This window comes from Nostoc sp. T09, from assembly GCF_002154695.1.
Classification (GTDB): domain Bacteria; phylum Cyanobacteriota; class Cyanobacteriia; order Cyanobacteriales; family Nostocaceae; genus Aulosira.
Window position 1 is genome coordinate 22,761 of record NZ_MTAV01000074.1, and the last position, 57,671, is coordinate 80,431.

Annotated in this window: 52 protein-coding genes (1 of these 52 only partly in view); 18 read left to right on the forward strand and 34 right to left on the reverse strand. The window is 43.2% G+C overall.

Features of this window, described 5'->3' with window-relative positions; genetic code table 11:
• Both BV372_RS37655 and BV372_RS15845 read left to right on the forward strand, forming a co-directional pair.
• Positions 1-996: CHAT domain-containing protein (locus BV372_RS37655; protein WP_256973249.1), on the forward strand; the 996-nt coding region annotated here is incomplete at its 5' end.
• Positions 997-1,296: 300 nt separating this feature from the next.
• A complete protein-coding gene (locus BV372_RS15845; RefSeq protein ID WP_086687460.1) occupies positions 1,297-3,717 on the forward strand; it encodes an AAA family ATPase in 2,421 nt (806 codons plus the stop codon).
• A 178-nt stretch (positions 3,718-3,895) separates the two neighbouring features.
• Here BV372_RS15845 and BV372_RS15850 read toward each other — a convergent pair whose 3' ends face one another.
• From BV372_RS15850 to BV372_RS15875, 6 genes are all read right to left on the reverse strand, one after another.
• Entirely contained in the window at positions 3,896-5,395 is a 1,500-nt protein-coding gene (locus BV372_RS15850) for a mannitol dehydrogenase family protein (RefSeq protein WP_086687461.1), read from the reverse strand.
• Positions 5,352-6,509, reverse strand: coding sequence for an ABC transporter ATP-binding protein (locus BV372_RS15855; protein ID WP_086687462.1), 1,158 nt, complete (start codon positions 6,507-6,509; stop codon positions 5,352-5,354). Before BV372_RS15855 ends, BV372_RS15850 begins: the two co-directional genes overlap by 44 nt.
• A gap of 145 nt (positions 6,510-6,654) precedes the next feature.
• Positions 6,655-7,101: a hypothetical protein gene (locus tag BV372_RS15860; RefSeq protein ID WP_086687463.1), complete on the reverse strand. Its 447-nt coding sequence runs from the start codon at positions 7,099-7,101 to the stop codon at positions 6,655-6,657.
• Between the two features lie 111 nt (positions 7,102-7,212).
• Complete coding sequence (locus tag BV372_RS15865; protein ID WP_086687464.1) at positions 7,213-8,034, reverse strand: carbohydrate ABC transporter permease; 822 nt, start codon at positions 8,032-8,034, stop codon at positions 7,213-7,215.
• Between the two features lies 1 nt (position 8,035).
• Entirely contained in the window at positions 8,036-8,959 is a 924-nt protein-coding gene (locus tag BV372_RS15870) for a carbohydrate ABC transporter permease (RefSeq protein ID WP_086687465.1), read from the reverse strand.
• 113 nt (positions 8,960-9,072) lie between these two features.
• Positions 9,073-10,422, reverse strand: coding sequence for a sugar ABC transporter substrate-binding protein (locus tag BV372_RS15875; RefSeq protein WP_086687466.1), 1,350 nt, complete (start codon positions 10,420-10,422; stop codon positions 9,073-9,075).
• Between the two features lie 147 nt (positions 10,423-10,569).
• Between BV372_RS15875 and BV372_RS15880 the strand changes: the two genes are divergently transcribed.
• The 4 genes from BV372_RS15880 to BV372_RS15895 all read left to right on the forward strand — a co-directional run bounded on the left by BV372_RS15880 (position 10,570) and on the right by BV372_RS15895 (position 14,101).
• Positions 10,570-11,373 carry an SDR family NAD(P)-dependent oxidoreductase gene (locus tag BV372_RS15880; protein WP_086687467.1) on the forward strand — a complete coding sequence of 268 codons (804 nt, stop codon included), beginning with the start codon at positions 10,570-10,572 and terminating at the stop codon, positions 11,371-11,373.
• Positions 11,374-11,471: 98 nt separating this feature from the next.
• The gene (locus BV372_RS15885) at positions 11,472-12,443 is read left to right on the forward strand and encodes a sugar-binding transcriptional regulator (protein ID WP_086687468.1); all 972 of its coding nucleotides are present in this window, start codon (positions 11,472-11,474) and stop codon (positions 12,441-12,443) included.
• 149 nt (positions 12,444-12,592) lie between these two features.
• The gene (locus BV372_RS15890) at positions 12,593-13,168 is read left to right on the forward strand and encodes a globin domain-containing protein (protein ID WP_086687469.1); all 576 of its coding nucleotides are present in this window, start codon (positions 12,593-12,595) and stop codon (positions 13,166-13,168) included.
• 117 nt (positions 13,169-13,285) lie between these two features.
• Complete coding sequence (locus BV372_RS15895; RefSeq protein WP_086687470.1) at positions 13,286-14,101, forward strand: hypothetical protein; 816 nt, start codon at positions 13,286-13,288, stop codon at positions 14,099-14,101.
• 163 nt (positions 14,102-14,264) lie between these two features.
• Here the strand turns inward: BV372_RS15895 and BV372_RS15900 are convergent, their stop codons facing one another.
• The 13 genes from BV372_RS15900 to BV372_RS15950 all read right to left on the reverse strand — a co-directional run bounded on the left by BV372_RS15900 (position 14,265) and on the right by BV372_RS15950 (position 23,797).
• The gene (locus BV372_RS15900) at positions 14,265-14,621 is read right to left on the reverse strand and encodes a DOPA 4,5-dioxygenase family protein (RefSeq protein ID WP_086687471.1); all 357 of its coding nucleotides are present in this window, start codon (positions 14,619-14,621) and stop codon (positions 14,265-14,267) included.
• Between the two features lie 246 nt (positions 14,622-14,867).
• Entirely contained in the window at positions 14,868-15,593 is a 726-nt protein-coding gene (locus BV372_RS15905; protein WP_086687472.1) for a 2-phosphosulfolactate phosphatase, read from the reverse strand.
• An 89-nt stretch (positions 15,594-15,682) separates the two neighbouring features.
• Entirely contained in the window at positions 15,683-16,729 is a 1,047-nt protein-coding gene (gene rtcA, locus BV372_RS15910) for an RNA 3'-terminal phosphate cyclase (protein WP_086687473.1), read from the reverse strand.
• A gap of 145 nt (positions 16,730-16,874) precedes the next feature.
• Complete coding sequence (locus BV372_RS15915; protein ID WP_086687474.1) at positions 16,875-18,224, reverse strand: FAD-binding oxidoreductase; 1,350 nt, start codon at positions 18,222-18,224, stop codon at positions 16,875-16,877.
• 307 nt (positions 18,225-18,531) lie between these two features.
• Positions 18,532-19,620: an ATP-binding protein gene (locus BV372_RS15920; protein ID WP_086687475.1), complete on the reverse strand. Its 1,089-nt coding sequence runs from the start codon at positions 19,618-19,620 to the stop codon at positions 18,532-18,534.
• Positions 19,621-19,634: 14 nt separating this feature from the next.
• Positions 19,635-20,123: a DUF3368 domain-containing protein gene (locus tag BV372_RS15925; protein WP_086687476.1), complete on the reverse strand. Its 489-nt coding sequence runs from the start codon at positions 20,121-20,123 to the stop codon at positions 19,635-19,637.
• Positions 20,113-20,367 (reverse strand): UPF0175 family protein, encoded by a 255-nt coding sequence (locus BV372_RS15930; protein WP_086687477.1) that lies wholly within the window; start codon positions 20,365-20,367, stop codon positions 20,113-20,115. Before BV372_RS15930 ends, BV372_RS15925 begins: the two co-directional genes overlap by 11 nt.
• Before the next feature lie 223 nt (positions 20,368-20,590).
• Positions 20,591-21,289 carry an ABC transporter permease gene (locus BV372_RS15935; protein ID WP_086687478.1) on the reverse strand — a complete coding sequence of 233 codons (699 nt, stop codon included), beginning with the start codon at positions 21,287-21,289 and terminating at the stop codon, positions 20,591-20,593.
• Positions 21,290-21,598: a hypothetical protein gene (locus BV372_RS37660; RefSeq protein WP_256973251.1), complete on the reverse strand. Its 309-nt coding sequence runs from the start codon at positions 21,596-21,598 to the stop codon at positions 21,290-21,292.
• Positions 21,573-22,064, reverse strand: coding sequence for an ABC transporter ATP-binding protein (locus tag BV372_RS37665; protein WP_256973252.1), 492 nt, complete (start codon positions 22,062-22,064; stop codon positions 21,573-21,575). The genes BV372_RS37660 and BV372_RS37665 overlap by 26 nt, the downstream gene beginning before the upstream one ends.
• Positions 22,065-22,322: 258 nt before the next feature.
• On the reverse strand, positions 22,323-22,529 hold the full coding sequence (locus BV372_RS37670) for a hypothetical protein (RefSeq protein WP_256973253.1): 207 nt from the start codon (positions 22,527-22,529) through the stop codon (positions 22,323-22,325).
• Entirely contained in the window at positions 22,529-23,293 is a 765-nt protein-coding gene (locus tag BV372_RS15945) for an ABC transporter substrate-binding protein (protein WP_256973254.1), read from the reverse strand. The genes BV372_RS37670 and BV372_RS15945 overlap by 1 nt, the downstream gene beginning before the upstream one ends.
• Positions 23,294-23,326: 33 nt before the next feature.
• On the reverse strand, positions 23,327-23,797 hold the full coding sequence (locus BV372_RS15950) for a tetratricopeptide repeat protein (RefSeq protein WP_086687479.1): 471 nt from the start codon (positions 23,795-23,797) through the stop codon (positions 23,327-23,329).
• 290 nt (positions 23,798-24,087) lie between these two features.
• Here BV372_RS15950 and BV372_RS15955 point away from each other — a divergent pair, with 290 nt between their 5' ends.
• From BV372_RS15955 to upp, 3 genes are all read left to right on the forward strand, one after another.
• Positions 24,088-25,347 carry a GTP cyclohydrolase II gene (locus BV372_RS15955; protein WP_086687480.1) on the forward strand — a complete coding sequence of 420 codons (1,260 nt, stop codon included), beginning with the start codon at positions 24,088-24,090 and terminating at the stop codon, positions 25,345-25,347.
• Positions 25,348-25,579: 232 nt separating this feature from the next.
• Positions 25,580-26,818, forward strand: coding sequence for a URC4/urg3 family protein (locus BV372_RS15960; protein ID WP_086687481.1), 1,239 nt, complete (start codon positions 25,580-25,582; stop codon positions 26,816-26,818).
• Positions 26,819-26,925: 107 nt separating this feature from the next.
• Positions 26,926-27,573: a uracil phosphoribosyltransferase gene (upp, locus tag BV372_RS15965; protein WP_086687482.1), complete on the forward strand. Its 648-nt coding sequence runs from the start codon at positions 26,926-26,928 to the stop codon at positions 27,571-27,573.
• A gap of 5 nt (positions 27,574-27,578) precedes the next feature.
• On the opposite strand, the gene BV372_RS15970 is transcribed toward upp, so the two are convergent.
• Together BV372_RS15970 and BV372_RS15975 are read right to left on the reverse strand one after the other, a co-directional pair.
• Entirely contained in the window at positions 27,579-28,517 is a 939-nt protein-coding gene (locus tag BV372_RS15970; RefSeq protein WP_086687483.1) for an ABC transporter permease, read from the reverse strand.
• Between the two features lie 65 nt (positions 28,518-28,582).
• Positions 28,583-29,632, reverse strand: a complete 1,050-nt coding sequence (locus tag BV372_RS15975; RefSeq protein ID WP_086687484.1) for an ABC transporter permease — start codon at positions 29,630-29,632, stop codon at positions 28,583-28,585.
• Between the two features lie 237 nt (positions 29,633-29,869).
• Here BV372_RS15975 and BV372_RS15980 point away from each other — a divergent pair, with 237 nt between their 5' ends.
• On the forward strand, positions 29,870-32,080 hold the full coding sequence (locus tag BV372_RS15980; RefSeq protein ID WP_086687485.1) for an HD family phosphohydrolase: 2,211 nt from the start codon (positions 29,870-29,872) through the stop codon (positions 32,078-32,080).
• A 226-nt stretch (positions 32,081-32,306) separates the two neighbouring features.
• On the opposite strand, the gene BV372_RS15985 is transcribed toward BV372_RS15980, so the two are convergent.
• The 5 genes from BV372_RS15985 to BV372_RS16000 all read right to left on the reverse strand — a co-directional run bounded on the left by BV372_RS15985 (position 32,307) and on the right by BV372_RS16000 (position 38,245).
• Positions 32,307-32,501, reverse strand: a complete 195-nt coding sequence (locus tag BV372_RS15985; RefSeq protein ID WP_086687486.1) for a hypothetical protein — start codon at positions 32,499-32,501, stop codon at positions 32,307-32,309.
• Position 32,502: 1 nt separating this feature from the next.
• A complete protein-coding gene (locus BV372_RS15990; protein ID WP_256973255.1) occupies positions 32,503-32,898 on the reverse strand; it encodes a zeta toxin family protein in 396 nt (131 codons plus the stop codon).
• Positions 32,858-33,220 carry a hypothetical protein gene (locus BV372_RS37675; protein WP_256973256.1) on the reverse strand — a complete coding sequence of 121 codons (363 nt, stop codon included), beginning with the start codon at positions 33,218-33,220 and terminating at the stop codon, positions 32,858-32,860. The genes BV372_RS15990 and BV372_RS37675 overlap by 41 nt, the downstream gene beginning before the upstream one ends.
• A 129-nt stretch (positions 33,221-33,349) precedes the next feature.
• Positions 33,350-36,694 (reverse strand): efflux RND transporter permease subunit, encoded by a 3,345-nt coding sequence (locus BV372_RS15995; protein WP_086687487.1) that lies wholly within the window; start codon positions 36,692-36,694, stop codon positions 33,350-33,352.
• 126 nt (positions 36,695-36,820) lie between these two features.
• Complete coding sequence (locus BV372_RS16000) at positions 36,821-38,245, reverse strand: efflux RND transporter periplasmic adaptor subunit (protein WP_256973257.1); 1,425 nt, start codon at positions 38,243-38,245, stop codon at positions 36,821-36,823.
• 399 nt (positions 38,246-38,644) lie between these two features.
• Here BV372_RS16000 and BV372_RS16010 point away from each other — a divergent pair, with 399 nt between their 5' ends.
• Positions 38,645-39,121, forward strand: a complete 477-nt coding sequence (locus BV372_RS16010; protein ID WP_086687490.1) for a MarR family winged helix-turn-helix transcriptional regulator — start codon at positions 38,645-38,647, stop codon at positions 39,119-39,121.
• Between the two features lie 247 nt (positions 39,122-39,368).
• On the forward strand, positions 39,369-40,739 hold the full coding sequence (locus tag BV372_RS16015) for a serine/threonine-protein kinase (protein ID WP_086687491.1): 1,371 nt from the start codon (positions 39,369-39,371) through the stop codon (positions 40,737-40,739).
• Between the two features lie 221 nt (positions 40,740-40,960).
• Here BV372_RS16015 and BV372_RS16020 read toward each other — a convergent pair whose 3' ends face one another.
• Both BV372_RS16020 and BV372_RS16025 read right to left on the reverse strand, forming a co-directional pair.
• Positions 40,961-41,914 (reverse strand): heme o synthase, encoded by a 954-nt coding sequence (locus BV372_RS16020; RefSeq protein WP_086687492.1) that lies wholly within the window; start codon positions 41,912-41,914, stop codon positions 40,961-40,963.
• A gap of 411 nt (positions 41,915-42,325) precedes the next feature.
• Positions 42,326-43,306, reverse strand: a complete 981-nt coding sequence (locus tag BV372_RS16025) for a heme A synthase (RefSeq protein WP_086687493.1) — start codon at positions 43,304-43,306, stop codon at positions 42,326-42,328.
• A gap of 419 nt (positions 43,307-43,725) precedes the next feature.
• On the opposite strand from BV372_RS16025, the gene BV372_RS16030 reads away from it, so the two are divergent.
• The 5 genes from BV372_RS16030 to BV372_RS16055 all read left to right on the forward strand — a co-directional run bounded on the left by BV372_RS16030 (position 43,726) and on the right by BV372_RS16055 (position 51,522).
• Positions 43,726-44,820 (forward strand): cytochrome c oxidase subunit II, encoded by a 1,095-nt coding sequence (locus tag BV372_RS16030; protein WP_086687494.1) that lies wholly within the window; start codon positions 43,726-43,728, stop codon positions 44,818-44,820.
• 82 nt (positions 44,821-44,902) lie between these two features.
• On the forward strand, positions 44,903-46,639 hold the full coding sequence (ctaD, locus tag BV372_RS16035; RefSeq protein WP_086687508.1) for a cytochrome c oxidase subunit I: 1,737 nt from the start codon (positions 44,903-44,905) through the stop codon (positions 46,637-46,639).
• A 133-nt stretch (positions 46,640-46,772) separates the two neighbouring features.
• Positions 46,773-47,399 carry a heme-copper oxidase subunit III gene (locus BV372_RS16040; RefSeq protein WP_086687495.1) on the forward strand — a complete coding sequence of 209 codons (627 nt, stop codon included), beginning with the start codon at positions 46,773-46,775 and terminating at the stop codon, positions 47,397-47,399.
• Positions 47,400-47,989: 590 nt separating this feature from the next.
• Positions 47,990-49,732: an ABC transporter ATP-binding protein gene (locus BV372_RS16050; protein WP_179198115.1), complete on the forward strand. Its 1,743-nt coding sequence runs from the start codon at positions 47,990-47,992 to the stop codon at positions 49,730-49,732.
• Entirely contained in the window at positions 49,729-51,522 is a 1,794-nt protein-coding gene (locus tag BV372_RS16055) for an ABC transporter ATP-binding protein (RefSeq protein WP_086687498.1), read from the forward strand. Before BV372_RS16050 ends, BV372_RS16055 begins: the two co-directional genes overlap by 4 nt.
• 102 nt (positions 51,523-51,624) lie before the next feature.
• Here BV372_RS16055 and BV372_RS16060 read toward each other — a convergent pair whose 3' ends face one another.
• The 3 genes from BV372_RS16060 to egtC form a co-directional block, all read right to left on the reverse strand.
• Positions 51,625-51,879, reverse strand: a complete 255-nt coding sequence (locus BV372_RS16060) for a hypothetical protein (protein WP_086687499.1) — start codon at positions 51,877-51,879, stop codon at positions 51,625-51,627.
• 491 nt (positions 51,880-52,370) lie between these two features.
• On the reverse strand, positions 52,371-53,327 hold the full coding sequence (locus BV372_RS16065; RefSeq protein ID WP_086687500.1) for an aldo/keto reductase: 957 nt from the start codon (positions 53,325-53,327) through the stop codon (positions 52,371-52,373).
• 146 nt (positions 53,328-53,473) lie between these two features.
• The gene (gene egtC, locus BV372_RS16070) at positions 53,474-54,271 is read right to left on the reverse strand and encodes an ergothioneine biosynthesis protein EgtC (protein WP_086687501.1); all 798 of its coding nucleotides are present in this window, start codon (positions 54,269-54,271) and stop codon (positions 53,474-53,476) included.
• Positions 54,272-54,624: 353 nt separating this feature from the next.
• On the opposite strand from egtC, the gene BV372_RS16075 reads away from it, so the two are divergent.
• Entirely contained in the window at positions 54,625-55,974 is a 1,350-nt protein-coding gene (locus BV372_RS16075; RefSeq protein WP_086687502.1) for a DEAD/DEAH box helicase, read from the forward strand.
• An 83-nt stretch (positions 55,975-56,057) separates the two neighbouring features.
• Here BV372_RS16075 and BV372_RS16080 read toward each other — a convergent pair whose 3' ends face one another.
• The 3 genes in view from BV372_RS16080 to urtD are tightly spaced (at most 55 nt apart) and all read right to left on the reverse strand, a layout consistent with a single transcriptional unit that may run on beyond the window.
• Positions 56,058-56,513 (reverse strand): DUF3592 domain-containing protein, encoded by a 456-nt coding sequence (locus BV372_RS16080; RefSeq protein ID WP_086687503.1) that lies wholly within the window; start codon positions 56,511-56,513, stop codon positions 56,058-56,060.
• Between the two features lie 55 nt (positions 56,514-56,568).
• On the reverse strand, positions 56,569-57,267 hold the full coding sequence (urtE, locus tag BV372_RS16085; protein WP_086687504.1) for an urea ABC transporter ATP-binding subunit UrtE: 699 nt from the start codon (positions 57,265-57,267) through the stop codon (positions 56,569-56,571).
• A 14-nt stretch (positions 57,268-57,281) separates the two neighbouring features.
• Positions 57,282-57,671, reverse strand: the 3' portion of a protein-coding gene (gene urtD / locus BV372_RS16090) for an urea ABC transporter ATP-binding protein UrtD (protein WP_086687505.1). 357 nt of this gene lie beyond the right edge of the window; the window shows 390 of its 747 coding nt (coding positions 358-747); its start codon lies off the right edge, out of view; its stop codon occupies positions 57,282-57,284.

Genomic DNA, 57,671 nt, shown 5'->3' on the forward strand with positions numbered 1-57,671 from the left:
TTAGAGCAACAATTAATAGAACCAATTCGCCCTTTATTGGGTAATGCGCATCATATCTTAATTTCTCCCGATGGGCAGTTAACACTAATTCCCTTTGAAGCTCTCATAGATGAGCAAAATCAATTCCTGATTCAGCGTTATGCTTTTTCTTACCTCACTAGTGGCAGAGATTTGTTGCATTTTCAGCCAAGCGTGAGCCATTTTTCTGCTCCTGTGGTGCTAGCAGATATTGACTATGACAACCAAGTACAGGCTGTAGCCGCAGCTAAAGCAACTACTGCACGGGGTTACCAAAATCTACGTTCCGCCGACTTAGCAAACCTAGTATTTAGCCCTTTAAGCGCTACCAAAGATGAAGCCACAGCAATCAAAGCCATCATTGCTGATGCTAAAGTGCTGCTGGGTAAAGATGCAACAGAAACAGCAGTCAAACAGCTTCACAGTCCGAGTATTCTGCATTTGGCTACCCACGGTTTTTTTATTACTGATGTTGAACAAAATTTGAATCCTTCACTTAGTAATGATTTACAACAGCTTCCACAAAAGGTTTTACACATAGAAAACCCCTTACTGCGTTCTGGATTAGCCTTAGCTGGTGCTAACAGACGGAACCAAGCGCCAGCAAATAGTGATGATGGTGTGTTGACAGCGCAGGAAGTGGCAGGATTAGATTTGCGTTCAAATCAGTTAGTGGTGCTTTCCGCCTGCGAGACTGGCAGGGGTGATGTCAAAGTGGGAGAAGGAGTTTATGGTTTGCGCCATGCTTTGGTAATTGCTGGTTCTCAAACTCAGGTTTTAAGTTTGTGGCAGGTAGATGACGAAGCAACTAAGTTATTAATGGTGAAATATTACCAGAACTTAAAGGCTGGTCAAGGCAGACATGAAGCACTACGTTCTGCACAGCTTGAATTGCTCAATAGTCCCAATTATCAGCATCCTATGTACTGGGCTGCCTTTGTTCCCTCTGGTAATTGGGCACCTTTGAGCGACAGGTAATCTTAGAACTCGGAGTTTCGACCTTTTTGCTCGGTCGTTCGAGTTCTGAGATTGAAGCTTCGTGTTTTGAAGTTCAATAATGGTGATTGAAAGGCGATCGCTCAACATCATTTCAATTTGTAAGGATAATCAGCTTCAAGGTGCAATTGCCATTATAGAAATTTAAGCAATTGGTTTTGCAAAGTTTCACCAGTAGTTTTTTTGCCAAGATGTACTTACTGTGTTATTGACTATACATACAGATATGTCTATAGTTCATTAGTACTTATATATCCAACCTTAGTAACAAATTGGCAATTCATGAATATCGATCAAGCAAAAGAAAAATTTTGTCAAATCTACATCGAGATAATGCAGGATAAGGTGCCACTTGAAACTGAGCAAGATGCTCGTTTTCAAGTGATTGACCGTATACTTGTAGAAGTTTTGGGATGGGATAGAGCAGGAATTAGAACGGAACCTCATACAGATTCTGGCTATGTTGACTATCTGTTGACTGCTGGAGGCCGCAACAAATTTGTTGTAGAAGCAAAGCGAACTTCCAATTTATTAATTGATACTTACCAACCACGTATGGCTTGGTACAAAGTTGGTGGTCCGGCACTTCAATCTGCAACTGGTGGTTTGGAACAAGCAAAACGCTATTGCACAGATACTGCTGTTCTGTTTTCTGCATTAACAACTGGTTTGCAGTGGATTGGTTTCTGGGCAGTCAGAACTGATGGAGTGCCTCCTAAAGAAGGTAAAGCAGCAGTATTTCCTAGTCTTGAAGCTATTGAGCAAAATTTTGCGGTCTTCTACGATCTGTTTTCTCAAGAAGGGGTGTTGGCTAACTTATATCAAGTGCATGTGCATCAATCAGAGGGCTTGCAGGTTAATCATAGCGAAGTTCTGGAGTCAGTAACTGAAATTTCTGAGAGACGTTTACTCTCAAAATCTCTACTTCTAAGGGACTTAGAGAATATCTACCGAAGCTTTTTCAGTAGCATGTCAGGTGAAGATGACCCTGATATGCTAGCAAAATGCTTTGTGGAATCTAAAGAAAGCCGCGCAGCAGATGAAAGTCTTGAAAAGATAACACGGAATTTGCTTAACCAAATTGACATCGTTAATTCAGACAGGGGAACTGAACTGGAGAATCAAATTCGTGCATCTGTAGAATCCCAGAGGGGAGATTTTGTTTTAGTAATAGGTAATAAAGGAGCAGGAAAGTCTACTTTTATTGATCGTTTTTTTCGCTTAGTTTTAGACAAGCAGTTACGTGAAAATTGTTTAGTTCTTCGGGTAGATCTTGCTAACTCAGACGGTAATCAATCTACTATTGCTAGTTGGCTAACTGATAAATTAAAGGTTGAGCTAGAGAAAAATCTATTTACTGATGGATATCCTTCATACGATGAACTTCAGGGAGTTTTCTTTCAAGAATATAGGCGATGGAGTAATGGTGAGTATAGATATTTATATGAGAAAGACAAAATTGCATTCAAGCAAAAATTTGGAGAGTGGATGGCTGATCTCGCATTGAATCAACCCCATAAATATGTGCGGAGACTAATTGAAAATGCTGTGAATGCAAGAAGTCTAATGCCATGTATAGTATTTGACAATACAGATCATTTTCCACAAAGTTTTCAAGAGTCTGTCTTTCAGTATGCACAATCTATTTATAGAGAATGTTTTTCATTTATTATATGCCCGATAACGGATAGAACTATTTGGCAACTTTCTAAGTCTGGACCATTACAATCTTACGAACATAGAGGTTTCTATCTGCCAGTACCATCCACTAAAGAAGTTCTTGCTAAACGTGTTGATTTTATTAAAGAAAAAGCTAAAGAAGATATGGAAGTAAATGGAAATTATTTCACAACTAAAGGAATTAGGTTGTCAATCCCTGACATAACTGCGTTTGCTTTTTCTGTAGAGGACATATTTATAAATGAGGATTATATTGGTCGTATAGTTGGATGGCTTTCCAACTTTGATATTAGAAGGAGTTTACAGATAGCTCAGAGAGTAATCACCTCTCCTATCATTGATATTGCTGAATTGGTTAAGGCTTACGCTATTGGACAAAGATTTAGTCCACAGCGTAGAAATATTAAAAAGGCACTATTATTCGGAGATTATAATCACTTCTATCAGCAGGATAGTAGTTTTATTCTCAATCTTTTTGAAGTGAACTCAAACAGTATTACAAGTCCACTCATTAGATTATCAATACTTCGCTTACTCATGGATGTATATTCCGAACATACAGATCCAGATAAGATATATCTTCTTGTTGAAGATATTTTAAATTATTTTGAACCTGCAACTATAAGTCGCACCATAGTTAAGGATCATCTTAAAGCTCTTCTCGACTATCGGCTCATTGAACCCTACGATCCAACTGACGTTGTTATTTACGAGTCACAACGACTAAAAATAACTCATTGTGGACGTATTCACTATGAATTCGTTATTGATGACAAGGAAGGGGTCTACATGAGTGAGATGGCTTTGATGACTCCCGTTAGTAGTCAACAGTATATTCAACAAACTAGAAATCTCGTAAATAATGGAAAATTGAGCTTCCAGGATTGGCGTAGAATTACAAAATGGTTTGTTCAATATTGCCTAGAACAAGATAAAATCTATATGTCTCTTCCACAATCTAATTCTTACCAAAGTCAAAGAATTTTAAGAGAAACTATACGTAATACTTGGTTACAATATTAAGAAAATATCAACATACAGCAGATTGTAACTTCGTAAAGTACACGGGTAAGGGCACAATATTGTTGTGCCCCTATGATTGTCTGATTAGGTTACTGTTGTGTGATCGCAGAAATAACCAAATTTTTTAACGAACCGCCAAGGACGCAGAGGACACAAAGGGAAGAGTAAAAGGATTGTTTCAATGTACGAGTGAGAATCGGGCTAGGGTTTCTTTCGCGCCAAACTCATACAATCTGCGTAAATGGTTTGTAACTGCATCGACAAAAGGCGCTGACTGGGATAAATCGCCAAAAATCTCCGTCAAGTTGAGCAATGGTTTGGCATCGGAGCCACTGGTACGAGCTAGTTGCGTGAGAGTTCCTGCTATGGGGTCATCAATGGGAATAGGGTTCCCTTTGTCGTCGTTGGCGTTGAGGTAACGGAACCAAGCTGCTACTGTTAAGCTCATGTATTCAATTGCTCCTTTTTGGCGCAGTGCGTCACGGACTGAGCCTAAAACAAATTTTGGCATTTTGGCGGAGCTATTGAGGCAAAGCCGGGGGAGTTGATCGCGGATCTTGGGATTGGCAAAGCGTTCTATTAAGGTCTGTTTGTAATTATCTAAATCAATCCCCGGTACAGGTTGGAGTGTAGGCGTAACTTCTGCCATTAAATTCTCGACGGTTTGCCGAATCATCGGGTCGCCCATGACTTCATGGACATAAGTATAGCCTGCTAAAGTGCCGAGATAGCCAATTAACAGGTGGCTGGCGTTGAGTAGCCGGATTTTCATCATCTCGTAGGGATGAACATCGCTAGTCATCTGCACGCCCACGTCTTCCCAATCAGGTCTACCCGCACAGAATTCGTCTTCGACTACCCACTGAAGAAACGGTTCGGCAACAACAGGGAAGGCATCATCAATGTTAAATTGTTCCGCCACCATTTTGATATCATCTGGGGTTGTGGCGGGAGTAATGCGATCGACCATGCAGTTGGGGAAGGTAACATGGTCAGCAATCCAACGTCTCAATTCTGGATCGCGCATTTCTGCATAAGCGGTCAACATTTCATGGGCAATGTTGCCGTTACCTTGCAAGTTGTCACAGGATAATACGGTAAACGGTGCTAGTCCTTGTTGACGGCGGCGATCGAGGGCTGCTGTCAAAAAGCCATATACGCCAATTGGCTGGTCCGGATTTTGTAAATCGTACTGAATTGTGGGGTGATTGGCATCAAATTCACCGCTACCTTCAATATAGTAGTAGCCGCCTTCGGTAATTGTGAGGGTGACGATGCGACATTGAGGATCTGCTAAGGTGTCAATTACAGCCTGGCGGTTATCTGGAGCAAAGAGATATTTTGTAATTGCACCAATTACGCGCGCGCGATCGCCTTCTGGGGATCTTTCAACTAAAGTATACAAACAATCTTGTGAATTCAGTGCATCCCGCATTCGCTGGTCGAATTCCAGTAGCCCTACCCCGGTTATTCCCCAATCACTGCCGGGATGCTGATGAAAGTAGTTATCTAGATATAATGCCTGGTGTGCCCGATGGAACCCACCAACACCGATGTGGACAATGCCGTTAGTAATTTGGTGGCGATCGTACTGGGGTACGCGAACGTTACTTGCTAAACGAGACAAAGATGCCTCATTCAGCTTGATTACTGAGCCTGTGCTGATATTGCTGTTCATGGGATTTATTCAGAGTTAGGTGATGACGACGAGCTTTGGGAATAGCTTCACCGCTTTGATCGAACAAATGGCAAAGCTCGCCGTTAATATGAATAGGAACGAAATCGTGCAATTGGGCGGGTTCATCTCCGTGTGTTTGCACAATCATGGTGTCACCACCTGCAATTTTGATATAGAGATAGGTTTCCCCGCCCAGTCGTTCTACAACTAACACTTCGCCATTGATGCTGGGGTTATTAGCATCAAGCCGCAGATGTTCGGGACGAATTCCTAATGTTGCGCGATCGCCAACCGAGAGGGCTTTGGGTTTTACCGGAATCATCACGGTTGCGTCACCAGGTAGTCTAACTGTTGTCCCAGAGTCAGTGACGGATGACACCGTGACTGGCATAAAGTTCATTTTGGGTGAACCAATAAATCCGGCGACGAAAAGATTGCGGGGATGATGGTACAGTTCTAGGGGCGAACCCATTTGTTCGATGATACCGCCTTGCAACACCACAATTTTATCGGCAAGGGTCATTGCTTCAACTTGGTCATGGGTGACGTAAATCATCGTGGCTTGCAAGCTGTCATGTAAACTAGCAAGTTCAATCCGCATCTGCACCCGCAAAGAAGCATCTAGGTTAGACAGCGGCTCATCAAACAAAAATACTTTGGGATTCCGCACCAAAGCACGACCAATTGCTACCCGTTGGCGTTGTCCTCCCGATAGGTCTTTGGGCTTGCGGTTTAAGAGTGGCTCTAGTTGCAGAATGCGGGCGACTTCACGCGCCCTTTCCAAGCGTTGAGCTTTCTGCATCCCCGCAAGCCGCAGGCTAAAAGCCATATTTTCCGCCACAGTCATGTGAGGATATAAGGCGTAGGTTTGAAACACCATTGCCAAACCGCGTTTATCGGGGGGTACATCGTTGACTTTTTGCCCATCAATGAGCAAATCGCCGGAGGAAATTTCTTCTAGTCCAGCTATCATGCGGAGTAGAGTGGATTTTCCGCAGCCGGAGGGGCCGACAAAGACAACAAATTCGCGATCGCTTATGTCGAGATCTATGCCTTTGATGATTTCTGTGTCGGCGTAGGTTTTATGGATATCTCTTAAAGCTACTGTTGACATAAAATGTTTCCATTAATTCGTTGAAGAAAAAACTTAAAGGTAGAAAGAAAAGTCGGTTCAGGCATTTCAAGGGTCGTAAAATTTGATTTTTCGTAAGGGATTGCTGATAAAAGTCAAGCAAGTTCTTTATTCTCTCTCGAGTACATCAAACAAGTTGTGTGCCAACTATGGTGAGCGATACCAGAATCCCAAGAATTGCAACTGCGTAGTGGAGGCGCTCCCAAAAAATATTCAGGCGCTTAGGGACAATATGCTTGTACTTATCATCCTGGTCATGAATGTTTTTTGTACGATCTCGTGTTTCGTATATAGATGGATCGATGTTTTTTAGATACGCAGCCGAGACGCTGACATGATAGCGATTACGCTCATAGTGTTTACGACAAAATTGTGCACCAAAAATACCTAGCGGAATCAAAGGCACAGTGAGCAGCAAGTCAGTCCAGGTGAGTCCGTTCTGTGCTGCAAATGCCAAAGCAGCCGTCGTTATTCCAACGACGAGAGAGGTCATTCTTTCCCGCTGGTTCTCGTGTTGTCGTGCCTGAGTCACGTGCTCCTGGTACATACCCCAATACAACTGATCCTTATCCATAAATGTCTGTTCCTCACCAAATTGTTCGATCGCATTATTCTTTCAAATCGAAATGCCAATCTATGAAACTCTATCAAGAAGGGCTTTTACCTTCTGCCATCTGCCTTCTACTTATTTCACTGCTCCAAATGTCAGACCACGTACCAATTGCCGTTGACTTAGCCACCCAAAGATAAGGATGGGTGCGATCGCAAGTGTTGATGCTGCTGAAAGTTTTGCCCAGAATAATCCTTGGGGGCTGGAAAATGAAGCAATAAATGCTGTGAGTGGGGCGGCGTCTGCTGTTGTTAGGTTCAGGCTCCAAAATGCTTCGTTCCAGGACAAGATAATTGAGAGTAAGGCGGTGGAGGCAATTCCGGGTAATGCTAGTGGTAGCAAGACGTGCATGAGTTCTTGCTGTGTGGTTGCGCCATCCATGCGATCGGCTTCGAGAATATCTTTGGGAACTTCTTTGAAGAAGCTGTAAATCATCCAAACGACAATCGGCAAGTTAATCAAGGTATAAATGATAATCAAACCGATGCGGGTGTCTAGTAAGCCAAAGTTGCGACACAAAATGTAGATGGGGACTAGTACGCCGACAGGTGGCAGCATTTTTGTAGACAGCATCCACAGCAGAGTTCCCTTGGTGCGTTTCGTGGGGAAGAATGCCATTGCATAAGCGGCGGGTACGGCAAGCAGTAATGCAAGTATGGTAGCTCCCAGGGAAACGGCTACGCTATTAAATGCATAATTGAAATAATTTGCCCGGTCTTGGATGGCAACATAGTTTTCTAATGTCGGGCGGAAAAATAACTGCGGGGGAGTGGAAACTGCCGCGACTTCGGTTTTGAAACTGGTAATAAACATCCAGAAGATGGGGAAAAATAAGAGACAAGCAGCAAGCCAACCCAGTAATGTCCATAGCCAAAGCTTCGAGTTTTTACGTGCCATGTTAGGTATCCAAATTACGAGCAACACTACGCATCAAGAAGATTGCCACGATGTTGGCAAGGATGACGGCAATTAATCCACCGGCTGAGGCACCACCGACATCGAATTCCAGCAAGGCTTTTAAGAAGATGTAATAAGCTAGGTTAGTTGTTGCAAGTCCCGGCCCGCCGCCTGTGGTGACAAATATTTCTGCAAAGATGGTGAGGAAGAAAATTGTCTCAATCATGGCGACCACGGAAATAGCGCGGCTGAGATGCGGTAGCATGACAAAACGAAATAGAGCGATCGCATTTGCTCCATCCATTCGCGCTGCTTCTAATTGATCGCGATCGAGTGACTGAATGGCTGTTAATAAAATCAGCAAAGCAAAAGGCAGCCATTCCCAGGAAACAATAATAATGATGGCTAGCAGGGGAACGCTGGCAAACCAATCAATCGCCCCCAAACCCAAACCTCTGGTGATTTGAGCAAATAGCCCATTCACCGGATGCATCAGCATATTTTTCCAGATTAGGGCGCTAACTGTAGGCATTACAAAAAATGGCGAGATTGCCAACACTCTCGCCACCCCACGCCCATAAAAATCTTGGTCAAATAAAACTGCTAGTAATGTGCCCAAACCGATTGTGATGACCAGAACCGAAACAACGAGAATAATTGTGATTGCGATCGAAGTCCATAAAGCTGAGTCAGTCAGGATGAACGTAAAATTTTCAATCCCGATGAATCTACGTGCCTGTGGATTCAGCAGGTTATACCGCTGAAAGGAAAACCATAAAGTCATCACCAGAGGCACAATCATCCACAGCAACAGGACAACGACCGAAGGCGCAACCAGAGGTAAGGTTGAAGCTTGCCGCTTAGTTCGTTGCCTCGCGGGTGGTGGCGTTTCCTGTTGAGGTTTTACCGCTAATGAAGAAGACATAATCTATGTGAAAGTTTTGTGGGTAATTACTCTGTGTTCTCTGCGCCTCTGCGGTTCAATAAATTAATTTTTCACCACAGAGACGCAGAGACACAGAGAGAAAAGTAAAGATTTCACTCGATATAACCTGTGTGTTTCATAAAGCGTTCAGTCGATCTCTGCGATTGCTGCAACGCTTGGTCTACTGAAGTACGATTAGTTAGCGCTGCTGCCAATGTTTGCCCAACTGAAGACCCAATTGCCTGAAATTCTGGAATATCCACATATTGCACTCCCTTATACGGAGTTGGTTCTGCGGATGGACGGGTAACATCAGCAGATTGAATTGCTCTCAGCACGGTTTCCGCAAAAGGTGCAGCTTGGCGATAGTTGGGATTTTGATATGTAGAAGTCCGAGTTCCTGGTGGTACAGCAACCCAGCTATTTTCTTTTGCAACTAGTTGGATATATTCTTTTGATGTTGCCCAAGCCACAAACCTCTGAGCAGCTTCCGGTGACTTTGATGTTTTGGGAACTGCTAAGGCCCATGCCCAAAGCCAGTTTGAACCGTTGGGATATCTTTCGATTGGCGCACGGGCAAAGCCAACTTTGTTATAAACTTGGGATTCTTTGGGATTAGATAACAGTCCTGCGGCAACGGTTGCATCTACCCACATCCCGCATTTACCTGTGGAGAATAATGCTAGATTCTCATTAAATCCATTGGAACTGGCTCCCGGTGGCCCATATTTGTTGAGTAAATCAACATAGAATCCTACCGCTTCTTTCCAAGCTGGAGTATTAATTGTTGGTTGCCACTTCATGTCAAACCACCGTCCGCCATAGGTGTTGACCAATGTAGAAACAAATGCCATGTTTTCACCCCAACCAGGTTTTCCCCGCAAGCAAACTCCGTAAACTCCACGCTTCGGATCGTGAATCTTGCTTGCCCATTCTTTCATCTGGGGATAGGTTGGCTGTTCGGGAACCGTAATCCCGGCTTTGTCAAACAAGTCTTTGCGGTAGTACAGCATGGAACTTTCGCCATAGAATGGCACGGCATACAGTTTGCCGTTATGAGAAAGTCCTTCGCGTATAGGTTTGAGCAGATCGTTTACGTCGTAGTTTGCTCCGAGTTTATCCAAAGGTGTTAACCAATCCCGCCTAGCCCAAATTGGTGTTTCATAGGAACCAATTGTCAACACATCGAATTGACCGCCTTGGCTAGCAACATCTGTGGTTGTGCGTTGGCGCAAGACATTTTCTTCTAGCACCACCCACCGGAGTTGAATATCACGGTTGGCTTCCTCGAACTTACGGGAAAGCCCCTGCATAACTACCATGTCGCCATTATTCACTGTGGCGATTGTCAGCGTAGTTTTCTCGGCAGCTTGCGATCGCGGTGCACAAGCGTGTAGCAGTTGTGTCAGCATCACTCCTGCGAGAAATGCCACCAGTACTTTAGCGAAGCGGGGAATACGCATCGCATTACTCCTTTGATGTAAAATATCGAACGGAGAAAGTTTGTGATTTTATGCTCTAAGTTTGAGTAAAAGCTCAATAATAGAATGATACCAACCCCACTTCAATGACGGGCATTTGCAACAATTCTTCAATAAGAGGTTGAAACTATGGCAGCAACAGCAACCTATCAGTTTGCAGGGAAAACCATCCTAATTACAGGCGGTGCGGGCGATATTGGCAAGGCAACTGCACAGCGTTTTGCCGCTAATGGCGCAGGTGTAGCCTTATTAGATTTAAATGAACCGAAAATGGCAGAGGTAGCTGAGGAATTAACAAGTTACAACGTTCCCGTCGGCTCATTTCGCTGTGATGTTACATCTGCTGATGATGTTGCCAAAGCTTTTACTAGTGCGGTAGAGCAGCTTGGGCGGATTGACTATATATTTAATAACGCTGGTTATCAAGGAGTATTTGCTAAAACAGACGAATATCCTGAAGATGACTTTCAAAAGGTGATTAATATTAACGTTGTCGGCGTTTTCCACGTTCTCAAGGTGGCTGCACAGCATTTAATTGCTGCGGGTGGAGGTGCGATCGTTAATATGGCAAGTTATGCAGGGGTTGTTGGGCCGCCAAATATGTTAGCTTATGGTGCTTCTAAGTTTGCAGTGATTGGCATGACTCAGACAGCAGCAAAAGATTTAGCACCTTACAATATCCGTGTAAATGCGCTCTCGCCTGCGCTAATCGGCCCCGGTTTTATGTGGACTCGGCAAACAGAATTGCAAGCCGCAGTGGGGTCACAGTACTTTGATTCTGACCCCAAGGTGGTAGAAAAACAGATGATCGATTCAGTACCGATGCGGCGTTTGGGCAGTTTAGAAGAAGTGGCAAATGGGGTAGCATTTCTCATGAGTGATGAGGCAAGTTACATTACTGGGTTTAACTTGGAGGTTACTGGTGGTCAATAGACATTTTCAGTTATTGAGCAAAAGTTATATCTTTGGGCATATACTCAAAATTAGGCAATCATTCCTTTTGGTAGGGATATAGTTTTTAAAGGTGGGATATGGGAGAAGTTTCCTTAGATCGGCGCGATCGCAAATTAGATCTAGCTGCTCACGCTGCTTGGCTGTATTACATTGCTGGTAATACACAGGAAGAGATTGCAGCAAAGCTCAATGTATCCCGGCAAGCGGCACAACGTTTAGTTGCTCTGGCAGTCAGTGAAAAATTAATCAAATTTCGCCTCGATCATCCCTTGAGTGAATGCATTGCGCTGGCTGAGTCGTTACGCGATCGCTTTGGGCTATCGCTGTGTGAAGTGGTGCCAACTGATGCAGGCAGCGGTGATACATTCAATAGCATTGGCGTATGTGCTGCCACCCACCTAGAAGCTTACTTAATGGCGAAAACTCCCACCATACTCGCTTTATCCTCCGGTCGCACATTACGAGCAATGGTGGAGCAAATTCCCTCAATGAACCAACCCCAGCATAAAATTGTTTCAATTATTGGGAATATGTCCCATTTTGGGCGTGCAGGTCGCCACGAAGTTGTCATGCATTTATCCGATCGCGTCGGTTCTCAAGCTTACCCAGTACCGACTCCGGTGGTGGCGACTAGCATTGAAGAGAGAGAACTTTTGCAGACACAGCGATCGTTTATCACCGTTAAGGCTTTTGCAGAACAAGCCAAAGCAACGTTTGTGGGAATTAGCCACATTGCCTGGAATGCTCCATTACATCAAGATGGCTTTATTAATGACGATGAAGTAGCTGAATTGATTGAACTAGGCGCAGTAGGAGAAATTGCGGGTTGGGCTTACGATGCTCAGGGAATGTTACTGCAAAAGGGAACGAATAACCGAGTTGCTAGTGTACCACTCGAACAACCTGCGCACCGACTGATGATTGGTGTAGCAGGTGGTGAGAAAAAGGCGGAGGCGATTCTGGCTGCGCTACGTGGCAAATTAATTACCGGACTAATTACTGATGAAGCCGCTGCCGAAGCGATTCTTGCAAAAATTGCCTTAAGTTAGAGAAAAGTTAAAAATATCGATAAAATCAAGTTTTAACTTTTGTTTCTGCAAGCTAATAAAATTTTACTTAGCCTTGCTTTTATTCTCGATGAGAGATTTATACAATCAATATGCAAACTAATACTATTGCTTGAGTGTAGGTGGCAAAGATGTCTACACAGCCTTTTGATCCCACAAAATATTACCCATCTTATATCAATCCAAATCCTCAATTGACACCTGAGCAGTTTCACCAGATCCAGCATTCTTGGAAGCTGGTTAAAGACGGTGAGTTTGATGCTTTTAAACAGCAACAGTTGATTTCCGACTCATTAGGTTTTTGGGGGCTGGAGTTTTACGAGAAACTATTTGAACTCGATCCAGCCCTAAAACCTCTGTTCAAAAACAAGTTTAATCAGAGTCGAATGTTGACGGAGATGGTTGACGCTGCCTTAGGTCTGTTACCTGGTACTATAGACCCATTTTTGGGTGAAGAGAAGACAGAAATAGACCCTAAACTCATACCTATACTAGTAGACTTGGCATCAAAGCACGTTTTTTATAACGTAAAGGCGAGTCATTACCATACTGTAGGTTTAGCGCTCGTCAGTACTTTGGAGAAAACATTAGGGAATAATTTTGACGAGGAAACTAAGGCTGCGTGGGTAGAGCTTTGGTCTTTGATGTGTACAGTGATGATTCCTGAACATGTGAAAAAAACTCAGGAATTAGGACTAGAAGTATAAGTTGTAGCTCTCAAGAATTTGAACACCTCAAGGATGTATTTCCCAGATTTGGCACAATGTATTTAAAAATTACTGCGATCGCACTAGTGAATCAAGCAATTCTCTAGTCTAGAACCAATGCATATTTCCCAAGCACTGTATCGTGAACTGTTTGATTCGATTCTTAATTATCAAGGAACCGATCTATATTCAGACATATTGCATCCGTGGTGTGCAAATGCAATGGCAATCAAGGCTTGGTTAAGCGATTTTGCAGCAAGAAGCGGTTCTCCAATACCGAAAGCATCAATTGAAGATTTGTGGCAACTTTATGCGCTTTCCCGTGTAAACGACTTGTTAATCTGGCATCTTCGCGATCGGGACACTGAAATTGGTACTTCAAGAGCAGAAATTACAAGTAGTAATTATCTTGAATTTATGCGATCGCTAGGTTTCGAGGTAGTGACCTCCAGAGAATTTTCGCCGTTCTATCACGAAATTGTTAAGGTTATTCAAGATGAACAACCCTATGCAAAAATCACCGTTATTAATACTTTTTGGCATTCTCTTGTGCTAGGGGACATGATGTTTTCTCGTGCTGGTGCTTGTGTAGCTGGTGGTATAACAAATATTGAGAAATCCATTGCAGAGCAGTCAACGCTGTACTGGACTTATCGTAGAAAGTCACGAAAATGCCAAGATCTTTCCTATGGCTGGGGAAGCAATTCTCAGTGGCGAACAAGTTTTCGACGAGATTACAAAATTAACAACTTTGTTTACTACAATGTTGACGGAAAACACGATCTAAATTTGGGGCAGTGCAAGAACGCTGAAAGTGATGATTTAGAATTGCAAGAGCGAATTGAATTAGTCAAGCATCGATGTTTTATTACTGTCAATAAACCTCATGATGATTTGTTTCCATACAACGATCGCTATTGCGAAAAACTCTAATAAGCCAATGGAGCGGAGTGATATAAAGGAAGTCTGCTACCCCTCATTTTGATTGAAATAGCTAACTCTTCTGCAATAATCAAGTCAAGTTCCCAACTGCGCAATATAAAAACCCACCGCTATATCCTACTGGCGATCGCACAATTATAATTCTCACAAAAGGTCATGTTGTTCTAATCTGTTGCAGAAACTCGACATTCAGATCTAACTTATTTCCTAACCACAAAGCATGGTCTGTATGGTCTGCCACGTCATCACCAGTTGAAGGGTGAACAAGAATGTCCAACTCCTCACGATTGAGCATTAACCAGGGAACAACATTGCCAAACTGCTCTGGAGAAAATGCAACTTGATACATTGATTTTGGGTGAGGGCCAATAGGCTTGTCATGCCAACGTCCGAGCTGCACATCAAAATTAGCACCTAATCCTTCGCGTACACGTGCAGCCGCCTCACGACTTCCAGTATCAAAGTAAACATGAGCGTGAAAACCAGTAATTTTAACACTATCTTCTTTCATCACTCTTAGCTCCACTAATAAACTTCAAACTAAACCCAAAAGCTCGTCAGCCGTCCAGTGCGTTACTAGAAATAGCCTACTCTATATCAGTACTCAGAGTAAGGATTGAGGATTGGAAACAAGAAGGTAAAGGAGATAAATAATTCAACATTCAAAATCGCGAAGCACTGCGAGCGTAAGTATATTTCAAGAATCAGGTAGTAATCCTATATATCAAATAATAGGAATCTATTTTTAATCAAATTATCAATTTATAAGATGACTATTGATATAAGCGTTTTCCGTAAACAAAGGTACGCAATCACTAACATTTAAAGCTGCTGCTAATTCAACATCCAATTCATAACCTTTAGCAATCAATTCTTTGCCCGAACTGCATTTTTTTAAGTACGCTAGCAAATCATTCTTAAAACTATGAAATGCTGCTCTGGCAGTTTCAGCTTCTGGAGATAAACTACCACCTAAGAAACTCAGGATTGCCCCAGCACCAACTAAATCTTCAAAAGCTGGCCGCAGTGTACCATCTTCCCATTTTTCACCTGCGGGAATGACTGCAATTTTGGTCCCAGATTTTTGAGCAAATTTTGCCACGGCTTCACAGTTTCGCAAGCATCCAGCTAGCGTTGGAGTTTTACCAGTTAGCAATGTCAGGGTAGAACCATTAGGAGAAGGTATAACTAACTTAGTCCCCGCAGGAATTTTAATTAAAGATGCAGGAGATAGTGAATAACCTTCTTGAGACATCCGACCTTTTGATAATTCTGCTTGTACAGACTTGGCATAATCAATTGCCGAATCATCTCTCCATTGATAGGGATAAATAATTGCACCGTTGTGAGTAGCAATTTCTGTCGCAGTAGAGAAAGATAGAACATCGACAATAATAATGGCATCACTAATCGGTGCAAGTTGAGTAACTCCTTGGGTTCCCCACTCACAGCGCAGATCAAATTCTGCTTGGTCAAAAATCATTTTTTTACTGATGAATTTTTCTATGATGTAGTAGCGCGATCGCAATTCTAATTATGGATTTGAGAACCGCCGCCTATTTTAAAATAGTATTAGCTTACACGAGGTGCGATCACTACTATTTTCTCTGCTTCATCCACTGTTACGCGTGCTAATCCAAACCGTTCAATGATCGCCGCATTTGTTGTTAAATGAGTACTAATCTCAGATGCTCGATACTGGCTTGCCCCAGATGCTAAAGTTGCTGGCAATAATAATTGATCTGCCAAATGTTCATCCACTGGCGCACCTATATGATGAAACTGTAATAGTTGCCGACAAGCAATATCTGCAACTTTCTCTGCTGGTAAACGCAAACGTCCAAATCCACCAAATCCTGTCAAGCTATTTTTATACTCAGCAGTTAAGAAAACACCTGCCCCAGGTGCGACACCTTTTTCTCGCAATGCCTCAATAGCAGCCTTCAATCCAGCTTGACGCAACAAATTCTCGGCACGATTCGCCATTCGTTGGGCAATATGAGAAGCTAATTCTGTTACTACTGCTAGTCCCCGCACTTGGTGTAAGTTACCCCGTTCCAACAAAGTAATCCCATTGATTGTGCCACTACCACTGACTTTTATCTGCATCTCTCCACCACCTTGAGGATACCATCCCCACGCACGTAACTTTGCTGTCGCCTTTACTCCCATGCGGCGCAGCATCGGTAGATAAACTTGCTCAATGTATGTCATTGTCGGGCTAAAAGGAACATGAGTTCCGCCTTTTAAAATCACTTGCGAGTCAGCAGAAGCCAAGGCTAAAGGTAAAAGCACAGTCTGCAAAACCAGAGTCATCGCCCCAGCCGAACCACCTTGCTGTGCTTCTGTGACATCAAAAGTATATTGTCCTGGCTGTACAGCGCTACCAGGAATGAATTCCAACTTCATTGAACCTAAAGCATCACCCCGCAGTTGTGCATGACAGATTTTTGCCGCAGCACGAACTGCTGTTAAGTGTTGTGCTGCTAATCCTGGTCTTTTACGTTTGGCACGAATACCTGCAATGCTGATAGATTCACCAGTGATAGCGGCTAAACTCAAGGAGGTACGCAGAACTTGTCCACCTCCTTCTCCGTAGGAACCGTCAATTTCAATCATGAGCAATTCGAGATTTTGAACTTTTGATTATCTCTACGGTTGAGTAATCAGACTACAAAGTTTATAGCGGTTTGCAGTTGAGTGCAATACAACTTTTGCAGGTAAGGGAAATCTTTACAGCTGGTAATGATTTCCCTATTTAATGTTAATGTTGAATCTTGAATTCTAGGACTTTGCTTTTACCAGGATTCATCAATCCATAGGGGTCAACCATTTCTTTCAATTTTAACTGCTCAGGGTCAATTACTTTTCTGCCGCCGTCTTCAATAATGTATGTATGAGGATTGGCAATCATTACACCCTGCGCTTCGTGATAGCGGATAATCTCGTTGAGGCGTTCTTCTGTGGTGTAGCGCACGAGTTGTAAAGCACCAGGAATAACTGCACCTTTGACCCGAAAAAATTCTAAATGCATCATGATTTCATCACCAAAGTGATGATACATATGTTCCACTAATTGCAAACTGGAATCTGGGGGAAAGATACTTTGCAAATAGGTAATTGAAGTATCCACAGTGCGGGCGTGTAAGGTGGTGTGGTTCCAGGTAAATTCTGCTAAATTTGTACCTTTACCTGCATCTTGTGCGGGTTTTTGATAGGTAATTTGTCCGCCATATTGCTGCACCAATCCTGGTAAAAATTCCAAACTCGGTTCAGCAACCATTAAAAACGCTGGGTGCGTACCTTCTGGGATGTATTCATGTAAAGCGTGAAAGTATTGAGGAATTGGGGATGCAAAGATACTAATCAACTTCTTAATCATGCCATCGGCATTACCAAGGGCATTGCCAAACTTGGCGGCTGTCATAAAGTCGTCAAAGGTGACAATTACTTCTGCCCAAGGATAAGCTGGCCCTAAAGGCAGTTCTAATTGCGTGATGATGCCATTAATGCCCCAAGCATGATTTACCTTTTGCACATCATCGCCGCGTAACTCGATGATACGGGGTTCATCTTCTAAAGTTACCACTCGCAGTCCTAAAAGATTACCGCGATCGCCTAATAAGCCATATTGAATTGAGCCAATCCCCCCACTTCCACCAGCAATAAAGCCGCCAATAGTTGCTGTGCGGTAGGTAGAAGGAGCCATCCGCATTTCCCAGCCAATTTCTCGCGCTTTTTTATCCAACGCTGCCAATTTCACCCCAGCTTCTATTCGCGCTACTGCTGGTTTTACCCAGAGAATTTCGTGCATTTTGGTCATATCGAGGATTACGCCGCCATGCAGAGGTACGCATTGCCCATAATTTCCTGTTCCTGCACCGCGTACAGTTACAGGGATGCGGTATTTGGCACAGGTTGCGGCCACCTTAATCACTTCTGCTTCATTGGCGGGACGCACGACGATATCCCCGACTTTTCCGGCTAATTTGGGGACGAGAACCGGGCTAAAGGTGTGAAAGTCCTGGGATAATTTGGCTACTTGCGCGGGGTCGGTAATAGTTTCGATGTCTGCAAAAGCCGCAGTCAGGGTATTTAAGTTGAGAGTTTCCATTAGTATTTTGGTTAAACTAGCAAATTTCTTTTTATTCTCACGCATTTACAGGTTATTTATAAACTGAAAATCAAATTAATGTAGGGTGTTTTATACCAATTTTAAAAATAATCGGACAAATGCGTAGGGGCAAGGCATTGCCTTGCCCTCAGCAAGAATTTTATGTATCGCCAACTTATCTAAATTAGTATTAAGTAGATATTTTGAGCTAATTTTTAAATCAAAATATAATATTACTCCAATATATTCAGTTTTTGGTAGGTATTGCCTACTCTACATATATTTCACTGCTTTTTGCTTTCTGCAATTAAATATTATTTGCTAACCATTTACGGAAACTCGAATTATAAAAGCTGTAATATTTCTCTTCTCTCATTTCTTCCTGATGTAAAAACTCAAACCAATTTTCTAACACTTCCTCAACATCAAATTCATCTGCATCAATTAGTTGTGCGATCACTTCTACAGATATCGGCTGCTGTTGCTTAACTAAAACATTCAACACAGCTAGGCTAAATTCCTCATCTTGACTTGCAACCATCATTTTTTGCCAATGCTGTTGATAATATGCTTCTAAACCAGCGGGGATTTGATTGTATTGCAAAGATTCTAGGTAGTAACCCTGAGAGATAGCAGATAAAATTTGGCTGACATATATAAAATTATTTTCTGATTTAGCAGCAAGGCTAGTGCAGAATTCTTGCTCGTTTATCTGGTGATGATTTAGCCAAGCTTTTATATTTTCATGAGTTAAATATTGTTGAATATAGGTTTGGATATCTTGCTGAGTTTCTTCTGGATATTCTGCTAAATAAAGGTTCTGTGAAGGTGTTTCAATTAATAAACCCGATTTTTCTCTCAGAAAAGGTCGGCGCGTGAGGAGAAAATAAACCCCATCTGGAAGATAGCGGGGAAGATAAAACAAATTTGTCCCAGGTGATTGACTGTTGCGCTCAATGCGGTCTAATCCATCGATAGCAATGATGAGTTTTGGCTGAGGTTCTAACTCATCGCTGATTTGCTGAATTAACTGATGTAGAAACGTCACATGAAATGTCTCTACAGGTAACGTCTCTACATTGAATATCTCAGCAAGTTGGGTACAAATATTGCTGATAAATTCTTCAGCGCGATTTTTTCCCTCAACTTCAACGTTGTAATAGGCAACATCAGGATTATCTATTGCATATTTGGCGAGGATTGCACTTTTACCGCTACCCGGTTCGCCTGTGATGGTGAAATAACCCTGGCGATAACGGTGAATAAATTCATGAATAGCCGTAAACACAAATTCACGACCGACAAAATTATGGCTTTTTTCCGTAATAATTTGCTCAAACTGTGTTGGATGTCCTCTGGAATTGATTGTAGTGGGTGATTTGGGTGGTGAATTCATAATTATTTTTGTATTTATTCTCCAGCCTGTTGTTTAAGCAAATTGACCACAGTATCAGATAACCATAAACCAGCATCACGTAAGGCTTGAATTCCAGGAGATACGCTTAAAATTATTCCGCGTCGTTTTGCTAGCACTATTAAGCCTCCTGTACCAATGGTAGTAATGCCTAACGATTGGCCGCAACGCCGTGCTGCTCTATCATCAACAACGGCTGCACAATCTGAAGTTGTCAAAGCTAGACTTAATACTTGTGACTCTCCTAAACCCAAATCCCAAGCAGCAATTTCAGGAGATACAGCCGGAATTTTTACTATTTGTATCCAAGAAACACTAGGCAATTGTCTTGAGGCTGCATCATCTTCCCCTGCTGAAGTGACTTCTGTAAATACACCTTCGGGAACAATGATTTCTTTAAAGAGTTGTGGGAGTAATTCTGCTTGTTTACTTTTAAATAAAACAATCAGAGGTGAAGAGTTGATAATGATGCGGTTAATCGACATTTGTCATTTCTTCGGCTAGTTCTTCTGGAGTGTATTGCATAAAATCAACTCGGTAACGAGATAAAGCATTAATAAACTCTGCTCGTGTTAATCCTGCAATTTCTGCTGCTTTCGCTTGAGATATTTCGCCTAATTCATACCATTTTACTGCGGCGGCAATCCGCATCTCTTGAACGAACTCTTCAGGGTTTTTGCGGAGAGCCGAAAATACAGTTGATGGTAATTGGATTGGTACTGTTTTCATAAAATTGTCTTATTTACCTAATATTATGTTGAATTAGAAGCAAAGAGAAATACACCTAGAGTGGGCAGTGACAACCAGATAAAGATTTTGCTGGTAACTGTCCACCATACTATCTATTTTGTAGAATAATTAATAGGTAAGACAACAATAGAGGTAGTCATGACTGGCAGTTATTAAGACGAAAATTCTATGAAATTTTTGGCAGATTACATTATTTCTCTCCTCATCCCTCTATCAGGTTCTCAAGACGTAAAAAATGCACTCTACCTGATTTTTCCCCGCCAGTTCCCGCGACAAATTCGGCGACAACTGCGCCAATTAAGGATAAACCACCGCTAATTTTTAACCCCCCTAAGAAGTATGGCATGGCGCTGGGTAAGCGCAAATACAGCAGTGTTTGCCAACGGGAAGCTTTATAGAGTTGAAATAAGTTGAGTAAGTTGCGGTCTACGCTGTTGAGTCCTAGGGTAGTGTTAGAGACGATGGGGAAAAAGGCGACAATCCAAGCGCAAACGACTAAGGCGGCAAAGGTGTTATTTTTGAACCAGAGAATGATTAAAGGTGCGATCGCTACTATAGGAGTTGTCTGTAAAATGACTGCATAGGGAAATAAGCTACGTTCAATCCATTTGCTTTGAGTAAATAATATCGCTATCAACAAGCCAGAAATGGCGGCAGCAATAAAGGCAACGACTGTAATTTGTAGGGTAATTAATAAGGAAGAAAAAAGCTCATTCCGATCAGTAATTAAGGTTTTAAATACTAAGATTGGCCCAGGGAGGATAAAGGGAGGTAAATGCGTAACCCGTACTAATATATCCCACAACACCAATGCCAAAATGCCGACCAACAATGGTTCCCAAACATCAGCTGACAATAATTTTTTAGTTGTCTTTGCTACTTTTGGGGGACGGTTAAACATTCAAAATATAGTAATTTGAGGATGATTCATAGCGATCGCTAGAGACTGAGAAACCTGGCGGCAATATTCGATATACACTGATGATGTGCGAAATGTCTCACTGCGAGGGTAAGGTGCATTAATTTCAATATCTGCAACTATGCGTCCCGGATTTGATCCCATAACCAGCACGCGATTTGACAAGTATACCGCTTCGTAAATATTGTGGGTGACAAAAACTATTGTCCAATGGTGTTGATACCATAAATCTAGTAAGTCGCTGTTGAGTTTACTGCGAGTGATTTCATCGTAACGCCCCAAATGGCTCATCCATTAATAGAATATTTGGCTGAGTCACTAAAGCCCGAGCAATTGATACCCGCATTTTCATGCCACCAGATAACTCACGGGGGTAGCTTTGCTCAAACTTCTCTAATCCTACCAATGCCAATGTTTGCTGTACTAAGCTATTAGCATCTTTTTGGGATACTTTCGCCAGCTTCAGTGGTAGGCGGACATTTTCTCTCACAGTTGCCCAAGGCATGAGTGCAGCATCTTGAAACACAAAGGCTAGTTTTCGCGCTGGAGGAGGAAAACCCCAGTCGATGCTCCCAGAACTCACGCGTCCCAGTCCGGCAATTAGCTGTAGGACTGTACTTTTACCGCACCCGGAAGGGCCTACTAAGCAGACAAATTGTGCATCTGGAATAGCTATATTTACGTCTTGCAGGGCAACTGTGCCATTGGCGTAGACTTTGCTAATTTGGCTGAGTGTAATAACGGGACGCTCATTCATTCTTAATTTTTCTTCCTTTGCGTCCTACCCTGCGGGAAGCCCTCCGAGTCTATGCGGTTTGTTCCCCAACCCCTTCAGAATTAAAGTGATGAACCACTAGGAGTAAACGTGCGATCGCTAAATTTGCTATTTTTAAATTACTGTTTATAATTTGTAATAGTCTCTGCCTTTATTGACAAATTGTAAGGTAAATGCATCCTTATATTTAACATTGGGCTGAGAAAGTCCAGTTTTAACCATGCTATCGAATAATAATTTCTATCTCTCGTCGGTCATTGACCCGATACCGAGTTTTTCTGCTGCATCAGAAGTGATGATCCCATATTCTTTAAGTTTGGGAATGCTATAAGCTAACTGCTCATCTGTCATTTCTGGATTATCTTTTTTGATTAATTGATTACCTGGTTGAGGATTTTCTAAGTAGCTATACCAACCTTTGATTGATGCTTCAACAAAGCGTTGCACTAAATTTGGATTTTTTCTACTAATTCTTTCTTAGTTTCAATAGTAGTTGCGTATGCTGGATAACCATAATCTGTTAGTAAAAATACTATTGGCTTAAACCCACCTTGCTTTTCAATAGCAAAGGGTTCGGATGTTATATAGCCTTGTTGTGCTGAGGTTTTGTCAGCTAGAAATGGGGCAGGATTGAAGTTATAGGGACGTTTTTGTTCGTCGGTAAAATCATACTTAGCTTTGAGAAGTGGCCAATATGTGACATTAGCAGCGGCTGAGACATAAATCGGTTTGCCTTTGAGGTCGGCAAGAGTTTTAATTGCTGTGTTGGGATGGGAAATAAAACACTGGGGGTCTTTCTGAAAGATTGCCGCTACTGTAATTTTAGGAATGCCTTGTGCTATTGCATTTATGGCATCAATGCCATAACCCATGAAAAAATCTACCGCACCTCCCATCAATAACTGGGTACCACTAGGTACTTGGGGACCACCTATTTTAATAGTCACATCCAGACCGTGGTTTTTGTAAATTCCAGTTGCGTAGGCGCAGTCCGTCGTAGACATCGCCTGATAAAATCCACCGTGTTCTGCTTGTGCGATCCAATTAGTACCAAAGGTAACTTTATCTAACCCTGAATTTGTGGTTGTTTGTTGGTTGCTATTAGCACAGGCTGTAATAAAACTGCTACCTATACTGATGCAACTGCACTGCATAAACTGACGGCGATTAAGGCGATGAATTACTGTTGATGAGGATGGAGACTGATTCATGGAACAAATTAACGCTCTCTTATTTGTAGTGTTTTAGCTAATTCTGAATGTACATTCTAGAATCAGCTTTTGGTTCACCACAGAATAAGGTTGAATTAATAGAGCGCGTTGAAAAGCTTGGATTGCTTCACGATACTTTCCTAAGGCGGCATAACACAATCCCATACCGTGGAGTGCGCCAAAATGTACAGAATTGAGATTCACAACCATCTGACAATCCGCCAAAGATCTTTGATAATCACCGATGCTGTAGTAAAGAAAAGCACGACGATTCCATGCTTCGGCAAAATCTGGTTGTTCTGTGATTAGTTGGGTTAGGACTTTTTCGGCTTCAGTAGTTTCACCAGCATCTAACAACTTTTGACTGTGGTCAATTTTCTCTAACCCGTAAATTCCTTTTTGCTGAAACCAGATACGCCATATTTTTTTAGTTGCCTGTTCCCGGATTGCAGCATTGGAATTTTTCAAATCTTCAAGTAAAGAGTTGATAGATAAAGAATCCATAAATTCGGTCTAGGTAATTGTATTTATATATCAACTTTCGCACAAAAATCTCTACTTAGTCATTTTTAAAGTCATCTTTAAATTCTCTTTTTACAGTTGCAAATTGGGCAATTTCCGTGTTGTTATTTTTAGGTATTCAGCAATACTATAAATACGGGTTTTAATATGTAAATTCATGGTTAACTAATCATTAGTACATCATAAATTTAAAAATAAAAGCCAACTGTTGGTACTTGACAAACCCCTGTTGACTAATACTTGATAAAAACATCACAAAAAATAAATTGACTATGCCAAAGCCAAATAGTGTTTCCAGGCATATTGTTCTGACATCCCATCCTAATAATTTTGGTCCCAAACCAATCCCCATTCATTGGGGAGCAGCTGACCCGATGGAACGTGGTCCGATTATTGCTACTTTGACTAAGCAGGCGCACCGGAATGTGATTGGCACTCATTCTGGTAGTTATGCTGTGTATCGCGCTTTAGCAGTGGCTAGCGGTGCTTTACAGTCAGATCATCGCGCTGATCTGACTAATACATCGCCAGTCACACATATTGGTCCCCATCCTAGCTGGGCTGATCCTGAGAAAATTGTTTCCCTTGATCCTTTTGGGGCTGTAGCTAGTGAAGTGTTTGCCTCCTATTACGCCCAAGGTTATGATATCCGCCCGACGATCGCCATTACTCAGGCTCATATTAATATGCCGGAACTGCAAGATGCGGTGGATAAAGGGCGCTTGCAGGTTGATGGCAAAATTATGAAACCAGGTGGCGATTTAGTCGTCACTAAGGCTGCAATTGAGCCAGTATGGTATCTACCGGGAATTGCCAAGCGCTTTGGGATCACAGAAGCAGATTTACGTCGCGCTTTATTTGAACAAACTGGGGGGATGTTCCCAGAATTGGTGACACGTTCTGATTTAGAAGTGTTTTTACCACCAATTGGGGGTGTAACTGTATATATTGTCGGTGATGTAGCCGCGATCGCCGACCCGAATAAACCCTTAGCGGTACGGGTACATGATGAATGCAACGGTTCTGATGTGTTTGGTTCCGATATCTGTACCTGTCGTCCTTATTTAGTACATGGAATTGAAGTTTGCGTACAAACCGCACAGGAAGGAGGTGTAGGCGTAATAGTATACTGTCGCAAAGAAGGAAGAGCCTTGGGAGAGGTGACGAAATTCTTAGTTTACAATGCCAGAAAGCGCCAAGAAGGAGGCGATCGCGCTGATGCCTATTTTGCCCGGACAGAATGTGTGGCGGGAGTCCAAGATATGCGCTTCCAAGAGTTGATGCCCGATGTGTTGCATTGGTTGGGTATTACTCGCATTGACCGCATGGTGTCGATGAGTAATATGAAGTTCAACGCCATTACCCAAGCCGGGATTGAGATTGTCGAACGGGTTCCCATCCCAGAGGATTTGATTCCTCAAGATGCACGGGTAGAAATTGAGGCGAAGAAAGCAGCAGGCTACTTTACTACAGGTGATGTGTTAGATGCTGACAGTTTAGGTGAGGTGAAGGGGCGAGAGTTGGAAGAGTGAAGAAGGCAGAAGGCAGAGGAGCCACTGCGTTGCGGTGAGCAGTGCGTTGGGCGGCTTCGCCGACTTGAAGCAACTGCGAACCCGAAGGGAGGTTCCCTCCGTTGTAGCAAGTGGCGTGGCAGAAGTCAGAAGGAATACTGCTCTCTGCACTTCTGGCTTTGTTGATAAAGTGTAAAGGATGAAGGATGAAGTTTTATCCTTTATCCTTCTGGGGTGTATCAGGAGGTGAAGGATGGAGATAGGAACCGCAGAGGCGCAGAGGGCGCAGAGAGAATTAGTTGCATATCTTCGTTCTCCAAAAGCGATTCGGGAACGTTGTGGGCAATTGTTTTCGTGGGTGTGTGAAGGTAAGTCAAATCATTTTGTTTGTGATTTGGCGCAGTTGGAAAGGGTTGCAGATTATGTGATTGAGGTGATGCGGGGGGAATACCCAAATCTAGACATTCCGTTTCATAGTCGTTGGCGACATTTTGAAGTTGGCGATGTGCCGCGATTAGGTAAGTTAGATAATCAGTTAGCGGGACTATCGTCTGTGGAGAAGGCGGCGGCTAAGTTTGATTTGGCGATTGTCAGTGTGTTGTTGGATGCTGGTGCTGGGGATAGGTGGCATTATGATGAACAAGAAACTGGCTTGAGGTTAGGGCGTTCTGAAGGCTTGGCTGTGGCTAGTTTCCAAATGTTTTGTCAAGGCAATTTTGCCAGTGATGGTTTGCCGCAGGCTGATGCTTTGCGGTTGCAAGAATTAACTGAGGCAGAATTAGCAACTGGATTCCAGGTAAGTTCTGAAAATCCTTTGGTGGGAATTGCGGGAAGGTTGAATTTACTACAAAAGTTAGGTCAAGTCTTACTTGCTTCGCCCCATCTGTTTGGAGATAACAATCCTCGTCCGGGGAATTTAGTTCATTATCTCTTGGATAAGTCGGAAAACGGGGAGTTGGCAGCTACAACTGTGTTAAGTGCAGTTTTGGAAGGGCTGAGTGATATCTGGCCGGGAAGATTAGAGATAGGTGGGGTAAATTTGGGTGATGTATGGCAACATTCAGCTATTGGCGATGATGGTTTAGTACCTTTTCATAAGCTGTCTCAGTGGTTGACATACTCTTTATTAGAACCACTACAAGAACTTGGATTAAAAATTACTGGTCTAAATCAACTCACTGGATTACCAGAATATCGCAATGGCGGCTTATGTCTCGACTTGGGACTTATCAGTGTTAAAAACCCAGATATTTTAAATTCATCTCACTCAGTGGCATCGGCAGTTATAGTTGAATGGCGGGCTTTGACCGTGATTCTTTTAGATAGAATCGCTGCTACAGTGCGCGAAAAGTTAAGTATGAGTACCGAGGAACTACCATTAGTGAAAATCCTCCAAGGGGGAACTTGGACAGCTGGGCGCAAAATCGCTGCCCAACTCAGAACAGGTGGGATACCCCCCATACAAATAGAAAGTGATGGTACGGTATTCTGAATTGGGGATTGGCGATGAGGGAAGGAGAAGGGCAAGGAGACAGGGGGACACGAAGACACGGGGAAATGCCCAATGACAAATGACCAATGACAAATGACAAATGACAAATGACCAATGACAAACAAAATCAAGTAACACTTATTGAACATCCCTTAATTCAGCACAAATTAACGTTGATGCGGCGGGCGGAAACTAGTACAACGAAATTTCGTAACCTCGTCAAAGAAATTAGTTTGTTGTTGGCTTATGAAGTAACGCGAGATTTACCGCTGAAATACGAAGAGATTCAAACACCACTCGCACCAATGAATGCGCCCTTGCTTGCACCTGATAAAAAGCTGGTGTTAGTTTCGATTATGCGGGCTGGACAGGGAATTTTAGATGGGATGCTGGAGTTGATCCCATCAGCAAGAGTGGGACACGTTGGTTTATATCGCGACCCAAAAACTTTAATTGCTGTTGAGTATTATTTTAAGGTTCCCTATGATGTCGAGCAGCGAGACATGATCGTTGTCGATCCGATGCTAGCAACGGGAAATTCTGCGGTGGCGGCGGTGGAACGGTTAAAATCAACTAATCCCTTGTCGATTAAGTTTGTCTGCCTACTCGCTGCACCAGAAGGTATTCAGCATTTCTGTGAAGTACATCCCGATGTACCTTTGTACACAGCTGCTATTGATGACCATTTGGATGAACACGGCTATATTATTCCCGGATTAGGCGATGCAGGCGATCGCTTGTTTGGCACAAGATAATAAAATTAGTCTGAGTGGCGATTTTCTCCAAAGTAGGGAGTGCCTAAAGCTTTGGGTGGTGTAGATTTCCCGGCTAATCCGACTAATGCCAATAAAGCGATCGCATAAGGTAGCATCACTAAAAATTGGTAAGGGATATTTGCCCCTAATGCCTGAATTCGCAGTTGTAAAGCTTCCGTAGCCCCAAACAGCAAACAAGCCAAAGCACCACCTATAGGATGCCATCTGCCAAAAATTAAAGCTGCGATCGCAATAAATCCCTTACCAGCACTCATCCCTTCGGCAAAAAATCTTACCTGGACTAAAGTTAAATAAGCACCTCCTAAACTCGCAAGGCAGCCACTAATCACTACAGCGATATAACGGACAATTTGTACTGAAATTCCAGCCGTATCAGCAGCTTTAGGAGATTCGCCCACAGCCCGTAATGTTAATCCAAAGCTGGTTTTAAATAAAATATATGTAGTAAAAACAACTAAAATTAAAAGTAAATATACTAAAATATCTTGCTGAAATAGTAGCGGTCCCAGCAGGGGAATATTAGCGAAAATAGGAATAATAATTGCCCCTATTCCAGGTAATTGCTGTGTACTACTACCACTAAATATTAGCCTTGCCAAAAATGATGTTAACCCAGCTGCTACAAGATTAATTGCTAGCCCTGACACTAATTGGTCAACCTGCAAAGTCACACATAAAAAAGCATGAAGTAATCCTACCAATCCCCCAGCAATCAAAGCTGCGAGAACACCAAGCCAGGGATTACCAGTGTAAAAGGTAGCAGCAGCACTACTAAAAGCACCAGTGAGCAACATACCTTCTAGAGCGATATTTAACACCCCCGAACGTTCCGAGTACAATCCGCCTAGGGCAGCAAATCCTAAGGGTACGGCTAGGCGTAAAGTAGCCACCAGGTAATCAGAGAAAAAATTGAGATTATTCATAAAGCTATTTTTAAACGCAGAGGAGCGCAGAGGAAAGCCCAGAGTTTCGCAAAGTTTTCTCCGTGTTACTCTGCGTGAACCTCCGCGTCCCTCCGCGTTTCTACTCTTATTTCTCGTTCCACCGCCAGACTGATAGCAATAAACAACACCGTTAACCCCTGAATCGCATAAACCACAGTTACCGGCACACCTGCACTACGCTGCATCACATTTGCACCACTGCGAAGCGCCGCAAAAAACAAAGAAGTCAAGACTACACCGACAACACTACCACGACTTAAAAAAGCGATCGCAATCGCATCAAACCCATAACCGATCGAAACTTGTTCAAATAGCCGATATTTCAACCCCATCACCTCACAACTCCCAGCTAACCCCGCTAAACCTCCCGCTAACGCCATCACCAGCATAATGGTACGTTCGACAGAGATGTGGGCATAACGGGCGGCAATCGGGTTAAATCCCACTGCTGTAATTTGATAACCTAGAGGCGATCGCACTAACAACACCCATAAAATTCCGGCGGCAATTAATCCTAATAAAATCCCAGCATGGGCGAGGCTCTGCGGTAAAATAATCGGTAATCGTGCGGATTTGGCAATTAACGGCGAATAAGGGCTAGGTGCACCAGGTGCCATCAATGGATTTTGTACGAGGTAGCTAACTAAATTTACTGCTATATAGTTGAGCAACAACGTAGTAATTACCTCATTCACTCCGCGCATTGCTTTAAGATAACCAGGAATCCAACCCCAAACTGCACCAAAGAGAAATCCTGCAAAAAGTGCTAAGGGGACATGAATTACAGCAGGTAAGCCTTGCACGTATAACCCAATTAAAGTACTTCCCAACGCACCAAGATAAATTTGTCCTTCCCCACCGATATTAAATTGCCCAGCCCGCAACGCAACTAACACCCCTAAACTGGTGAACAATAGCGGTGTCATTTTGGTGAGGGTGTTACCAAATCCAAAGTAGGTAGAAAGGGATTCTTGGAATAAAGCTGTGTATGCGGTGACGGGATTCGCCCCAGCAATGAGGATAAGGATAGCACCGACAATCAGGGCAGAGGCGATCGCAATTAGCGGTGATAGGATTGGTAGCAGGAATTTCATACAATTAGTTGCGATCGTTATTGTGATGTGATTTCAGCTAAATGTCACCGAACAGTTCTCAAAATTGTAGATAAAATAGATTGGTCAATGATATCGATATCGCCCAATTAGACTTGACAAGCATTATAAAGGCGTAGTTTTTGGGGGTGATGTTTGAGTTTATTTCGTAGGTTTTACAGGCAAACTGTACCCAAGAGTAGGCGAGCGCATCTGAAAAACCGTCTCTATTCTACTGGGATGTTTGTGTTGATCGTGCTATTGCTCTCCAGCGGACTAGGCTACCGTTTTTATAACCAACCAAAACTGGATGTAGGTAAGATAGCTCCTCAAACGCTTACCGCACCTATTTCAGTCCATGTTGAAGATGTAAAAACCACAGAAGAAAGACGCAGGGAGGCTCGTAGTGGTGCTTCAGCAGTATGGGTTGTCGATCAACAAGTGAATGAGGAAATTCACCAAAATCTTCAGCAATTATTGACACAAGGCGATAAAATCCGGGAGAAGTTGGGCAATTTCCCTTTTGTTAAGACTTCAATATTATCCACGGCCACGCAAACTTACTTGCGACAAGCGCCAGAACCCCAATGGCAGACAGTATTGCAAACCTTAGAGAAAAATAGCAATCTGACTGGCTTAAATTCTGCCCAAAAGCGAGCCGTCAAGGAACTGCGAACTTACCGTGATTTTTCTCAACTATTAAAAGCGATCGCCCAAGCTCGTCAGCGCTATAGTATGACTCTAAATAGTCTGAGCGAAAATGAAACGCTTTATGATGCCACTTTCTTGAACCTATCTGATGCAGATTGGCAGGAAACTCAAATCCAAGTGCGTCAAACTTTAGAGCGAATGTTAGCACAGGGCATCTATTCAAGGCTATCCAAGGATAACCTGAACTATGCAATCGAGATGCAGGTGAGTGTTTCTGTACCAAAAACAGCACAATCTTTAGCAAGGCGATTGCTATCAGCGGTAATCACTGGCAATTTGATCAAAGACATCGAGCAAACCAAGCTGATAGCAGAACAAGCAGCGCAAGCAGTAGAACCGACGATAGTCAGCATTCAAAAAGGTGAAGTGATTGTTAAGGCTGGAGAAAAAATTACTCAAGCTGATTTTGTACTGTTAGACCGCTTTCAATTGAGCCAACGCGGTATCGATTCCCTACATCTGATGGGTTTTAGTGGGATGGTAGGATTGGCGGTGGCTGTTTTCCGACTAGTAGAACGACGAATTCGTCCCAAATTGCGAAGTAGCGATTATATCTTAATTCTGTTCCTGACCCTCAGTGCGCCGTTACTAATAGTCTTAACCAAATCATTTACAGGTTTACCAGCCATTGGTTTGCTGCTTGGTAGCTTCTGCGGTACTGCAATTGGGGGTACGGTGATGGGGTTACTGACGATATTGCTCTCAATTGGAACGGAACTTAGCTGGCATGATTTAATACCTAGTGCTGCTGGCGGAATTCTTGGCGGATTGATGGCTGGACAATGGCGATTCCCCGCTAGGGAAGCACTGCGAACGCGAGAAGAATTAGCTACCTTAGGAATTTTAATTGGGTTGACGCAGGGAGTGGTTTATTTGTTGGTAAATACTGCGATCGCTCCCCTTTGGTATGCTGTTCTGGGTACAGCAGTCATCAACGGTTTGGCAGGGTTGATTTGGAGCATCTTAGCACTAGGGTTAAGTCCTTACCTAGAAGCTTTATTTGATTTAGTTACACCAATTCGTCTAGCTGAATTGTCCAATCCCAACCGACCTTTATTAAAACGCCTAGCTCATGAGACTCCGGGAACTTTCCAGCACACACTGTTTGTCGCCACTCTGGCAGAAGCCGCGGCACGGGCATTAAATTGTAATGTGGAACTGGTGCGAGCTGGGATTCTCTATCATGACATTGGTAAAATGCATGACCCTTTAGGATTTATTGAAAATCAAATGGGAGGTCCCAATAAACATGATGCTATTAATGACCCCTGGAAAAGTGCCGAAATCATCAAAAAGCACGTAAGTGAAGGTCTGGTAATGGCTCGTCAGTACAAGCTCCCTAGCGCCATTCAGGCATTTATTCCCGAACACCAGGGAACTATCTTAATTGCGTATTTCTACCAAGCAGCACAGCAGCAACAGAAACATAATCCTGAGATAGTTTTGCACGCATCAGATTTTCGCTATGACGGCCCCATTCCCCAGTCCAAAGAAACCGGGATTGCCATGCTGGCTGATGCTTGTGAGGCAGCGTTACGTTCGCAAAAAGATGCAACCCCAGAAGCAGCACTGATAATGGTAAATAAAATCCTCAAAGCACGTTGGCAAGATAATCAGTTGGTCGATTCAGGGTTGACACGGCAAGAAATGTCTCAAATTGCTTATATTTTTGTCCAGGTTTGGCAGCAGTTTCATCACAAAAGGATCGCCTATCCTCAATTAGCTCCCAGCAATCAGTAGTCAAGCAATTTTGGATTTTAGATTTTAGGTTCTTCGGTTATTTTTATGGAAAACCGGGTTCAAAATCATTGAAAGCCTTATCCTGTAGGCATTTTTTTTAAAAGAGCATACTTCTTTATAACCATTGCCCCGTAAGGGTTTTGTTATAATCAATCCTCCTATACCATAAAAGAGGCGAAAAAGCCAGAATTTATCTGTCGCAAACATTATTTGAATTGGTATAAGATTAGACTTTGTTTTCAGTGTTGTGTTGATTCTGAATCGCTGCAATTTCGTCAGCAGTTAAAGTTACAATCTTGCCATCTTGCATAATACTAATCGATTGACCAAGCTGGCGATGTCTTTGAATCGCAGCTGCAATTGCTGCTTTGACTCCAGAATCAATTTTGGTAGATAGAAGTTCTAATTCTCGATCAGCCATATTAATCTCCTCTAATTTGATTCCAAATAGCACTTTCATAAATAATTATTTGTTGACTATAACGATACTCAGCTATTAACCTAGTATCACTACTAGAGTTATCATAAATAATCCAGCGATCGCATAAAGGTAAATACAAAGAAATCAAATTTATTCGTCCCTGGTGATAGCGTCTACGAATCACATCTTCTGGAATCGAGTGTCCACCACTAGCCACCCTGCGTGCTACTCTTTCTACAGCTAATTCAGCGCTTTGTAACCAGAAATATATCAAGTTAATTGTGTAGCCTTTTGCTCTACAATCAATAATAAAAGGTGCAAAACTTCTAGCTGCCAGTGTAGTTTCAAAAGCAAAATCACTGCCTGCATCCGATAAAGTCCGCAGTCGTATAATCATTAATCTTCCTGCCTCCATAGCCATTGAATCTGGATTTAATGGCTATGGAGGCAGCAATAGCATCTGCATTTACGTACTCAAAGCAGTCTAAAAAATTCGGCAATAAACTCATTGAAACAGTAGTTTTTCCTGAACCATTTGCACCACCAATGATATAAAGACTTGACATACCAATTCTCTGCGCGTCACTGCGTCCCCGCATCCCCCCGTCCATTAAACCAACTTCCTCCACCGTCGCTTTAGCTGTATCCAAAATAGCCACATCACCTCTGTAGATTACAAGAAAGGCAGTCCCCATGAAAAAATTTTCATCGCCAAGCATGTAAGTAGTTCTTACCTGTTCCCCGTTCCCTGTTCCCTGTTCCCTACTTACAAGTCAGAGGGCAGAAGGCAATGCGATCGCGTTGCGCTCATAATCGAGAATGCAAGGCTGCTGTGGTGTTGTAGAGATTTATGATACTTCTGCCTTTTCCTGTTGCTGTCTGACTCTTTTCTTCTGCTTACTATTGCGATGCGTTATCCGCTTACGAAGCGATTCCATGTAGGTGTAGAAAACGGGAGTAATATAAAGCGTTAGTAGTTGAGAGAACAATAAACCACCCACAACAGCTAAACCTAAAGGACGACGAGATTCTGCACCTGCACCTAAACCGAGTGCGATTGGTAGAGTACCCATCAATGCTGCCATTGTGGTCATCATGATCGGGCGGAACCTGACTACACAAGCTTCATATATGGCATCGTACGGCGTTTTACCCCGATTTTCTTGAGCATCCATTGCAAAGTCAATCATCATGATGCCGTTTTTCTTGACGATGCCAACCAACATAATAATGCCCACAAAAGCGTAGATATTCAAATCAACATTAAACAGCATCAAGGTGAGCAAAGCACCAAACCCCGCAGAAGGTAAGCTTGAAAGAATTGTAATCGGGTGAATAAAATCTTCGTAGAGAATCCCCAACACAAGGTAGATTACCAAAATCGCAATTATTAGCAAAATTCCTAAGCTAGAAAGCGAAGATTGAAACACCTGTGCTGTACCTTGGAAGCTGGTACTAATGGTTGCGGGTAAAGTTTCACGAGCCAGTTTTTCAATGGTTCCGGTAACGCTACCAAGAGATACTCCTGGTTTGAGGTTAAAGGAAATAGTAACAGCAGAAAGTTGTCCAGAATGGTTAACTGTTAATGGCCCGACGCCTTTACTCAGAGTTGCAACTGCATTTAAGGGTACTTCTTGACCATTACTGGAACGAACTGTTAATAAGTCAAGGTCATTTGGGCTTAGTTGATACTGTGGATCTACTCCCATAATTACTTGATACTGACCATCAGATGCATAGATAGTGGAAACCTGACGCGTACCATAAGCATTATTTAAAGTGGTTTCTATTTGATTTGCTGTCAATCCAAACGTTGAAGCTTGTTCGCGGTTAACTTGAACGTTAATTTGGGGATTTTTGATTTGCAAGTCGCTGTTAACATCTTGCAGATCCGACATTTGCCGTAATTTCGTTTCCAACGCTGGCGCGTATTGATACAACTCTTGCAAATTCGGGCTAGAAAGTCCAAATTGATACAGCGCTTTTGTTTGTTGTCCGCCTAGCCGGATAGATGGCGGGTTTTGCACAAATGCTCGGATTCCTGGTATACCAGTCAGTTTAGGTCGTAGTTCATTCGCTACTTCATCAGCGCTTTTGTGACGTTGAGCATGGGGTTTTAATTTAACAAATATTCGCCCTGAGTTAGATGTGGCGTTGGCTCCACCTGCACCTACACTGGAGTTAATCGATTCCACATTGGGGTTGCGACGCACAATGTTTGCTACTACTTGTTGATGCTTTACCATCTCAGTAAAGGAAATATCTTGAGCCGCTTCTGTGCTGACGCTTAACTGTCCGGTATCATCATTGGGAATGAATCCTTTGGGAACGACAACAAACAAATATATTGTTGCGACCAAAATCACTCCCGAAAGAATCATCGTCGTGCGGTGATATTTCATTGATAGCTTTAGAGTTGCTTCGTAACCCCGCAGCATCGTATCAAATACCCATTCCGAAGCATTATAAAGACGACGTTTCCAATTTTTAGCTTTCGGTTTTTTGGTTTTATTTATTTGATGTCCATTACCATTGTTGGATATATCATAGCCATTGCTTGTATTTAAATGTCCATCGTTAGATATGGCATGGCCATTATCTGCATGAAGATGACCATTACCATCGTTGGATATTTCATGACCATTGTCTGCATGAAGATGACCATTACCATTGTTGGATATAGCATGGCTATTATCTGAATGTTGATGCTCACCTTTGTGCTTAAGAAAACGACTACAAAGCATCGGTGTGAGGGTGAGGGAGATAAATCCAGACACTAAAATTGACACGCTAATAGTGACAGCAAATTCGCTAAATAGCCTTCCCAAAATGCCACCCATAAACATAATGGGAATGAATACGGCAACCAAGGAAATTGTCATTGATAAAATGGTAAAACCAATTTCTTTGGAACCGTTGAGGGCAGCTTGCATCCGATTTTCGCCCATTTCCATGTGACGCACGATGTTTTCTAGCATCACCACTGCGTCGTCTACCACAAAGCCAACAGCTAGGGTAAGTGCCATCAATGAAAGGTTATCCAGAGAATAACCAAGTAGTAGCATTACCCCAAAGGTTGCTACTAGTGATAAAGGTACAGCCAAACTGGGAATGATCGTAGCTGAGATGTTCCTCAAAAACAGAAAAATTACCAAAATCACTAAGCAAATGGTGAGGAACAAAGTAAATTTGACATCATTTACTGACTCGCGAATAGATTGGGATCTGTCATAGAGAATTTCCATATCTACCGCTGCTGGAATTTGTTCGCGGAAGCTAGGCAAAATTTTCTTGATCCCATCTACGACTGCTACAGTATTGCTTCCCGGTTGTCTTTGAATTGCTAAGACAATTGCTCGCTTCCCATTGAACCAACTTGCTACTTTATCGTTTTCTACGCTATCAAATACCTTACCCAATTCTCTCAACTGAATTGGTGCGCTGTTACGGTAAGCAACTACTAAAGAACTATAGGCTTCGGCATTACTTAATTGTCCATTTGACTCAATAGTATAGTTTTGGTTTTGTCCATAAAGGTTACCAGTAGGTAAATTAGAATTTCCTTTAGAAACGGCATCTGCTACTTCGTCAATTCCCAAACCTTTAGAACTCAAAGATTGCGGGTCTAAATAAATGCGAACAGCGTACTTTTGTGAACCATAAACCTGTACCTGCGCCACACCATCAACCATTGAAAGACGCTGTGCTAAAATTGTTTCCCCATACTTATCGACTTCTGACAATGGCAACGCTGTCGAGTTCAAAGCTACATACAGAATAGGTGAATCTGCTGGGTTGACTTTGCGGTATGATGGCGGGTTAGGCATACTACTCGGTAACTGCCGCGCTGCTTTTGCGATCGCAGATTGCACATCTTGAGCCGCACTATCTATATCCCGGCTCAAATTAAATTGCAGCGTAATCTGTGCCGAACCCAGAGAACTTGTAGAATTCATCGAATCAAGACCAGCAATACTAGAAAATTGCTGTTCTAATGGCGTTGCTACCGACGAAGCAACCGTCTCAGGACTAGCTCCTGGTAAGCTGGCTGACACCTGAATTGTGGGAAAATCCACAGTTGGCAGGTCACTTACTGGTAGCAATTGATAACTCATCAAACCAAACACCATGATGGCTAACATCACGAGTGTGGTCATGATCGGTCGGCGAATAAATAATGCAGAGATGTTCATAGGCTATATGGGAAGCAGGGGTGCAGGAAAATGAGGGAAGGGAGATAGGAAGGGTAAGGAGAAAAATAACCAATGACAAAGGACAAATGACCAATGACAAAAGTATAAATATTTACAAAATAAAAGCTATAGTGAGTGGTTTTGATTTCCCTGGTTAACGCCTCCTAGCCTCTGTCCGCTGCCTACTGCTTGCTTAATTTGTACTTTGGCTTTTGGTCTGAGGTTAAATTGTCCGTCAGTGACGACTTGCTCACCTTCTTTTAGCCCTTGCTGGATGACTGATTCATTACCAACTGCATTACCCACAACAACTGAACGCATATCTACGGTTTGGTCGGCAGGATTTAATACATAGACAAACTGCCCTTGTTGCCCTGTTTGAATGGCTGGGGTTGGTACAACTATGGCGTTGGGTTCTTGTGTTAGCCGGACAACTACATTGACAAATTGACCTGGTGATAAGCGTCCATCAGCGTTAGCAAAGCTACTCTTAAGTTGAATAGTTCCTGTTGTGGGATCTACACCACTGTCTACGAAAAAAAGTTCGCCACGTTCGGGACGCTGTTCATCTTTGGGAATGTAGGCATCTACTTCTATTTTTCCCTGCGCCCGATATTTGTTAAGTTCTGGCAATAGGCGTTGGGGAAGGGAAGATGTAACGTAGATGGGGCTAATTTGACTAATTGTGACCAAGGGGTTGGTATCATTATCTTTTACCAAGTTGCCTTGATTGACCTTCAAGCTGCCTGTACGCCCAGTAATTGGTGAAAAAATCGAATTATAAGAAAGTGCGATTTTAGCGCTGTCAACTGCTGCTTCTGCTGCGCTAACTTCTGCTTTAGCATTATTGAGGTCTGCTTTTGCGGCGTCAACTGCTGCAATGGTGTTGGCAATACCTTCATTGTCAGCCAGTACTGTTGCTTTTTGAGCATCAGATGCGGTACGAAACTGCTCTGCTTGCTCTTTGCTAATCGCTCCTTGAGTGAAAAGCGTACTATAGCGTTGGGCTTGAGCTTGGGCGTTTTTCGCTTGGGTTTGGTCTTTGAGGAGATTAGCTTTGGCTTGATTGACTTGGGCGACAGCCTTGGAGAGGTTAGCTTGCGCCTGTTTTACCTGAGCGATCGCTTTATCTCGGTTCGCTTGCGCTTGCATTAAGGCGGCTTGCTGCGGTCTAGAATCTATTTTGAAGAGCAGTTGACCTTTCTTAACATTCTGACCTTCTTGAAAATAAACTCCTGTAAGTGGTCCTGCAACTTGCGACTTTATTCCTACAGTCGAATAAGCCATTACGGTTCCTGTTTGTCGTAACTCCATAGGTATGGTTTTACGCGTTACTGTCGCTACGACAACAGGTACAGCACGCTGCTGATTTTTGCCTTTTTGGTTATTGGACTGTGCTTCAGTAGCCGTACAACTACACAGAGCAATTAAACTGAACAGCACGATTCCCCTGCTCAATTGTTTCGGCATGAAGGGCAAAAGTCCTTGCAACATCGGCTTTTGAGCGTCTAAAGAAGGTCTAGTCTTAAGCTTAAGAGATAAATATCTCATACTGACCAGCGACAGCATTAATGAGAGCCTCTAAATACAGGTTTAACAGATGTTTGAAAAACACACACTTAATATTAGCTAAAATTAGTTAGCTACGCTAACAGTTAGCTAAATATCTATCTCCAGAACCATTTCTGGGATATTCTGCCAAAGAATTACTGGAAGCTTCCTGCCATCTAATGCATAAAACATCGGGTTTTTGCAGAGTTGGTTAGGTAGACTGAGTAAGAGAAGCCGCAGCTTAACAAATGACAGTTTGGGCGCAAAATCTCCTACCAAATCCGCATTTCTAACTCTGTTTTGTCCTGACAACTTTAGCAAATCGAGGTATTGAAACCGGATTTAGTATCAGTCATGCGATCGCCTCAACTGTTCGCAAAATCCTAAATCTCAAATTGTATGAGTCCCAAAAAACTAGCCCCAGAAGTAACCCCGGAACAATGCGCTGCCAAAATGATGGAAACAATTCCGATTATCATCAAGTTCTTTCGGGCAGAAATGCGACGTAATGCTTCTTTTCTGCCTGAATCGCTTTCAGTACCGCAATTTCGGACGCTAGCTTTCCTCGACCGCCATCCCAGCGTTTCTCTTTCTCAAGTGGCGGAACATTTAGGGGTAACTAGGGCTACAGCTTCAACGCTTACAGAGCGTCTCGTACAAAAGAATTTGGTCAGCAGAGTAGAAAATCCTCAAGAACGCCGTCATGTTCTCCTAAATTTGACTGATACAGGTAAGTATCATCTGCAACAGATTCGCTCATTGACGAGTGCGAGAATTGCTTTAGTTTTAACTGATTTGCCAGAGGAGCAAATCCGAAGTGTAGTAGAAGGGCTAACAGTGCTGAGTAGTACTTTTGAAAAGGTAATGCCAGAATAAGTAGGCTTTTAACTGAAAATATCTGATAATTTAGAATTTTTTAGCGACTGATGTCTTAAATTTCTAGCTGCGATCGCGCTTTCAAAATGTGGTAACGCGATCGCGATAATTTATGACATACATGACGCAAGAATGCAGAGATTTATGTTGAGCTAGATGTTATCGAAAAAGCATCAAAGTATTTCAACCCAGCAAGCTTAAATGGGAAAACTTAACATATACACCATCTGCTGATATTTTCCCTGATATGCTTTATTGTTCAAATCCTAATTGCTTGAATACCTTTAATCCTGATGGAAATAAGTTTTGCATTCAGTGTGGAAAAACACTCACGCCATTATTGAGAAACCGCTTCCGTGTAATTAGGCTTTTGGGCGAGGGTGGATTTGGTAAGACTTATGAAGCTAGGGATACAGATAAGATGGATGAACCTTGCGTGATTAAGCAATTTTTCCCGCAAGTGCAAGGAACCGCAGCACTAGAAAAAGCAACGGAATTGTTTAAGCAAGAAGCCAAGCGTTTGTATGATTTGGGAGAACATCCGCAAATTCCTCGCCTGATTGCTTATTTTGAACAGTATCAGCGCTTGTATCTCGTACAAGAGTTGATTGAAGGACAGAATTTACTACAAGAATTACAGCAGCAAGGAACATTTAGCGAGGAAAAGATAATACAGCTTTTGAATGATTTATTACCAGTTCTTCAATTTATCCATGAACGAGGAGTAATTCACCGCGATATCAAGCCAGAAAATATTATGCGTCGTCAACATGATGGCAAATTGATGTTAATTGATTTTGGTGTTTCTAAACAAGCAACGGCAACAATTCTCGCTCAATTAGGAACTACAGTTGGTACACCCGGATATGCACCATTGGAGCAAATGCATGGTCAAGTTTTCCCAGCTAGTGACCTTTATAGTTTGGGTGTTACTTGTATTCGGCTATTAACTGGATATTTGCCAAATCAAGGAGTTTATGATCCTCTTTATGATCCATTGAAAGGTCAATGGATATGGAGAGAATGCTTACCATCTGCTACCAGTATTACTCATACTTTGGTGCAAGTGTTAGATAATCTGCTTCAGGATTATGTCAAACAGCGCTATCAATCTGCTGCTCAAGCCATACTAGTTCTTAATGCTCCAAATCTGATATCAGCAAAAGGTATAAATTATAAAATTCTGCAAGAACTACTAGTATCTGGAAAATGGCGAGAAGCTGACCAAGAAACTTGGAAGGTTATGCTGAAAATATCTCATCGGGAAAAAGAACAGTACCTCAGAGTAGAAGATATCAAAAGCTTTCCCTGTCAAGACCTATTAACTATTGATGGCTTATGGTTACTATACAGTAACGGACGCTTTGGTTTTAGTGTCCAGAAGCAGATATGGGGAAGCGTTGGAGGAAAACCTGACTTAGATTTGGAAACCTGGAAATATTTTGGAGAGTGTTTAGGATGGCGGCATAAAAATAACTGGATACTTTATCAATCTCTATCATTTAAATTAGCTTCTCCAGCAGGACACCTACCTAGAGCAATATGGAGCATGAGATTGGATGGAAGAAGAAAAAGATTCTCTGCCCTCACATCAAGGCTTACGGATTGTAAAATATAGGAGTTTAAGAAGTAGAATTGCTGATGGTGCGTTACGCTAAAGCGATAACACACCCTACATTTTAATTTTCTTAAGGCAGTTGTAAAGATTCCTGGCGGTTTACTTTACGAAGATGTTTTAGATCAACTCTTGGTGCGATCGCAAGGGAGCAAGGGAGATTACTGTTTAATGAGCGATCGCGCTTTCAAAATTTGGTAACGCGATCGCGATAATTGTCTACCCTAACTAAATAAATGCAACTGACCTACTGCTGCATTGATCAAATTATGAGTAATGGGGAGGCTATCAATTACCATGCCAAGACACAACAGCATCATGTAGGAGATGGAATAGAGAAATAGCTCTCTGGCTACAGTCCGATCTTCTGGGTTTTGCAATAAGCGCCAAGATTTGTGGATGAATATGGCTCCTAAACCAAGAGCGATCGCTGCATAAAAAATTCCACTTGCGTGTAAGGGAAAAACTAGTAACAGTGTTGCAGCTACTGTTACCAAGGTGTAGTACCAAATTTGCTTAACTGTTGCTGTATCACCGACAACAACCGGTAGCATAGGGATTCCGACTTTGGCGTAGTCATCCCGAATCATCAACGCTAAAGCCCAGAAATGAGGCGGTGTCCAAAGAAAGACAATCGCAAAAATTAACCATGCTGCCCAGCTTAAAGTGCCTGTAACAGCGGCCCAGCCTACTAGCGCCGGAATTGCTCCAGCAGCCCCACCAATGACGATATTCTGGGTGCTATGGCGTTTTAGCCAGTGTGTATAGACTAAAACATAGAAAACTATGCCAGAAAAAGCCAGTAGGGCAGCTAGTAGGTTCGCAAAAACTGTCAATAAAGTGAAAGAAATGACAGCCAGAGCCACAGCGAAAATCAGCGCTTCTCGTGGCTGTACCTTACCAGAAGGAATGGGACGATGACGCGTCCGCTCCATTTCATAATCAATATCCCGATCATAGATACAGTTAATCGTCTGGGCGCTAGCAGCAGCCAAAGTGCCGCCAGTCATAGTTACTAGCAACAATAATGGGTCTACTTGTCCCTTAGCGGCAATCCACATACTGCCAGCAGTGGTAATTAAGAGCAACGGGATAATCCGAGGCTTTGTTAACTGGTAGTAGCTTTGAATTACCTGGAGAAATGTTTCGTGGTGGCGAGAGACATTAGTCTCAATCATTTTGGCTCTAGTTCCTTATTTTTCAACAAGTTATGTGCACGCCCTGCTCAGTCTGATTGGTGCGGTTGAACAAAAGTACAGACTTCCTGCATCTGGCTGGGTCGCAATACGCGCCGTTGCGCTTCCATGAAGAGTGCTACTCACGGCTTTAATTTGTAGAGCCTTTGTAGAAACGCTGTTATTTGCGTTTTGATGTCTCTTGGGATGCAGGTAGAGACAAGGGTTTATTTGGTTCCACCACTTCTAGTTGCTAGGGATTGGTGCTAGATGTGATGTCAAAGAAGCAAGGGAGCAGGAGCCTAAAGGAGCAAGGGAGAAACCCCAAAACTAGGAAAGGGGCTAGTGACCAAGATGGCAGGGAGATTAAATTTCTCCCCTGCGCCTTGCTCCCTTTCCCCCCGCCTCTTTGAGTTATGAATGCGATCCATTCACTTGTGTGTTTGTAGTTATCGTTACAGTCACAGGGTAAATGTTAGTTTCACGACTAGCAACCCAGTCGCGTAATGCTAGCACGGTGAAAGCCACTAAAGTACCCAGTAAAGCTGCGCCTACAGCTTGGTGAGAGACAGTGAGAGGCTCAACTTGCAGACGTAATCTGAAAGTTGCAATTCCCAACAGTATTTGTATAAGCAGCAACCCACCAGCCATATTTGCTAATCGCCGCAAAGCTGGATGAAGTGCTGGTCTTTGCCAAGATATCAATACCACCGCTAAAGTTGCCACTGTCGGTGGTACTAAGCCGAAGATGTGGCTGTACATCACAGTACAAAGTTGGGATGTGCCCAAACATTGGTGTAGTGCCCAGCGAGACCCTACTAAGGCACCTAGTAAACTTTGTAGGTAAACCAAAATAGAGGCTGCTAAACCTAACCAAGGCAACTTGCCAACATTGCCAGTTCCCTGATAAGGAGTGAGTGCAGTACCAACAATCAGTAGGGTGGCAAAAAACAACAGCGCTGTTCCCAAGTGGGCAGTCACAATATCAAACCGCAACAGTTCGGTGACCGTAAGTCCCCCCAAGATACCTTGGAAGACGATTAAAAATAGGGCGAATGTAGATGCCCAAGGCAGCCAAGTAGGTAAGGCGCGACGATGCCACCAACACAGACCAACAAGGGCGATCGCACTGACACCAATCAAAGCTGCGTCCAATCTGTGAAACCACTCCAAGAATACTTGGAGATTCATTTGCTTGGCTGGCACTAATTGCCCGTAGCACAAGGGCCAGTCTGGGCAAGCAAGTCCTGCATTCATCACCCGCGTGGCACTGCCTATTGCCATCAAAATCAAGGTGGCTATACAGATCTTCCAAACCAAACGACGGATCATTTCCTTGGGCTTTGGCTGCGGAGCTGCCGCTTCATTTTGTTGTTCTAGGACAAATTCGCTCATCAACGATACCTTATGCCCGCTCTTGAGTAGAGCTACTTAAAATTATTAGTTTGTCAGTCACGACCCATATCCACCCTAGCGTATACGACAAGGATTTATAGATTAGCTTTCAGTTATACCTTTCACTTATACTTTGAATCACTCTTGCCACTTTTTGCCCGAAACTTTAGGTATTTTTCAAGTTGTTAAGAGTCCTTTAATTGCAATAAATTTTACTATCTAAATTTATTCTTAAATTTTTGCCATGATTCACATCTATCCTTAGCAATATCTGATAAAACTCTTTTACTCAAAAATAGTTATGTAGCCAAAAAAATTAATAAAAATTTCAGACCTTAATAGCCCAGAGCTGATGGACTGGACTACCTTAGTAAGTGGGCAGCTTTGAGATAACGTAGTAAATTCATTTTAAGTAAGCCGTGAAAATTCCAAGTTCGATCTGGACATTACTAATTGGCATTGTGCTAACCCTAGTCAGCCTTTGGTACGGTCAGAATCACGGTCTGTTGCCAACAGCAGCCTCTGATGAAGCCGTCTTAGTTGATGGTTTGTTTAACACAATGATGATCGTCTCGACAGCTATATTTATAATTGTCGAAGGTGTTTTGATTTACGCTGCATTTAAATATCGGCGGCGACCTGGTGACAATGAAGATGGACCACCAGTTGAGGGTAACGTACCTCTAGAAATACTCTGGACGGCGATCCCAGCAATTATTGTTATTGGTATCTCTGTATACAGTTTTGATGTGTACAACGAAATTGGTGGCTTCGATCCCCATGCTGTTCATGAAGCCCCAATTACTCAGAATATGTCAATGAACATGCCTGGGGCAGCGATCGCCGCAACATTAAACGATACGCCTCCCAGCACTGAACCTAACCTCAATCAACAAAAGTCTGATGAGGCAATGCAAGACCCAGCCACCGCAGCAGTCCGCAATGCTGACCAAATTCCGCAAAAGCAGAATGCTCCTGGGATCGGGATTGTTTCTCCCACCATCGGCCCCAGCCCGGAAAACGTAGGCAAACCGCCAGCGTTGGCCATTAACGTCACTGGTCTCCAATACGCCTGGATTTTCACCTATCCAGAAACAGGTATAACTACTGGTGAAATGCACGTTCCCATTGGGCGGGAAGTGCAAATCAATATGACAGCCAACGATGTGATTCACGCTTTTTGGGTACCTGAGTTTCGCTTGAAGCAAGATGCTATCCCTGGTAGACAGAGCGAGATTCGCTTCACACCCAACAAGGAAGGTGATTATGCCCTCATCTGTGCTGAACTTTGTGGACCCTACCACGGCGCAATGAGAGCACCGATAGTTGTTGAGAAACAAGAAGCATTTGACAAATGGCTACAAGAGCAGCAAGTAGCCAGCCGCGAAACCCTCAATCAAGCTGTTGCTCTTAACCCTGCTGATCTATCCGCAAATGAATTCCTGGCACCTTACACCAAGGAAATGGGAATTAAACCTGAATTACTCCATCAAGTTCACACTGCTCATCATTAGTCATTGGTCATTAGTCATTGGTCATTAGTCATTAGTAAATGACAAAGGACAAATGACAAAGGACAAAGGACAAAAAACTCTTATGACCCAAGCTCAGATACAAGAAACTGCCAATATTCCTTCCCTTATTGAAGAACCAGGGGAGAGAAAATGGCAAGATTACTTTGGTTTTAATACTGACCACAAGGTGATTGGGATTCAATACCTAGTCACTACGTTCATTTTTTACTGTATAGGCGGCGTTTTAGCTGACTTAGTTCGGACAGAACTACGTACCCCGGAAGTAGATTTTGTCACGCCTGAAGTCTACAACAGTTTATTTACGCTGCACGCCACAATCATGATTTTCTTGTGGATTGTGCCAGCTGGTACAGGGTTTGCTAACTTCCTGATCCCCCTGATGATTGGGGCTAAGGATATGGCATTCCCCAAACTGAATGCTGTTGCCTTTTGGATGATCCCGCCTGCGGGTTTGTTGCTAATCGCTAGTTTAGTGGTAGGGGATGCACCAGATGCAGGTTGGACTTCCTACCCTCCCCTGAGCTTGGTAACAGGTCAAGTGGGTGAGGGAATTTGGATTATGAGTGTCCTTTTACTAGGTACATCATCGATTCTGGGGGCAATCAATTTCCTTGTCACCTTGCTGAGGATGCGTACCCCAGGCATGGGTTTCCATCAAATGCCCTTGTTCTGCTGGGCAATGTTTGCCACCTCAGCGCTGGTTCTGGTATCTACACCGGTGCTAGCAGCTGGTCTAATTTTGCTGGCTTTTGACTTATTCGCCGGAACGACATTCTTTAACCCGACTGGGGGTGGCGATCCCGTGGTTTACCAGCATATGTTCTGGTTTTACTCCCACCCGGCGGTTTACATCATGATTTTGCCTTTCTTTGGGGCAATTTCTGAGGTGATTCCTGTGCATTCCCGCAAACCGATTTTTGGCTATAAAGCGATCGCTTACTCTTCTTTGGCTATCAGCTTTTTAGGACTAATCGTTTGGGCGCACCACATGTTTACCAGCGGTATTCCTGGCTGGTTGCGGATGTTCTTTATGATCACCACCATGATCATTGCCGTACCCACAGGCATTAAAATTTTCAGCTGGTTGGCAACAATGTGGGGTGGAAAAATCCAGCTGAATACTGCCATGCTATTTGCAATGGGCTTTGTAGGCACATTTGTGATTGGCGGGATTAGTGGCGTGATGTTGGCGGCTGTACCTTTTGATATTCACGTTCACGACACCTACTTTGTAGTCGCACACCTGCATTACGTGCTGTTTGGTGGTAGCGTGCTCGGCATTTATGCCGGGATTTACCATTGGTTCCCGAAAATGACAGGGCGGATGCTTAACGAATTTTGGGGTAAGGTTCACTTTGCCTTGACCATTGTCGGTCTGAATATGACATTCTTACCGATGCATAAGTTAGGGATGTTGGGCATGAACCGCCGTGTCGCTCAGTATGACCCCAAATTCACGTTTTTGAACGAAATTTGCACTTACGGTGCTTATATACTGGCAGTTTCTACCTTCCCCTTCATTATCAACGCGATTTGGAGTTGGCTGTACGGAGAAAAAGCTGGTAATAATCCCTGGAGGGCACTAACCTTAGAGTGGATGACTACCTCTCCGCCTGCGATCGAGAATTTTGATGAACTCCCGGTATTGGCTACAGGTCCCTACGATTACGGCTTGGAAAGGGCTAAAGAAGGTGTACCCTTATCAGATCCCAATCCAATCTTGTCTGGGGGTGTTAACTCGGTGTTAAGAGCCGAACCCGACGAGCCATATCCAGCAATCACTGCTGAAAAAGAATAGTGCAGGGCATAGGGAATTGGGCATTGGTCAGTTGTCTCCCCTGCTTCTTTTTCCCCTTTACCCTTTACCCTTTCCCCCTTCCCCTCCTGCCTCTAGTCCCCACTCCTAACCTGTCCTCTAACATTCAAGATTCATGCAAAGTCAAACTATTGACTCAGCAAAAGCTGAACTGAATCATCACCACGCTGCGGAAGCAGCACATGCTGGTCACGAAGCACATCCAGACCATCGCCTGTTTGGGCTAATTGTCTTCCTTGTGGCTGAGGGGATGATTTTTATGGGGTTGTTCGGAGCATATCTGGCTTTCCGTTCTATCCTACCTGTATGGCCGCCAGCAGGCACGCCAGAATTAGAACTATTACTACCTGGAGTTAACACTGTCAATCTAATTGCCAGCAGCTTTGTCATGCATAATGCTGACACTGCCATCAAAAAGAACGATACCAAAGGTATGCGAACCTGGTTAGCAATTACTGCCGCAATGGGTACGATTTTCTTGGTAGGGCAAGTATATGAATATACCCATCTAGAATTTGGATTGACTACCAACTTGTTTGCCAGCGCATTTTATGTTTTGACTGGCTTTCACGGTTTGCACGTTACCCTCGGCGTTTTGGCGATTGTGGCTGTATTATGGCGATCGCGCCGTCCGGGACATTACAGTAATGAAAAGCACTTCGGTATTGAAGCTGCGGAAATTTACTGGCACTTTGTAGACGTGATTTGGATTATTCTTTTCGGATTGTTGTACATACTCTAAGTATTAATAAGTAGTTGTTCACTCCACGCGAATAACTACCCAACCCCCACCTGGGGGTTTTTTTCATGGTTATTTATGTAATCGACTTCTGATACCAATTTGAAAAATGATTGCGACAGATGGAAATCTAAAACCCTGATCCAATAGTTGTTTGTTTTACAATCTAATACCAATTCAAATAATAGACTTCTTGCAAAAGTCGGTAAAAGGGAAAGGGGAAAAGGGGAAAGGAACTCAAAACCCTTTCCCTTTAACCTTTTCCCTTTCCCCCCTCTTGCAAAAATATATTTTTGCAAGAGGTCTAATGTTTGCGACAGATAAATTCTTTGTAGGGAACATCCACAATCTTTTGGTATATCAAATTATTTTACTGGTGCCGTGCCCCTACTCATGTGTCGCGTTCTTTTTTCAAAATGGTATGAGTATTGGCAGGCGATCGCCTAAAATTTTTCTAGATATTTTTTCTGGGTATTCCAATGCCGAATCAGCATTAATTGAGTCACAGAAGGCTTAAGGTGCGAGATAATTTGTGAAAGACACAAGGGTGCATTTCATTGGTTCAACAATCACAAATCCCAGAAAATTCATCGATGCGAGCAATCCAGCGTGTACTGGGGAGCTTGAGCAATTACCAATGGATTTCCTTAGGAGCTTTGTTCAGTCTCTTACTTTTGACAGTTGCAAATGCAGCTACACCACAATTATTTCGCTGGGGAATCGATCAAGGTATTGCCCAGAAAAACTTACAAATTGTGCTTTACAGTGCTGCATGGATGGTAGTTGCGGCGATCGCTCGTGGTTTATTTAACTTTGGACAAAGCTATTTGGCAGAGGCGGCTTCTCAAGGTGTTGCCTACGATTTACGCAACAAGATTTTTAGCAAGATTCAAAATCTCAGTTTTAGTTATCATGACAAGGCACAGACTTCTCAACTCCTAACCCGCGTCACCAGTGATATTGAGCAGATCCGTACATTTATTGGCACTAGCCTGATTCAGGTGATTGGTGCAGCGGTGACATTGGTAAGTGTTGCGGTAATTCTGCTGATGATGAATTGGCAGTTAGCATTAATTACCCTGACAGTAGTGCCGATATCAGGATGGTTAATGGCACGATTCGTTACCCGCAATGAGCGAATATTTAGGCAGGTACAAGAGCAACTGGGTGACCTGAATGCGGTATTGCAAGAGAACTTGTTGGGGATCAGGGTAGTAAAAGCTTTCGTGCGGGAATCTACCGAAAGGTCGCGTTACACGACCTTAAATGATGCCTTAGTCACGGCCAATATGAAGACTATTAGCGCCATCCGCAATACCTTCCCCTTTATCTTTTTAATGAGTAATTTGGTAACTGTCGCAGTTTTTGGCTATGGGGGAGGGCAGGTAATTAATGGTAAGTTCTCTGTTGGTGAATTGGTGGCGTTTAACTCTTACCTGGCGTTAATACTCCAACCAATTTTGTTGATTGGATTTGCTGCACCTGCGATCGCTCAAGCCGCTGCTTCCGCGGAACGAGTTTACGAAGTAGTAGATGCGGAGGTGGAAATTCGCGATCGCCCCGATGCTGTGGAGTTTAACACTTGTGGCGGCAGAATCACCTTTGAAAATGTCTCATTTCGTTATCCTGGAGCGACAACTGAAGCTTTAAAGAATGTTTCTTTTGAAACCAAGCCTAACGAGCTCATCGCTATTTTAGGAATGACAGGTTCCGGCAAAAGCACAATCATGAACTTGATTCCCCGCTTTTATGATGTCAGTAGGGGAGCAATTCGCATTGACGGGCGGGATGTGCGGGATTTTACCCTGAAAAGTTTGAGAGCGCACATTGGGATTGTCTTTCAAGAAACCACCCTCTTTTCTGGCACCATCCGCGAAAATATTGCCTACGCAAAACCGAATGCAACCTTGGAACAGGTGCTTGAAGTAGCAAAAACTGCCCAAATTCATGAATTCATTGCCAGCCTACCCGATAGCTACGAAACAATGGTAGGTGAACGGGGTATTGGTTTATCTGGGGGACAAAAGCAACGAATAGCGATCGCCCGCACCTTACTCACCGATTACAGTATTCTGATTTTAGATGACAGTACTTCTGCTGTAGATGCCAAAACTGCTGCGCAAATTCAAGCCGAACTGGATAACCTTATGCGCCAAAAAGCTTGTGTAACTTTTGTGGTGGCTCAACGCATTAGTACCATCAAGAATGCTGATCGCATTTTTTTGGTCGATAAAGGACAATTAGTCGCCCAAGGCATTCATGAAGAATTAATGCAAACCAGTCCACTTTATGGTGCGATTTTGGAATCTCAAGTAAAGCCAAAGGAGAACAAATGAGAGGCTTCGGTCCGGTTGTTGCACCTGAGCAACAGGCAAATCACCAACTCTCCACTTTACGGCGCTTTTTGCAATACTTGCGACCCTATCGCAAAGAAATCCCCATAGCCTTGACATTAGTACTGATTGGTGCATCAACACAGGCGATCGGGCCATTCTTACTTGGTTGGTCAATTGATCACCTGATTGCCAAAGGAAATTTGCCGGGGTTGATGCTGCTATTAGGGCTGCTGGGACTAATTTACGGGCTTGGTATCTCGGCAACTCGTGGTCAAATTATTCGGGTCGGCTGGATTATGCAGCGCTTGCTGGCGCAACTGCGGCAAGACATTTTCACGAAAATTCAGAGTTTGCCACTCAGCTTTTTTGACCGCAGCGAAGCGGGCGATTTAATGAGCCGCCTGCTCAATGATGTGAATACCGTGAATCAGGCATTTGGACAGACGATCGCCCAAATGCTGGGCAACACTTTTAGTTTGGTTGGCATTGTCATTGCCATGCTCTCAATCAACTTACAACTTGGCTTGTTAAGCAACCTCGTTGTACCACTGATGATTTTGACCACGAGCTTGTTTGCACGTTGGGCAAGAGCAAGATTTCGCGTCACACGACAAACAATTGGCGAACTTTCCACCAAATTGGAAGAAGATATTGGCAGTGTGCGAGAAGCACAGGCATTTAATCGCGTACAGATGAACATTCAAGAATTCGCCACTCTCAACGCTGCTAATCGCGATGCCAACGTCCATGCTGTGGCAATTACTGCGGCCTTTTTGCCGTCGATTGATTTTCTCAACACTCTAGCAACCGCAGGTGTACTAGCTTATGGTGGCTATCTTGCTGTCACAGGCGCAGCAACAGTAGGTGTAGTAACATCATTTTTACTTTATGTACAGCAATTCTTCCGCCCGATCCAAATTCTCAGTCAGTTTTACACCCAAGCTCAGTCTGCCTTTGCTGGATTAGAAAGAATTTTCCTGCTGTTGGATGAACCATCACAACTCAAAGATGCACCTGATGCTATCCAAATGCCACCAATTTACGGTGAGGTAAGATTTGATAATGTTAAGTTTGGCTATAACCCAGAGCAAATGGTTCTCAAAGGCGTGAATTTACACGCCAGCCCAGGGCAGATGGTTGCATTAGTGGGCCCGACAGGCTCTGGAAAAACGACAATTATTAATTTAATATTGCGTTTTTATGATGTCTCTGATGGTGCAGTAAAAATTGATGACATTGATGTGCGTAGTGTTACTCAAGCTAGTTTACGGCGTCAGATTGGTATTGTTCTACAAGATAATATTTTATTTAGCGGTACTGTGGCAGAAAATATTGCCTTCGGCTGTCCACACGCTACCCAAGCCGAGATCGAAGCCGCTGCACAAATGGCGAATGTGCATGAGTTTATTACTTCATTACCCCAAGGTTATACAACACAATTGGGTGAACGGGGTGCGCCTCTTAGCCAAGGACAACGGCAACTGATTAGTATTGCCCGTGCAGTGTTGATCGATCCCCGCATTCTAATTCTTGATGAAGCCACCAGCAGTATAGATACCCGCACAGAAGCACTGGTACAAAATGCGATCGCTCGCTTGCTGCAAGGTCGTACCAGCTTCGTAATTGCTCACCGCCTCAGTACCGTTACTCAGGCCGATCAGGTATTAGTAATTCAGCAAGGACAAATCATCGAACGCGGCACTCATGCAGAACTTATTAGTCAACAAGGTGTCTATGCAAACCTCTATGCTCTCCAGTTGGGTGCAGTAACCACAATGGAATTTCAATAATTTCAATAATTAGTAATTCGTAACTATAGAATTTCCAATTAAATGAAATACAGTCCGTAGAAGGACACAACATTGTCGTGTCCTTACTCGTCATCTCGATTGCTAGAAATGATCCAATCTAATATCTTTCCAAATTTCGGAAACCTGCCAGCCTGTGTTTCCAACTGATTGGACTACAGGATTGTCACGCAACGGAATATAGTTAGGTTCTCTATTCTCTACATCCAGTACTGGTGTCTTCTCTAATACCGATTCTAGAGCATCGATAGTATCGTCTTGAAGATTTTGTTCTTCTACTTCCTCCATAATCTTAATTTTCTTCAGGAGGAGTTTTTCAGATTTTTTGATCAGTTTCATCTGTCTCTACTTAGAATTTTGAAACCTGGACATTTAGAGATGAGAATCTTCATATTAATTCAGAAAAAGATTAATATAATCTTTCCAAAATTTTCAGACAGATCCGCAAGAAATTTTATGAAGTATAGGGTTGAATAATTTAACTAGGATTAACTAGGATACAGCAAATTTGAGAAAAATACGAGCATTTTTCTTAACAAGGAATTGAAGCGCATTAAGTAAGCCGACACAAATCAACCGAACTATTTACAGAATATAAAACGCACAAAACCTTTGCGATTGCTACCCTGCGGGAAGCCTCTTTGCGTCTACGTTTCACTTCATTACACTCTCAATGACATATCTGGAAATTTTTATGCCGACTGATACCAATTCAAAAAATGTTTGCCACAGATACCCCGCCCGCTTGTGGAGAGGGTTTTATCGATGTGATGCATTCTTTTTTCAAATTGGTATTACTTATCCCTAACTGTCGTAACCTTTGAAAGATTTTATGGATTCTCATGCAAGAAAGTCTGGATCTGATTTAGCTCTTGCTCGTTGAGGCGAAACTCACTTGCACCGATTATTCCTTCTACTTGTTTACTGTTGCGTCCGCCAACAATTGCCGCAGTCACCGCAGGATTATTTAAAGTCCAAGCGATCGCTACTTCACCAGGCGAACGCCCGTGTTGTTGACCAATGTGTTGCAACACCTCGACGAGCTTCAGATTACGAGATAGACGTGGCTCCTGAAATTCACTGCTGTTCTTGCGCCAATCATCATCTGGCAGATTAGCAACTCGCTCGTGTGTCATCGCCCCAGTCAGCAAGCCAGATTGCATCGGTGAATAAACAATCACACCTATATTATTTTCCTTACAAAAAGGCAGAATATCCTTTTCTACATCGCGCTTGCCCAGTGAATAAGGCGGTTGCAATGAGGTGATTGGTGCAATCTCCTGGGCACGTTTCAACTGTTCTACATTGAAGTTTGAAACCCCAATATAGCGAACCTTACCTTCATCTTTTAGCTGGCTGAGGGTTTTCCAACCTTCTTCGAGTTCTGCGTCTGGGTTGGGCCAGTGAATCTGGTAGAGGTCAATGGTTTCAATGTTGAGTCGACGCAAACTAGCTTCAACCTCCCGCCGCACCGAATCTGCCTTGAGGCTACGACCAATTTCGCCCTTTTCATTCCAAATCATTGAGCATTTAGTAAAAATGTAGGGGCGTTCTGCTCGACCTTTAAGCGCCTGAGCAACAACCTCCTCTGAATGCCCCAAACCATAAATAGCTGCGGTGTCAATCCAATTCACGCCGAGATCGAGAGCACGATTGATCGCTGCAATCGATTGTTGGTCGTCCTGTGCTCCCCAACCAAAAGCCCAGTCACCTCCACCGATAGCCCAAGCACCAAAGCCGATTGGGGTGATCTGAAGCTCCGAATTGCCGAGTTGTTTGGTTTTCATGCGTACTTTCTCCAAGAATTAGGGATTTTAGATGAGCAGCGTTTCCAACAATGCTCGAAGTAATCTAAAGCTTTACCTCGCCAAAGAAACCGAATTATTTATTTTTAAAAGTCTTGCCCAGTCAGCTTAAAAGCGGTTGTATCGCGTTAAACAGCGCTCTCAAATAAGCTAGTTGTTGGCTGTAATGACTCTGCTTGAACAAATAGGGTACTTTGGTCAGGAAAAGCTGTCCAATTTTGCTCGAATAGAGGTTCAGAAGCAACAATGACTTGGTTGGGCTGCTTTAGATGATCGCAATACCAATAAAGAGTAGGGGCTTGGGTGCGGTAGGCGTAGCGAGTTGCCGCAACTGCTTGACCATCACTAACTATGATATTGGCACTAAAGGTGGTATCGTGCTTTTTAGCCAAGTCAGTTAATTTTTGCAGCGTCGCACGTAAGGCTGATAATAGGGTCTGATCTGGAGCCGACTGCCACATTTCCACTAGCAAAGCGAAGATGTGTTCAGAATCAGTCATACCCTTAATCAGCTGGTATGTGGAATCAGAAAGGCTTTCGCGTATCGGTCTATAGAGCGTTTGTTGAAAGTTTTCGATCTCACCATTGTGCACAAACAACAGCTTGCCACTGCGGAATGGTTGACAGTTACTAATGTCGAGCGTTTCACCGTTCCCTGCTAGGCGGACATAGCCCACAACACAGTTAGATTGGACATAGTTGCTCAACTCTTCTATATTCGGATCGTTCCACAGGGGGATGGTGTTCCGGTAAATAAATGGTTTACCCGCTTCGTTGTACCAACCTACACCAAACCCGTCTGCACAAACTACTCCTGACTTTAATTCCTGCGGGTTATAACTTTGCTTGTATAGCGAATGCTCTTGCTTATAAAGCAACTCATCTAATTGAATACTATTACCAAGGTAGCCAACTAATCTACACATAAGAAAAATAGCTAAATTATAAAATACGCATATAAAAGTTTAGCAAGCGAATTTTTTGCAGCTATCTAACACAGGGAGGATTTCCTCGCAGAGTGAGTTAATACTCTCGTTTGAAGCCAGGAATAGGAAATGATTTGGACTGCGATCGCTCTCCACAGTGGCGACTTTCTTTGGTGCCCTGTCAAAACTTGCTCACATTTTACGCAGCAGTACGAACTACAGTCTGTTAGAATGCAGAGCTGCGGCATTCGCTGTCAGTCTTGGCGCTTACTGCCTTCTATCTCTTCAAACCATCCGTCCGCCTAAGACTGATGCCGCCAGTGGCGACAGGCCGATGTTATTTCTGGAGTTTTATGTCTTTTTCTACTCTCGGCTTGTCCCCTGAAATTATCCGCGCTGTCACCGAGCGAGGCTACACTCAACCCACGCCAATTCAGATGCAGGCGATTCCTGCTGTATTGTCGGGTGGCGATTTGCTAGCTGGTGCTCAAACTGGTACGGGAAAGACTGCCAGTTTCACCCTGCCGCTGCTGCATCGCTTGTCATCCGAAAACAGCATTAAAGGCACATCTGGTAATGGATGCCCACCGATTCGGGCGTTGATTCTTACCCCAACTCGTGAACTCGCCGCACAGGTGGAAGAAAGCGTGTTTGCCTATGGCAAGTACCTGAAACTGAACTCAATGGTCATGTTCGGTGGGGTCAGCATTAGTCAGCAAAAACAGCGTTTGAAGAATCGTGTGGATATTCTGGTTGCTACCCCAGGGCGACTGCTAGACCACGTGCAGCAGGGCACGGTGAACCTGTCGCAGATTGAGGTGTTAGTACTGGATGAAGCAGATCGCATGTTGGACATGGGCTTTATTCGTGATATTCGCCGCATTCTGTCGCTCCTGCCCAAACAACGACAAAATTTGCTATTCTTCGCGACCTTTTCCGACAAAATCAAGGAACTCGCCGCCGGGCTGCTCAATCGCCCAACGATGATTGAGGTGGCACGCCGCAATGTTACTGCTGATACAGTGGCGCAGAAAGTATACAAGGTAGACCGTGATAGGAAGCGCCAATTACTTGCTCACCTGATACGGAAAGATAATTGGTATCAAGTGTTAGTGTTCACCCGCACTAAATACGGTGCAGATAGATTGGTCAAGCAGTTGGGCGAGGACCGCATTCAAGCACTGGCTATCCACGGTAATAAGAGCCAGTCGGCGCGTACCCATGCTCTGGCAAAATTCAAGAACGGCAGCCTACAGGTACTAGTAGCAACCGATATTGCCGCTCGCGGTCTCGACATTAGCGAACTGCCCCATGTGGTCAATTTCGATCTCCCCAATGTACCGGAGGATTATGTTCATCGTATTGGTCGCACTGGGCGTGCTGGCGCGTCAGGTGAAGCTGTATCGCTGGTAAGCGTCGATGAATATTCGTTGTTGGCTGATATCGAAAAACTGATTAAACAGCGCTTGCCCTTTGAAGCGATCGCTAGCTTTGGAGCCAACCCCCAGACCAAGCCCGAACCAATGCCAAGTGGTCGTAAAGATAAACCCACAACTGGAAGTGACCAGCGGACAGATCGCTCTACTGCTGAACCGTTACCAAAGAAAACGCCTAAAAAATTGGCAGCGCCAACCGTAGCTGGTGGCAAAAAGTCCGGTAGTGGTTCCTCCACATCACGCCGTTGGGCTAAACGCGATCGCTGATCTATCAGTATTAAATATTGGCTCAGTTCCTATCTCCACCCACTCTTTGACGGAATAACCTTCAGTGGGAACTGATGCCATTTCTACTTAAAACTTGCCGGCTTCCGAAAAGATTTAACTAGTACAACTCCTCCAATCAATACGAAAATTGACCCCATACCAGTAAACATTGCAGGTAAAAACCATAGCTCAAGCCAAGAATTAATCATGGCAGAATTTGGTTTTTCAGGGTTGTAGAGAACTTCTACCTGTTGACCTTTACTAAATGCTGGTGGCTTACTGCCTGTACTGGATTCAAATATAGTTGGTTCACCAGAACTTGGAGTAAATTTAACAACTGGATAGTAAACAGAAGAAGAGCGACCCTTACTATCAGTTGAGGAACGTAGCTTTAAATCAATTACAGTTCCTTGTATTGATTCTGCTGTGCCAACAAAAGAATGAGTATTAATTACAAATATGATGCCTGTGACAGCAAATATACTGCCAATACCAGCAAATATAGAACCAAATACCAGAAAGAACTTTGAATCGTCCATAGAATTTTTTTTATTTTGCTAGGAGCAGACACAATTGAGATGAAAATCCCAAACATCAAACTGCCAAGAACCTTTGAATAACATCCTGACTGAGTTCGTTGGTTGAACCAGAGGCAACAATACCGCCTTTTTGCATGGCGTAATAGTAATCAGCTTGACGAACGAAGTGCAAGTGTTGCTCTACCAATAAAACAGAAATGCCTGTGGTTTCAACAATGCGACGGACTGCGGCTTCAATTTCCCAAATAATTGAGGGTTGAATACCTTCGGTGGGTTCATCTAATACGAGTAATTGAGGTTGCCCCATTAAAGCACGAGCGATCGCCAGTTGTTGTTGCTGTCCACCACTCAAATCACCGCCCATTCGCGAAAGCATTGTTTTCAACACAGGAAATAAGCTAAAAATTTCCTCAGAAATTCCTGCTTTTTGTGCCTGTTTCTGTCTAGCTTCTAACCCCAACAGCAGATTTTCTTTAACTGTCAAACGGGGAATGATTTCTCGTCCTTGGGGAACATAACCAATTCCCATTTTTGCTCTTTGATCTGGAGATTTAGAGTTGATTAATGTCCCTGCAAAGTTAATTGTGCCGCTGCGGGGTTTAAGTAAACCCATAATTGTTTTAAGCAGAGTTGTTTTACCTACACCATTGCGTCCAATTAAGCAGACCATTTGCCCAGATGATACGCTCAAATCTACGTTGCGGAGAATATGGCTTTCACCGTAGTAAACGTTAAGGTCAGAAATTGTGAGCATTGATTTTTGACGATTTATTCGTGTTGTTGTCCCAGATATACTTCAATAACGCGGGTGTCATTTTGAACTTCCTCAAAACTGCCTTCGCACAGCACCGAACCTTCATGTAAAACTGTTACTTTCCGGGCAATTTGACGCACAAATTCCATATCATGTTCAATAACTAAAATTGAATGACTCTGGGCTAGTGTTAAAAGCAGTTCGCCGATATTATAAGTTTCTTCATCTGTTAAACCCGCCACTGGTTCATCAACAAGTAATAAATCAGGGGACTGTGCTACTAACATTCCAATTTCTAAACGTTGTTTTTCTCCGTGGGATAACAAAGCGGCGGGGATGTCTGCTTTAGAAGTTAAACCGATAGTTTCTAATAAGCCTTTAATACTATTGCTTTCCGTAGCATG

Bases quoted from the DNA above. Each gene is read 5' to 3' on its own strand.
- rtcA (WP_086687473.1), bottom strand. From the start codon at position 16,729: ATGATTGAAATTGACGGTTCCTACGGAGAAGGAGGTGGACAAGTTCTG.
- BV372_RS15890 (WP_086687469.1), top strand. From the start codon at position 12,593: ATGTCTACACAGCCTTTTGATCCCACAAAATATTACCCATCTTATATC.
- BV372_RS15920 (WP_086687475.1), bottom strand. From the start codon at position 19,620: ATGAATTCACCACCCAAATCACCCACTACAATCAATTCCAGAGGACAT.
- BV372_RS15995 (WP_086687487.1), bottom strand. From the start codon at position 36,694: ATGAACATCTCTGCATTATTTATTCGCCGACCGATCATGACCACACTC.
- BV372_RS16010 (WP_086687490.1), top strand. From the start codon at position 38,645: ATGAGTCCCAAAAAACTAGCCCCAGAAGTAACCCCGGAACAATGCGCT.
- BV372_RS16015 (WP_086687491.1), top strand. From the start codon at position 39,369: ATGCTTTATTGTTCAAATCCTAATTGCTTGAATACCTTTAATCCTGAT.
- urtE (WP_086687504.1), bottom strand. From the start codon at position 57,267: ATGCTCACAATTTCTGACCTTAACGTTTACTACGGTGAAAGCCATATT.
- BV372_RS15915 (WP_086687474.1), bottom strand. From the start codon at position 18,224: ATGGAAACTCTCAACTTAAATACCCTGACTGCGGCTTTTGCAGACATC.
- BV372_RS15845 (WP_086687460.1), top strand. From the start codon at position 1,297: ATGAATATCGATCAAGCAAAAGAAAAATTTTGTCAAATCTACATCGAG.
- BV372_RS16080 (WP_086687503.1), bottom strand. From the start codon at position 56,513: ATGGACGATTCAAAGTTCTTTCTGGTATTTGGTTCTATATTTGCTGGT.
- BV372_RS16060 (WP_086687499.1), bottom strand. From the start codon at position 51,879: ATGAAACTGATCAAAAAATCTGAAAAACTCCTCCTGAAGAAAATTAAG.
- BV372_RS16055 (WP_086687498.1), top strand. From the start codon at position 49,729: ATGAGAGGCTTCGGTCCGGTTGTTGCACCTGAGCAACAGGCAAATCAC.
- egtC (WP_086687501.1), bottom strand. From the start codon at position 54,271: ATGTGTAGATTAGTTGGCTACCTTGGTAATAGTATTCAATTAGATGAG.
- BV372_RS15885 (WP_086687468.1), top strand. From the start codon at position 11,472: ATGGGAGAAGTTTCCTTAGATCGGCGCGATCGCAAATTAGATCTAGCT.
- BV372_RS15985 (WP_086687486.1), bottom strand. From the start codon at position 32,501: ATGGCTGATCGAGAATTAGAACTTCTATCTACCAAAATTGATTCTGGA.
- BV372_RS16065 (WP_086687500.1), bottom strand. From the start codon at position 53,327: ATGAAAACCAAACAACTCGGCAATTCGGAGCTTCAGATCACCCCAATC.
- BV372_RS37665 (WP_256973252.1), bottom strand. From the start codon at position 22,064: ATGAATGAGCGTCCCGTTATTACACTCAGCCAAATTAGCAAAGTCTAC.
- BV372_RS15960 (WP_086687481.1), top strand. From the start codon at position 25,580: ATGGAGATAGGAACCGCAGAGGCGCAGAGGGCGCAGAGAGAATTAGTT.
- BV372_RS16020 (WP_086687492.1), bottom strand. From the start codon at position 41,914: ATGATTGAGACTAATGTCTCTCGCCACCACGAAACATTTCTCCAGGTA.
- BV372_RS15925 (WP_086687476.1), bottom strand. From the start codon at position 20,123: ATGTCGATTAACCGCATCATTATCAACTCTTCACCTCTGATTGTTTTA.
- BV372_RS15860 (WP_086687463.1), bottom strand. From the start codon at position 7,101: ATGGATAAGGATCAGTTGTATTGGGGTATGTACCAGGAGCACGTGACT.
- BV372_RS15875 (WP_086687466.1), bottom strand. From the start codon at position 10,422: ATGCGTATTCCCCGCTTCGCTAAAGTACTGGTGGCATTTCTCGCAGGA.
- BV372_RS15850 (WP_086687461.1), bottom strand. From the start codon at position 5,395: ATGAACAGCAATATCAGCACAGGCTCAGTAATCAAGCTGAATGAGGCA.
- BV372_RS15975 (WP_086687484.1), bottom strand. From the start codon at position 29,632: ATGAAATTCCTGCTACCAATCCTATCACCGCTAATTGCGATCGCCTCT.
- BV372_RS15955 (WP_086687480.1), top strand. From the start codon at position 24,088: ATGCCAAAGCCAAATAGTGTTTCCAGGCATATTGTTCTGACATCCCAT.
- BV372_RS15950 (WP_086687479.1), bottom strand. From the start codon at position 23,797: ATGGATTCTTTATCTATCAACTCTTTACTTGAAGATTTGAAAAATTCC.
- BV372_RS15865 (WP_086687464.1), bottom strand. From the start codon at position 8,034: ATGGCACGTAAAAACTCGAAGCTTTGGCTATGGACATTACTGGGTTGG.
- BV372_RS15990 (WP_256973255.1), bottom strand. From the start codon at position 32,898: ATGATTATACGACTGCGGACTTTATCGGATGCAGGCAGTGATTTTGCT.
- ctaD (WP_086687508.1), top strand. From the start codon at position 44,903: ATGACCCAAGCTCAGATACAAGAAACTGCCAATATTCCTTCCCTTATT.
- BV372_RS15870 (WP_086687465.1), bottom strand. From the start codon at position 8,959: ATGTCTTCTTCATTAGCGGTAAAACCTCAACAGGAAACGCCACCACCC.
- upp (WP_086687482.1), top strand. From the start codon at position 26,926: ATGACCAATGACAAACAAAATCAAGTAACACTTATTGAACATCCCTTA.
- BV372_RS16050 (WP_179198115.1), top strand. From the start codon at position 47,990: ATGCGAGCAATCCAGCGTGTACTGGGGAGCTTGAGCAATTACCAATGG.
- BV372_RS15880 (WP_086687467.1), top strand. From the start codon at position 10,570: ATGGCAGCAACAGCAACCTATCAGTTTGCAGGGAAAACCATCCTAATT.
- BV372_RS15945 (WP_256973254.1), bottom strand. From the start codon at position 23,293: ATGAATCAGTCTCCATCCTCATCAACAGTAATTCATCGCCTTAATCGC.
- BV372_RS15855 (WP_086687462.1), bottom strand. From the start codon at position 6,509: ATGTCAACAGTAGCTTTAAGAGATATCCATAAAACCTACGCCGACACA.
- BV372_RS15895 (WP_086687470.1), top strand. From the start codon at position 13,286: ATGCATATTTCCCAAGCACTGTATCGTGAACTGTTTGATTCGATTCTT.
- BV372_RS37660 (WP_256973251.1), bottom strand. From the start codon at position 21,598: ATGAGCCATTTGGGGCGTTACGATGAAATCACTCGCAGTAAACTCAAC.
- BV372_RS16040 (WP_086687495.1), top strand. From the start codon at position 46,773: ATGCAAAGTCAAACTATTGACTCAGCAAAAGCTGAACTGAATCATCAC.
- BV372_RS16000 (WP_256973257.1), bottom strand. From the start codon at position 38,245: ATGAGATATTTATCTCTTAAGCTTAAGACTAGACCTTCTTTAGACGCT.
- BV372_RS37675 (WP_256973256.1), bottom strand. From the start codon at position 33,220: ATGCTTGGCGATGAAAATTTTTTCATGGGGACTGCCTTTCTTGTAATC.
- BV372_RS16075 (WP_086687502.1), top strand. From the start codon at position 54,625: ATGTCTTTTTCTACTCTCGGCTTGTCCCCTGAAATTATCCGCGCTGTC.
- BV372_RS15980 (WP_086687485.1), top strand. From the start codon at position 29,870: ATGTTTGTGTTGATCGTGCTATTGCTCTCCAGCGGACTAGGCTACCGT.
- BV372_RS15930 (WP_086687477.1), bottom strand. From the start codon at position 20,367: ATGAAAACAGTACCAATCCAATTACCATCAACTGTATTTTCGGCTCTC.
- BV372_RS16025 (WP_086687493.1), bottom strand. From the start codon at position 43,306: ATGAGCGAATTTGTCCTAGAACAACAAAATGAAGCGGCAGCTCCGCAG.
- BV372_RS15905 (WP_086687472.1), bottom strand. From the start codon at position 15,593: ATGATTTTTGACCAAGCAGAATTTGATCTGCGCTGTGAGTGGGGAACC.
- BV372_RS15970 (WP_086687483.1), bottom strand. From the start codon at position 28,517: ATGAATAATCTCAATTTTTTCTCTGATTACCTGGTGGCTACTTTACGC.
- BV372_RS15935 (WP_086687478.1), bottom strand. From the start codon at position 21,289: ATGTTTAACCGTCCCCCAAAAGTAGCAAAGACAACTAAAAAATTATTG.
- BV372_RS15900 (WP_086687471.1), bottom strand. From the start codon at position 14,621: ATGAAAGAAGATAGTGTTAAAATTACTGGTTTTCACGCTCATGTTTAC.